The 57,671-nt window shown below is 61.4% G+C and carries 49 protein-coding genes (2 of these 49 running past the window's edge); 31 read left to right on the forward strand and 18 right to left on the reverse strand.

Going from position 1 to position 57,671, the window contains the following annotated elements:
• Positions 1-2,540 carry the 3' portion of a DEAD/DEAH box helicase gene (locus ACODTO_RS10940; RefSeq protein ID WP_139648801.1) on the forward strand. It extends 151 nt beyond the left edge of the window, so 2,540 of the gene's 2,691 nt are visible here — the last part of the coding sequence; its start codon lies off the left edge, out of view; its stop codon occupies positions 2,538-2,540.
• A gap of 184 nt (positions 2,541-2,724) precedes the next feature.
• Here ACODTO_RS10940 and ACODTO_RS10945 read toward each other — a convergent pair whose 3' ends face one another.
• The 3 genes from ACODTO_RS10945 to ACODTO_RS10955 all read right to left on the reverse strand — a co-directional run bounded on the left by ACODTO_RS10945 (position 2,725) and on the right by ACODTO_RS10955 (position 5,357).
• Positions 2,725-3,459, reverse strand: a complete 735-nt coding sequence (locus ACODTO_RS10945) for an S-methyl-5'-thioinosine phosphorylase (RefSeq protein ID WP_139648804.1) — start codon at positions 3,457-3,459, stop codon at positions 2,725-2,727.
• Between the two features lie 12 nt (positions 3,460-3,471).
• Positions 3,472-4,470 carry a beta-N-acetylhexosaminidase gene (gene nagZ, locus ACODTO_RS10950; RefSeq protein ID WP_173668667.1) on the reverse strand — a complete coding sequence of 333 codons (999 nt, stop codon included), beginning with the start codon at positions 4,468-4,470 and terminating at the stop codon, positions 3,472-3,474.
• A gap of 179 nt (positions 4,471-4,649) precedes the next feature.
• A complete protein-coding gene (locus ACODTO_RS10955; protein WP_041022016.1) occupies positions 4,650-5,357 on the reverse strand; it encodes a TetR/AcrR family transcriptional regulator in 708 nt (235 codons plus the stop codon).
• 239 nt (positions 5,358-5,596) lie between these two features.
• Between ACODTO_RS10955 and lexA the strand changes: the two genes are divergently transcribed.
• Together lexA and sulA are read left to right on the forward strand one after the other, a co-directional pair.
• The gene (gene lexA / locus ACODTO_RS10960; protein ID WP_489106424.1) at positions 5,597-6,205 is read left to right on the forward strand and encodes a transcriptional repressor LexA; all 609 of its coding nucleotides are present in this window, start codon (positions 5,597-5,599) and stop codon (positions 6,203-6,205) included.
• 10 nt (positions 6,206-6,215) lie between these two features.
• Complete coding sequence (gene sulA, locus ACODTO_RS10965; protein ID WP_139648807.1) at positions 6,216-6,689, forward strand: SOS-induced cell division inhibitor SulA; 474 nt, start codon at positions 6,216-6,218, stop codon at positions 6,687-6,689.
• A 73-nt stretch (positions 6,690-6,762) separates the two neighbouring features.
• On the opposite strand, the gene ACODTO_RS10970 is transcribed toward sulA, so the two are convergent.
• From ACODTO_RS10970 to ACODTO_RS11000, 7 genes are all read right to left on the reverse strand, one after another.
• Positions 6,763-7,002, reverse strand: coding sequence for a hypothetical protein (locus ACODTO_RS10970; protein ID WP_041022021.1), 240 nt, complete (start codon positions 7,000-7,002; stop codon positions 6,763-6,765).
• 106 nt (positions 7,003-7,108) lie between these two features.
• Positions 7,109-7,633, reverse strand: a complete 525-nt coding sequence (locus ACODTO_RS10975) for a DUF6586 family protein (RefSeq protein ID WP_139648809.1) — start codon at positions 7,631-7,633, stop codon at positions 7,109-7,111.
• A gap of 237 nt (positions 7,634-7,870) precedes the next feature.
• Positions 7,871-10,483, reverse strand: a complete 2,613-nt coding sequence (gene topA / locus ACODTO_RS10980; protein WP_139648811.1) for a type I DNA topoisomerase — start codon at positions 10,481-10,483, stop codon at positions 7,871-7,873.
• A 115-nt stretch (positions 10,484-10,598) separates the two neighbouring features.
• Positions 10,599-10,835, reverse strand: a complete 237-nt coding sequence (locus ACODTO_RS10985) for a DUF1653 domain-containing protein (RefSeq protein WP_003199644.1) — start codon at positions 10,833-10,835, stop codon at positions 10,599-10,601.
• A 106-nt stretch (positions 10,836-10,941) separates the two neighbouring features.
• On the reverse strand, positions 10,942-12,117 hold the full coding sequence (fadA, locus tag ACODTO_RS10990; protein ID WP_186636541.1) for an acetyl-CoA C-acyltransferase FadA: 1,176 nt from the start codon (positions 12,115-12,117) through the stop codon (positions 10,942-10,944).
• Between the two features lie 30 nt (positions 12,118-12,147).
• Complete coding sequence (gene fadB / locus ACODTO_RS10995; protein ID WP_139648814.1) at positions 12,148-14,295, reverse strand: fatty acid oxidation complex subunit alpha FadB; 2,148 nt, start codon at positions 14,293-14,295, stop codon at positions 12,148-12,150.
• A gap of 485 nt (positions 14,296-14,780) precedes the next feature.
• On the reverse strand, positions 14,781-15,218 hold the full coding sequence (locus tag ACODTO_RS11000) for a hypothetical protein (RefSeq protein ID WP_139648816.1): 438 nt from the start codon (positions 15,216-15,218) through the stop codon (positions 14,781-14,783).
• Between the two features lie 102 nt (positions 15,219-15,320).
• Between ACODTO_RS11000 and ACODTO_RS11005 the strand changes: the two genes are divergently transcribed.
• Complete coding sequence (locus tag ACODTO_RS11005; protein WP_024777909.1) at positions 15,321-15,761, forward strand: universal stress protein; 441 nt, start codon at positions 15,321-15,323, stop codon at positions 15,759-15,761.
• Positions 15,762-15,882: 121 nt separating this feature from the next.
• On the opposite strand, the gene ACODTO_RS11010 is transcribed toward ACODTO_RS11005, so the two are convergent.
• The gene (locus tag ACODTO_RS11010; RefSeq protein WP_139648818.1) at positions 15,883-17,802 is read right to left on the reverse strand and encodes an ATP-binding cassette domain-containing protein; all 1,920 of its coding nucleotides are present in this window, start codon (positions 17,800-17,802) and stop codon (positions 15,883-15,885) included.
• 214 nt (positions 17,803-18,016) lie between these two features.
• Here ACODTO_RS11010 and ACODTO_RS11015 point away from each other — a divergent pair, with 214 nt between their 5' ends.
• A complete protein-coding gene (locus tag ACODTO_RS11015; RefSeq protein WP_175363611.1) occupies positions 18,017-19,945 on the forward strand; it encodes a transglycosylase SLT domain-containing protein in 1,929 nt (642 codons plus the stop codon).
• Between the two features lie 96 nt (positions 19,946-20,041).
• Here the strand turns inward: ACODTO_RS11015 and ACODTO_RS11020 are convergent, their stop codons facing one another.
• Positions 20,042-21,814: an ABC transporter transmembrane domain-containing protein gene (locus ACODTO_RS11020; protein WP_139648822.1), complete on the reverse strand. Its 1,773-nt coding sequence runs from the start codon at positions 21,812-21,814 to the stop codon at positions 20,042-20,044.
• 258 nt (positions 21,815-22,072) lie between these two features.
• On the opposite strand from ACODTO_RS11020, the gene ACODTO_RS11025 reads away from it, so the two are divergent.
• Entirely contained in the window at positions 22,073-22,252 is a 180-nt protein-coding gene (locus ACODTO_RS11025; RefSeq protein WP_041023262.1) for a PA1571 family protein, read from the forward strand.
• Between the two features lie 237 nt (positions 22,253-22,489).
• Here the strand turns inward: ACODTO_RS11025 and pdxB are convergent, their stop codons facing one another.
• Complete coding sequence (gene pdxB / locus ACODTO_RS11030) at positions 22,490-23,632, reverse strand: 4-phosphoerythronate dehydrogenase PdxB (RefSeq protein ID WP_489106425.1); 1,143 nt, start codon at positions 23,630-23,632, stop codon at positions 22,490-22,492.
• A 374-nt stretch (positions 23,633-24,006) separates the two neighbouring features.
• Here pdxB and ACODTO_RS11035 point away from each other — a divergent pair, with 374 nt between their 5' ends.
• Positions 24,007-25,410, forward strand: a complete 1,404-nt coding sequence (locus ACODTO_RS11035) for an MATE family efflux transporter (protein WP_349629917.1) — start codon at positions 24,007-24,009, stop codon at positions 25,408-25,410.
• On the opposite strand, the gene tusA is transcribed toward ACODTO_RS11035, so the two are convergent.
• Together tusA and rlmM are read right to left on the reverse strand one after the other, a co-directional pair.
• Positions 25,407-25,658 carry a sulfurtransferase TusA gene (tusA, locus tag ACODTO_RS11040; RefSeq protein WP_041023259.1) on the reverse strand — a complete coding sequence of 84 codons (252 nt, stop codon included), beginning with the start codon at positions 25,656-25,658 and terminating at the stop codon, positions 25,407-25,409. The two genes, ACODTO_RS11035 and tusA, sit on opposite strands and share 4 nt — an antisense overlap.
• A 143-nt stretch (positions 25,659-25,801) precedes the next feature.
• Positions 25,802-26,905: a 23S rRNA (cytidine(2498)-2'-O)-methyltransferase RlmM gene (gene rlmM / locus ACODTO_RS11045; RefSeq protein ID WP_489106426.1), complete on the reverse strand. Its 1,104-nt coding sequence runs from the start codon at positions 26,903-26,905 to the stop codon at positions 25,802-25,804.
• 172 nt (positions 26,906-27,077) lie between these two features.
• Here rlmM and acnA point away from each other — a divergent pair, with 172 nt between their 5' ends.
• The 3 genes from acnA to ACODTO_RS11060 all read left to right on the forward strand — a co-directional run bounded on the left by acnA (position 27,078) and on the right by ACODTO_RS11060 (position 32,580).
• Positions 27,078-29,819 carry an aconitate hydratase AcnA gene (gene acnA, locus ACODTO_RS11050; RefSeq protein WP_175364237.1) on the forward strand — a complete coding sequence of 914 codons (2,742 nt, stop codon included), beginning with the start codon at positions 27,078-27,080 and terminating at the stop codon, positions 29,817-29,819.
• A gap of 330 nt (positions 29,820-30,149) precedes the next feature.
• Positions 30,150-30,938, forward strand: a complete 789-nt coding sequence (locus ACODTO_RS11055) for a CPBP family intramembrane glutamic endopeptidase (RefSeq protein WP_464710939.1) — start codon at positions 30,150-30,152, stop codon at positions 30,936-30,938.
• Between the two features lie 76 nt (positions 30,939-31,014).
• Positions 31,015-32,580, forward strand: a complete 1,566-nt coding sequence (locus ACODTO_RS11060; protein ID WP_139648834.1) for a methyl-accepting chemotaxis protein — start codon at positions 31,015-31,017, stop codon at positions 32,578-32,580.
• A 152-nt stretch (positions 32,581-32,732) separates the two neighbouring features.
• Here ACODTO_RS11060 and ACODTO_RS11065 read toward each other — a convergent pair whose 3' ends face one another.
• Positions 32,733-33,425, reverse strand: a complete 693-nt coding sequence (locus ACODTO_RS11065) for an alpha/beta family hydrolase (protein ID WP_489106427.1) — start codon at positions 33,423-33,425, stop codon at positions 32,733-32,735.
• 95 nt (positions 33,426-33,520) lie between these two features.
• Here ACODTO_RS11065 and ccoN (ACODTO_RS11070) point away from each other — a divergent pair, with 95 nt between their 5' ends.
• From ccoN (ACODTO_RS11070) to ACODTO_RS11170, 21 genes are all read left to right on the forward strand, one after another.
• Complete coding sequence (gene ccoN / locus ACODTO_RS11070) at positions 33,521-34,945, forward strand: cytochrome-c oxidase, cbb3-type subunit I (protein WP_175364233.1); 1,425 nt, start codon at positions 33,521-33,523, stop codon at positions 34,943-34,945.
• A 10-nt stretch (positions 34,946-34,955) separates the two neighbouring features.
• Entirely contained in the window at positions 34,956-35,564 is a 609-nt protein-coding gene (ccoO, locus tag ACODTO_RS11075; RefSeq protein ID WP_489106428.1) for a cytochrome-c oxidase, cbb3-type subunit II, read from the forward strand.
• A gap of 5 nt (positions 35,565-35,569) precedes the next feature.
• A complete protein-coding gene (locus tag ACODTO_RS11080; protein ID WP_139648840.1) occupies positions 35,570-35,773 on the forward strand; it encodes a cbb3-type cytochrome oxidase subunit 3 in 204 nt (67 codons plus the stop codon).
• Positions 35,770-36,723 carry a cytochrome-c oxidase, cbb3-type subunit III gene (gene ccoP / locus ACODTO_RS11085; RefSeq protein ID WP_139648842.1) on the forward strand — a complete coding sequence of 318 codons (954 nt, stop codon included), beginning with the start codon at positions 35,770-35,772 and terminating at the stop codon, positions 36,721-36,723. Before ACODTO_RS11080 ends, ccoP (ACODTO_RS11085) begins: the two co-directional genes overlap by 4 nt.
• A 480-nt stretch (positions 36,724-37,203) precedes the next feature.
• On the forward strand, positions 37,204-38,646 hold the full coding sequence (ccoN, locus tag ACODTO_RS11090; protein WP_047703838.1) for a cytochrome-c oxidase, cbb3-type subunit I: 1,443 nt from the start codon (positions 37,204-37,206) through the stop codon (positions 38,644-38,646).
• Complete coding sequence (gene ccoO, locus ACODTO_RS11095; RefSeq protein ID WP_003199605.1) at positions 38,646-39,254, forward strand: cytochrome-c oxidase, cbb3-type subunit II; 609 nt, start codon at positions 38,646-38,648, stop codon at positions 39,252-39,254. The genes ccoN (ACODTO_RS11090) and ccoO (ACODTO_RS11095) overlap by 1 nt, the downstream gene beginning before the upstream one ends.
• A 6-nt stretch (positions 39,255-39,260) precedes the next feature.
• Positions 39,261-39,446, forward strand: a complete 186-nt coding sequence (locus ACODTO_RS11100) for a CcoQ/FixQ family Cbb3-type cytochrome c oxidase assembly chaperone (protein ID WP_003183474.1) — start codon at positions 39,261-39,263, stop codon at positions 39,444-39,446.
• Positions 39,443-40,426, forward strand: coding sequence for a cytochrome-c oxidase, cbb3-type subunit III (gene ccoP, locus ACODTO_RS11105; protein ID WP_139648844.1), 984 nt, complete (start codon positions 39,443-39,445; stop codon positions 40,424-40,426). The genes ACODTO_RS11100 and ccoP (ACODTO_RS11105) overlap by 4 nt, the downstream gene beginning before the upstream one ends.
• 147 nt (positions 40,427-40,573) lie before the next feature.
• Positions 40,574-40,828: a type II toxin-antitoxin system Phd/YefM family antitoxin gene (locus ACODTO_RS11110; RefSeq protein ID WP_024777889.1), complete on the forward strand. Its 255-nt coding sequence runs from the start codon at positions 40,574-40,576 to the stop codon at positions 40,826-40,828.
• Positions 40,828-41,238: a type II toxin-antitoxin system VapC family toxin gene (locus tag ACODTO_RS11115; RefSeq protein ID WP_139648846.1), complete on the forward strand. Its 411-nt coding sequence runs from the start codon at positions 40,828-40,830 to the stop codon at positions 41,236-41,238. Before ACODTO_RS11110 ends, ACODTO_RS11115 begins: the two co-directional genes overlap by 1 nt.
• Before the next feature lie 180 nt (positions 41,239-41,418).
• Positions 41,419-45,813: an RHS repeat-associated core domain-containing protein gene (locus ACODTO_RS11120; protein ID WP_489106429.1), complete on the forward strand. Its 4,395-nt coding sequence runs from the start codon at positions 41,419-41,421 to the stop codon at positions 45,811-45,813.
• A gap of 1 nt (position 45,814) precedes the next feature.
• Positions 45,815-46,285: a hypothetical protein gene (locus ACODTO_RS11125; protein WP_139648848.1), complete on the forward strand. Its 471-nt coding sequence runs from the start codon at positions 45,815-45,817 to the stop codon at positions 46,283-46,285.
• Between the two features lie 177 nt (positions 46,286-46,462).
• On the forward strand, positions 46,463-47,473 hold the full coding sequence (locus ACODTO_RS11130; RefSeq protein ID WP_139648850.1) for a hypothetical protein: 1,011 nt from the start codon (positions 46,463-46,465) through the stop codon (positions 47,471-47,473).
• Between the two features lie 279 nt (positions 47,474-47,752).
• A complete protein-coding gene (gene ccoG, locus ACODTO_RS11135; RefSeq protein WP_139648852.1) occupies positions 47,753-49,168 on the forward strand; it encodes a cytochrome c oxidase accessory protein CcoG in 1,416 nt (471 codons plus the stop codon).
• Between the two features lie 11 nt (positions 49,169-49,179).
• On the forward strand, positions 49,180-49,719 hold the full coding sequence (locus tag ACODTO_RS11140; protein ID WP_139648854.1) for a FixH family protein: 540 nt from the start codon (positions 49,180-49,182) through the stop codon (positions 49,717-49,719).
• 155 nt (positions 49,720-49,874) lie between these two features.
• Positions 49,875-52,325, forward strand: a complete 2,451-nt coding sequence (locus tag ACODTO_RS11145; RefSeq protein WP_139648856.1) for a heavy metal translocating P-type ATPase — start codon at positions 49,875-49,877, stop codon at positions 52,323-52,325.
• Positions 52,326-52,350: 25 nt separating this feature from the next.
• Positions 52,351-52,569, forward strand: coding sequence for a cbb3-type cytochrome oxidase assembly protein CcoS (ccoS, locus tag ACODTO_RS11150; RefSeq protein ID WP_139648858.1), 219 nt, complete (start codon positions 52,351-52,353; stop codon positions 52,567-52,569).
• A complete protein-coding gene (locus ACODTO_RS11155; RefSeq protein WP_139648860.1) occupies positions 52,562-53,245 on the forward strand; it encodes a sulfite exporter TauE/SafE family protein in 684 nt (227 codons plus the stop codon). The genes ccoS and ACODTO_RS11155 overlap by 8 nt, the downstream gene beginning before the upstream one ends.
• A 247-nt stretch (positions 53,246-53,492) precedes the next feature.
• Entirely contained in the window at positions 53,493-54,875 is a 1,383-nt protein-coding gene (gene hemN / locus ACODTO_RS11160; RefSeq protein WP_139648862.1) for an oxygen-independent coproporphyrinogen III oxidase, read from the forward strand.
• Positions 54,876-54,968: 93 nt separating this feature from the next.
• Positions 54,969-55,703, forward strand: a complete 735-nt coding sequence (gene fnr, locus ACODTO_RS11165; RefSeq protein ID WP_139648864.1) for a fumarate/nitrate reduction transcriptional regulator Fnr — start codon at positions 54,969-54,971, stop codon at positions 55,701-55,703.
• A gap of 76 nt (positions 55,704-55,779) precedes the next feature.
• A complete protein-coding gene (locus ACODTO_RS11170; protein WP_175362923.1) occupies positions 55,780-56,328 on the forward strand; it encodes an adenine phosphoribosyltransferase in 549 nt (182 codons plus the stop codon).
• Between the two features lie 270 nt (positions 56,329-56,598).
• Here ACODTO_RS11170 and recR read toward each other — a convergent pair whose 3' ends face one another.
• Both recR and ACODTO_RS11180 read right to left on the reverse strand, forming a co-directional pair.
• Positions 56,599-57,201 carry a recombination mediator RecR gene (gene recR / locus ACODTO_RS11175; protein ID WP_041020490.1) on the reverse strand — a complete coding sequence of 201 codons (603 nt, stop codon included), beginning with the start codon at positions 57,199-57,201 and terminating at the stop codon, positions 56,599-56,601.
• A gap of 66 nt (positions 57,202-57,267) precedes the next feature.
• Positions 57,268-57,671: the final stretch of an NADP-dependent oxidoreductase gene (locus ACODTO_RS11180; RefSeq protein WP_175385719.1), read on the reverse strand. It continues 631 nt past the right edge of the window; the window shows 404 of its 1,035 coding nt (coding positions 632-1,035); its start codon lies beyond the right edge, outside the window; the stop codon is at positions 57,268-57,270.

Genomic DNA, 57,671 nt, shown 5'->3' on the forward strand with positions numbered 1-57,671 from the left:
CTGGTGGCAATGTTTATCGTCAGACCATTCGCCTTAAAGAATCAGCCAAAGGCACATTGATTCTGCTCGAAGCCGCGTGCTCCTGCCCGGTGCGCATCAACTGCAAGCATTGCGCGGCGGTGTTGCTGCAAGTCCAGGAAACCCTGGCCTATCCGGCTGCCGAGAAAGACGCCCAACTGCTGGAGAAACTCCAGGCAGTACTGGACAACCGCAGCCCCAAGGCCCCGCCGCAGGTGCTGGTGGACAACGTCCAACCGATGCCGCGCCTCTGGCTGGCGAGCATAGAGTTCAGCGCCTTCGAGCCGCGTAACGGCAAGATGCAGCGCTACATCCAACACCGCGCGGCCCTGTCGTTCAGCTATCTGGACGAGTACGTCAGCGGCCAACGCAATACTGACGTGCTGATTCGCCAGGAAACACAGACGCTGCGAATAAAACGCCACACCGATGTGGAGCAGTCCTACCGCGAGCAGCTACGGATCCTCGGCTTCAAGATCGCGACCCGGCAAAGCAAGGCCCTACCGGAAAGTGCCGGCGAACTGTACGAGATGGTCAACGACAGCGCCTGGCTGACGTTCACGCTCAATGATCTGCCGAAACTGCGCAGCCAGGGCTGGGAGCTGCAGATCGATGAAGATTTCGGCTTCGACCTGACCGCCGTGGACGACTGGTACGCCACCGTCGAGGAAACGCCGGAGCGGGACTGGTTCGATCTGGAACTGGGGATCATCGTCAATGGCGAGCGATTGAGCCTGCTGCCGATCCTGTTGAACCTAATGCGCTCGCACATCGAACTGTTCAACCCGGAACGCCTGGCCAGGCGCCGCGATGACGAACTCATCCTGGTCAACTTGCCGAACCGTCCGAACTCGGAGTTCGGCCCGCAACAAGTGGCCCTGCCCTACGGCCGGCTGAAACCGGTGCTGGCGACTCTGGGCGAGTTTTACCTGCACGAGCCCGGCACCACCAAGCTGCGCCTGAACAGCGCGGATGCCTTGCGCCTCAATCCCCTGCAAGACATGCCACTGCGCTGGGAAGGCGGCGAACACATTCGTGGCCTGGCCCAACGCCTGCGGGACATCAAGGACTACACCGCCACCGTGCCGGAGGGCCTGAACGCGACGCTGCGGCCTTATCAACTCGAAGGCTTGAGCTGGATGCAGTCGCTGCGGCAACTGGAAGTCGGCGGCATCCTCGCGGACGACATGGGCCTGGGCAAGACCCTACAGACCCTGGCGCACATTCTCAGCGAAAAAAACGCCGGCCGCCTCGACCGTCCCTGCATGGTGGTGATGCCCACCAGCCTGATTCCCAACTGGCTCGACGAGGCCGCCCATTTCACGCCGCAACTGAAGGTGCTGGCCCTGTATGGCGCCGGGCGCAAGAAGCACTTCGAACGGCTGGCCGATTACGACCTGGTGCTCACCACCTACGCCTTGCTGCCCAAGGATGTCGAACGCCTGAAGACGCAGCCACTGCATGTGCTGATCCTCGATGAAGCCCAATACATCAAGAACCCCACCAGTAAAGCCGCCCAGGCTGCCCGGGAGCTCGATGCCCGGCAGCGACTGTGCCTGTCCGGTACGCCCCTGGAAAATCACCTGGGCGAGCTGTGGTCACTGTTTCACTTCCTGCTGCCCGGGTGGCTCGGGGACGTGAAGAGTTTCAACCGCGATTACCGCGTGCCCATCGAAAAGCGCGGCAGCGACATCAGGCTGCAACACCTCAATGGCCGGGTAAAACCTTTCCTGTTGCGCAGAACCAAGGAACAGGTCGCGACGGAATTGCCACCCAAGACCGAAATCGTCCACTGGGTCGAACTCAGCGATGCCCAGCGGGACGTCTACGAAACCATGCGCCTGGCCATGGACAAGAAAGTGCGCGACGAAATCACCCGCAAGGGCGTTGCCCGCAGCCAGATCATCATTCTCGAAGCGCTGCTCAAGCTGCGCCAGGTGTGTTGCGACCTGCGACTGATCAGCGATGCCCCACCTGCCCGAGGCAGCACCTCGGGCAAGCTCGACAGCCTGATGGAAATGCTGGACGAGCTGTTTGAAGAGGGACGTCGGGTGCTGCTGTTTTCCCAGTTCACGTCGATGTTGGCGCTCATCGAAGATGAGCTGAAAAAACGCGGCGTGGACTACGCCATCCTGACCGGCCAGACCCGGGACCGGCGCACGCCCGTCAAGGAGTTCCAGAGCGGCAAGCGCCAGATTTTCCTGATCAGCCTCAAGGCGGGTGGCGTTGGCCTGAACCTGACCGAAGCCGACACGGTGATCCACTACGACCCGTGGTGGAACCCCGCAACGGAAAACCAGGCGACCGACCGGGCTTATCGCATCGGCCAGGAGAAGCCAGTGTTCGTCTACAAGCTGATTGCCCGGGGCACCGTGGAAGAAAAAATCCAGCTGCTGCAAAAGGAAAAATCCGACCTCGCCGCCGGCGTCCTCGACGGCCGTGTGGCCGGCGACTGGAAGCTGCAGAGCGACGATATCGAGGCGTTGTTCGCGCCCTTGCCGGATAAGCTGGAGAAGCGCTGAGGCCCGTATATGGCGGCCTGATCCCTGTGGGAGCCGAGCTTGCTCGCGATAGCGGTGTTTTTACCTGCGATGTTGGATGTTGCGACGCCATCGCGAGCAGGCTCGCTCCCACAGGTTTCGTGTCGTACCGTCATAGCGAGTACACCTGCATTCCAGGGTGGGAGCGCGCCTGCTCGCGATAGCGTTACATCAATACACGCGCCAGGGTCGATTTCACTTTTCCCATCCCGTCATGCAGCGCCTGCTCGATCTCCGCCATGGTGATCACCGCCGTGGACTTGCCCGCTGCCGGATTCACCACCAGGGCCAGGCAGGCGTAGTCCAGCTCCAGTTCGCGAGCCAGCGCTGCCTCCGGCATGCCGGTCATGCCGACGATGTCGCAACCGTCACGTTCCAGGCGGGCGATTTCGGCCACGGTTTCCAGCCGTGGCCCCTGGGTGCAGGCGTATACACCATGGCTGCTGTAGCCACAGCCTTCGGCGGCCAGGGCAGCGATCAACTTCTGACGCAGCGACTCGCTGTAGGGGTAACTGAAATCAATGTGGGTGACCGCTTCCAGATCATCAGCGAAATAGGTGTGCTGGCGACCGCTGGTGTAGTCGATCAACTGGTGAGGCACACAAAAATGCCCGGTGCCCATCGCTGCATGGATCCCGCCCACGGCATTGACCGCCAGGATCGCCTCGGCGCCAGCCTGCTTCAGCGCCCAGAGATTGGCGCGATAGTTGACCTGATGGGGCGGCAACCGATGGGGATGGCCATGGCGAGCCAGGAACAACACTTCACGTCCGGCGTAGTCGCCGATCTGGATATCGGCCGACGGTGCGCCATAAGGCGTATCCACCGCCAGGGACCGGCGAATGGTCAGGCCTTCGAGCTGGGTCAGGCCAGTGCCGCCGATAATTGCGTAAACGGTCATGACAAAACGTCCTTAATCAATCAATTGGGCGGCTTTCAGCGCGCCGATTGCCGTCAGCCAGCGTGGATCCTGGCGGTATTCGGTGGTGGCGAAGGCCTGGCCACGCATGCGTGCGATCCGCGCCGACGGCTTGACCTTCAGGCGCTGGGCAGCGCTCAAGGCCAGCTCCGCGGCGGCGCGGTCGTTGCACACCAGGCCCATGTCGCAACCGGCCGACAACGCGGCCTCGATACGACTGGCGGCATCGCCGACCACATGGGCGCCAGCCATCGACAGGTCATCGCTGAAAATGACGCCATCGAATTGCAGTTCGCCACGCAGGATGTCCTGCAGCCAGCGCCGGGAAAAACCTGCCGGGTTGGCATCGACCTGGGGATAGATCACGTGGGCCGGCATCACTGCGGCCAGTTGCTTGCTCAATCGGGCAAAGGGCACCAGGTCATTGGCGCGGATCTGTTCGAGGCTGCGCTCATCGTTGGGAATCGCCACGTGGGAGTCGGCCTCGGCCCAGCCATGACCAGGGAAATGCTTGCCCGTGGCGGCCATGCCGGCCGCTCGCATGCCGCGAATGAATGCACCCGCCAACAGCGCGACGCGCTCCGGATCGCCTTCAAAGGCACGGCTGCCAACCACCGCGCTGCGCTGATAGTCGAGGTCCAGCACCGGGGCAAAGCTCAGATCGAGACCCACCGCCAGCACTTCGGTCGCCATGATCCAGCCGCACTGCTCGGCCAGGTATTCGGCATTCGGATTGTCGGCAATCGCCCGCATCGCCGGCAACCGCACAAACCCCTGGCGCAGACGCTGAACGCGCCCGCCCTCCTGATCGACCGCCAGCAGCAGGTCAGGACGCACGGCGCGGATCGACGCGCTCAGTTCGCGAACCTGACGTGGATGCTCGATATTGCGAGCAAAGATGATCAGCCCACCCACTTCCGGCTGACGCAACAAGTGGCGATCTTCGGCCGTCAGCCAGGTACCGGCGACGTCCACCATCAACGAGCCTTGCAGGCCAGCAGTCATAGCATTTCCTTAGTAACGATGAACCCGCATGGCAATACAGGCACGACCGCGTTGCCAGGCGCCAGGCCCGGCAGGTCGCGGTCGTGCAATGACATTTGAAACGGATTCGAAACGAGAGTCGGCATGGGCGGCTAGCTTAGCGGATGTGGGCAGCCGCGCCCACCCGTTCACGCCTTGGCGAGGGCCGGCGTGGATTTGTTGCGCGGACGCAACTGGGCGGCTGCCATGGCGTCGTCGGTGACGCCACTTTCGGCGCGCATGCCGGCCGCCAGGAAAGGCACCATCAGGCGCATCACCTGCTCGATGGAAGTATTCACGCCAAAGTCGGTTTCGGCGATCGCCCTCAGGGCCTTGATGCCAGACATGCTGAACGCGGCGGCGCCGAGCATGAAGTGCACGCGCCAGAACAACTCGATCGGTGGGATCCGGGGCGCAGCCTCGTTGACCAGGAGCATATAGCGGCGGAATACCTTGCCGTACATGTCTTCCAGATAACGCCGCAGATGGCCCTGGCTCTGGCTGAATGCCAGGCCCAACAGGCGCATGAAGATGGACAGATCGTTACCGCTGCGCGGCTGCACGGCGAGCGCTTGCTCCACCAGCATTTCCAGCAGCTCTTCCAGGGTGGGCTTGACGTCGGGCTTGGCCTGGCGACGCTCCAGTTCACGGTCGAGGCTGAGGCAGAAAGGCCCGAGGAATCGCGAGAACACCGCCTGGATCAGCGCCTTCTTCGAACCGAAGTGGTAGTTCACTGCCGCCAGGTTGACCCCGGCCTTGCTGGTGATCAGGCGCAACGAGGTTTCAGCGAAACCTTTCTCCGCGAACAACTGTTCCGCAGCATCGAGAATGCGTTCAACGGTTTCCGACTGGGCCATGGTTACTCCGCCTGACAAACACTTGTTTGAAACATACGTTTCGACCTTGGGGTTGTCAAGCCTGGCGGGACGTTTTGCGAACGCCCGGTCAGCTATTTAACCACACCTTTACAGGCTGTTGCCCAAGTGGCTTCAACCGCCCGACCGACCGTCCAGCGGCCCGCGAAAAAAGGAGGATTGCCAAGCGGCGCTCACTGTATATAATCCCAGTCACTGTATAAAAAAACAGAGCGATCAATATGCTAAAGCTGACGCCACGCCAAGCAGAGATTCTGGCCTTCATCAAGCGCTGCCTCGAGGACAACGGCTATCCGCCGACCCGCGCGGAAATCGCTCAGGAACTGGGTTTCAAGTCGCCGAACGCGGCTGAGGAACACCTCAAGGCACTGGCCCGCAAGGGCGCGATTGAAATGACCCCGGGCGCATCCCGTGGCATTCGTATTCCCGGCTTCGAAGCCAAGGCCGACGAAACCACCTTGCCGATCATCGGTCGTGTGGCGGCGGGTGCTCCGATCCTCGCCCAGCAGCATGTCGAGGAGTCCTGCAACATCAACCCCACCTTCTTCCATCCACGGGCCGATTATCTTCTTCGCGTACATGGCATGAGCATGAAGGACATCGGCATCTTCGACGGCGATCTGCTGGCGGTACACACCACTCGCGAAGCCCGCAACGGCCAGATCGTGGTGGCGCGTATCGGCGACGAAGTCACCGTCAAGCGCTTCAAACGCGATGGCAGCAAGGTCTGGCTGATTGCCGAGAACCCTGAATTCGCACCCATCGAGGTGGACCTGCAAGAACAGGATCTGGTCATCGAAGGCTTGAGTGTCGGCGTCATCCGCCGCTAAAGGAGGCTTTATGCAGTTCCCTCACACACCACAGCACACGCAACTTCCGTTGTTCGAGGCCTTCATGGCCCAGCCGCTGGCTCCAGTCCTGAAAGATGTGATCGAGGCGCCGTGGAGCGTCGAGCCCGAGGCCTTCAGTGAACTGTCACTGCGTGGTGCAGCCGGGAACTGTCTGAATCTGCTGGCACCGATTCTGCGGGAATTAAGCCAGGACCAGGAAGCCCGCTGGTTGACGCTGATCGCACCTCCGGCCAGTGTCACACAGGCCTGGTTGCGGGACGCAGGTCTTAATCGCGAGCGAATCCTGCTGCTGCAACCGCGGGGCACCCAAAGCGCTCAACAGTTGACTTGCGAAGCCTTGCGCCTGGGTCGCAGCCATACGGTGGTCAGCTGGCTCAACCCGTTGAGCTCAACGGCTCGACAACAGTTGATCAGCGCCGCTCGCACCGGGGACGCACAGAGTCTGAACATTCGACTGGGCTAAGACAAACACAGGGGCTTCTCCAGGACAGAGAAGCCGGGCGGCAACACTACTTCCAAGAAACCGACAGACAGGATCAGTGTAGAACCCGCGGCCCCTCGTCTTCCTTGTTGTTGAATTCGCCTTCAACCAGGCGCCCTGCCATCTGGACACCCACGCTCAGCATCGCCTTGGCGACTTCGACGTGTTGGCCTTGCAGGAATGCCTTGGCATCTTCGGAGAAACTCAGAGTCACCAGGGAACCCTCGTCCTCAGCCCTGCGCAGCTCGATACGGCCATCAGGAAGTTCGACAATTTCTAGAAAGGACGTTGGCATAAAAGTCTGTTCTCCACGAAAGGCGAGGATTATATAGTCATCGGCCAGGCTTCGCTCGGGATCTTGACCAAGCGTTATCAATGAGGGTCTTGAGCTGAAAGAAAACTCAGCACTCGTTCAACCCTTCACGGAAGCGCAACGCCAGGCTCTTGAGGTTCTGACGCCAGCTCTCCAGCTCTTCCCGGCTGAGTTCTTGCTCCGGCTCTTCTTCATCCAGATTGACCGCTACGATCAACGGCTGGGTCACGTCACCCTTGGGCTTGCGAGGAGCCCGTGGCGGCTGGAACAGCGCCGCATGGGCTGCCAGCAGCTTGGCCAGCCAGGTTTCCGGGTTTTGAGCCAGTTCAATCATTTCAGCCATTTCCGGAATGGCAATATCCTGCAGCACTTCCCGTGTCAGCAGCAGTTCGGCCCGCGGGGCGCTCGCCAGGGGCAGTCGATAGAAACCGGCTATTTCATGGCACAAGCCCAGTAACGCACCGTACAGGTGAAACAGGGCCGACTCGCGTCCGGCCTGGAGCAGCGCCGGGGAGTTCATCGCACGTCCATCCTCGGTCCTGGCGAGCGCTTCGAGCGACAGGCCGGCGAAGTAGATTTTCTGGTTGGTGCGGGTATAGAGCTCGTGGGCCATGACGGCATTCTCCCAGCGACATGAAAGCTTTACGCAAGAGCGACAGTGTCGTGGATCAACCAAGACCACTGCAAGCCAAATAGAGCCAAAGGATCAAGCGGTGCCCTGTGGAAGCGAGCCTGCTCGCGATAACGGTGTCACGATCAGCATTGATGACTGACCAACCGCTATCGCGAGCAGGCTCGCTCCCACAGTTCTTTGTCTGACTGATTTGGGGAGGCTCCTTGCCTCCATCAATCAGCGCTTGTCTTCCACCGTCCACTTACCGCCGTCGTAGTAGGCCTTCCAGCCCGTAGGCTTGCCGTCGACTTCGGTCTGCACATACTGCTCCTTGGTCTTGCGGCTGTAGCGAATCACCGCCGGGCGGCCATCCGGATCCTTCTGCGGTGCTTCGCAGAGGAAATGGTACTTCGGATCGATCTCGTCCTTGTGCGGCACGATCTCCATCACCAGGGGTGCACGGGTCTCGCGGTTTTTCGGGAACTGACTGGCCGCCAGGAACAGACCGGACGCACCATCACGCAGGATGTAGGTGTCATTGACCTTCTCGCACTTGAGCTCCGGCATCTTCACCGGGTCCATCTTCGGCGGCGCGGCGTCACCGCTCCTGAGCAGCTTGCGAGTGTTCTTGCAGGTCGGGTTGGTGCAGCCGAAGAACTTGCCGAAACGGCCGGTCTTGAGCTGCATCTCGCTACCACACTTGTCGCATTCCAGGCTTGGTCCTTCGTAGCCCTTGATGCGATAGGTGCCCTCTTCGATCTCGTAGCCCGCGCAATCCGGGTTGTTACCGCAGATGTGCAGCTTGCGCTTTTCGTCCAGCAGATAGGCATCCATCGCCGTGCTGCAGATCGGGCAGCGATGCTTGCCGCGCAACACCAGGGATTCGGACTCGCCCTCGTCGTCCGCGGCGATTTCATCGCCTGGCACCAGGTTGACCGTCGCCTTGCAGCGCTCTTTGGGCGGCAGGCTGTAGCCCGAGCAACCCAGGAAGACGCCGGTGGACGCCGTACGGATCTGCATCGGGCGACCGCAGGTCTGGCACGGAATGTCGGTCATCACCGGCTGGTTGGCCCGCATGCCGCTGTCAGGGCTTTCAGCCACTTCGAGTTTTTTCTTGAAGTCGCCGTAGAACTCGTCGAGGACGTTCTTCCAGTCCCGCTCACCCTGGGCCACATCGTCGAGATGCTCTTCCATGCCAGCGGTGAAGCCGTAGTCCATCAGGTTCGAGAAGCTTTCGGACAACCGCTCGGTAACGATGTCGCCCATTTTTTCCGAATAGAACCGACGGTTGTGCAGCGCCACGTAGCCGCGATCCTGGATGGTCGAAATGATTGCCGCGTAGGTCGAAGGACGACCGATACCACGCTTTTCCATTTCCTTGACCAGACTGGCTTCCGAGTAACGGGCCGGCGGCTTGGTGAAATGCTGGGTCGGATCGAGCTTGATCAGCTTCATCACGTCACCCTGGGCCATGTCCGGCAAGACGTCGTCGTCCCCAGGCTTGGTGATCTGCGGCATGACGCGGGTATAACCGTCGAACTTCAGGATGCGGCCCTTGGCGCGCAGCTCGAAATCTCCAGCACCGACGCTGACGGTGGTGGACAGGTACTGCGCCGGCAGCATCTGGCAAGCCAGGAACTGGCGCCAGATCAGCTCGTAGAGACGCTCGGCATCGCGCTCCATGCCCGACAACTTGCTTGGCTCGGTGTTGGCATCGGAAGGACGAATCGCTTCGTGAGCCTCTTGTGCGCCTTCCTTGCTGCTGTAGACGTTCGGCGTGTCCGGCAGGTACTTCTTGCCGAACTCGCTTTCTATATAAGTACGCGCCATCGCCACGGCATCGGCCGAGAGGTTGGTCGAGTCGGTACGCATATAGGTGATGTAGCCGGCTTCATACAGACGCTGGGCCATCATCATGGTTTTCTTCACGCCGAAGCCCAGGCGGTTGCTCGCGGCCTGCTGCAGCGTGGACGTGATGAACGGTGCCGATGGCTTGCTGCTGGTCGGCTTGTCTTCACGCTTGACGATGCTGTAGGTGGAAGCCTTGAGCTTCTCCAGGGCGGCCATGGCCTGGGCTTCGTTAAGCGGCTTGAAGGCTTCGCCCTTTTCCCGGGCCACTTCAAAGCGCACGTTGGCGCCTTTGGCCGTGCCAAGGTCCGCGTGGACTTCCCAGTATTCTTCAGGGATGAACGCACGGATCTCCCGCTCGCGCTCCACCACCAGTTTCACCGCCACCGACTGCACCCGCCCGGCCGACAGGCCACGGGCGATCTTGGCCCACAGCAAGGGCGAAACCATGTAGCCCACCACGCGGTCGAGGAAACGGCGCGCCTGTTGAGCATTGACCCGGTCGATGTCCAGCTCACCCGGTTCGGAGAATGCTTCCTGGATGGCCTTCTTGGTGATTTCGTTGAACACCACGCGCTTGTAGCGGCTGTCATCACCACCGATGGCTTCGCGCAGGTGCCAGGCAATGGCTTCCCCTTCGCGGTCCAAGTCCGTCGCGAGATAGATGGTGTCGGCATCCTTGGCGAGCCGGCGCAGCTCCTCGATGACCTTTTCCTTGCCTGGGAGGATCTCGTACTTGGCTTTCCAGCCGTGTTCCGGATCGACCCCCATGCGTGAGACCAGCTGCTTGCGCGCCTTTTCCTTTGGCGACAGCGCCGGCGCCTCACCAGCGGCCGCCTTGCCGCGCTTGGCGGCTGGCTCCTTGCTGGCGCTAGCCGAACCGCTGGTGGGCAGGTCTCGGATATGGCCGATACTCGACTTCACCACGTATTGGTTGCCCAGATACTTGTTGATGGTCTTGGCCTTAGCCGGGGATTCCACAATGACCAGCGATTTGCCCATGGATCAGAAAATTCCTGAATTCTAAAAAGTGAAAGGCGGTTGGCGCCTGACGCGGCACCGCTATATATAGTGGCTGCAAGGTGAGGTCAAGCGCAGGGTTGTCCGCGGATTGGCCTCAAGGCTTGGAAAAAATGCTCTCTTCGGCCTGCACCAAAGCAAAGCGCGGCACTTGTTCGCCGTCAACCTCGACGGACTCTTCGAACATGCTCAAGGGACGCACCCAAAAGCCGTAATCGCCATACAGGGCTTGATAGAAGACCACTTCTTCCTCGGTCTCGGAATGCCGCGCGATGCTGAATACGCGGTACTGCGGACCTTTGTAATGCTGGTAGAGCCCAGGTTGTATCGGCATGCTTCGGCCCTCGCTGAAATCTTTTCAAAATAAAAACAAATTTTTTTATTAAACCCGGAAAAACAAAAACCGGGGCACTTGGCCCCGGCTTCCATCAACGCAACGCTTAGACGCGTTCGAAGACAGTGGCGATGCCCTGGCCGAGGCCAATGCACATGGTGGACACGCCAAAAGTGCCGCCGTTCTGTTTCATGACGTTCAGCAACGTGCCGGAGATACGTGCACCGGAGCAACCGAACGGGTGACCCAGGGCGATCGCGCCGCCGTGCAGGTTAACCTTCTCATTCATCTTGTCGAGCACTTTCAGATCTTTCAGCACCGGCAGGGCCTGTGCGGCGAACGCTTCGTTGAGCTCGAAGAAGTCGATATCGGCAATGCTCAGGCCGGCACGCTTCAAAGCTTTCTGCGTGGCCGGTACTGGACCATAGCCCATGATCGCCGGGTCCACACCCGCCACGGCCATCGAACGGATCACCGCCATCGGCTGGATGCCCAGGTCCTGGGCACGCTGAGCCGACATCACGATCATGCACGAAGCGCCGTCGGTGATCTGCGACGAGGTACCGGCTGTCACGGTGCCGCCCTTAGGGTTGAAGGCAGGCTTGAGGGCCGCCAGGCTTTCAAGGGTGGTTTCCGGACGAATGGTTTCGTCGTAGTCGAACAGTTTCAGGAAACCGTTCTCGTCGTAACCCTGCATCGGGATGATTTCATCCTTGAACTTGCCTTCCACGGTCGCCTTGTGGGCGAGCTGGTGGGAGCGCACGCCAAAGGCGTCCTGCTGTTCGCGGGTGATGCCGTGCATTTTGCCAAGCATTTCCGCGGTCAGGCCCATCATGCCCGAAGCTTTTGCCGCGTACAGCGACATGTGCGGGTTCGGATCGACACCGTGCATCATGCTCACGTGGCCCATGTGCTCGACACCGCCGACGACGAACACATCGCCGTTACCGGTCATGATCGCCTGGGCGGCGGTGTGCAGCGCGCTCATGGACGAACCGCACAGGCGGCTGACGGTCTGACCGGCCGCGGTGTGAGGGATCTGGGTCATCAGCGAGGCCATGCGGGCGATGTTCCAGCCCTGCTCCAGGGTCTGGTTAACACAGCCCCAGATCACGTCCTCGACTTCGTTCGGATCGACCTTGACGTTGCGTTCCAGCAGTTTGCTGATCAGGTGCGCCGACATGTCCTCGGCGCGAGTGTTACGGTGCATGCCGCCCTTGGAGCGGCCCATCGGCGTACGACCGAAGTCGACAATCACGACGTCTCTAGGATTCAAGCTCATAAATGTTCTCTCGCTCTAGTCGTTGGGCGCTTAACCGAAGAAGCTCTGGCCGTTCTTGGCCATTTCACGCAGCTTCGCGGTGGGGTGGTACAGCGCGCCCAGATCAGCGTACTGGTCAGCCAGGGCAACGAACTCGGCCACACCGATCGAATCGATGTAGCGCAGCGCACCGCCACGGAATGGAGGGAAACCGATACCGTAGACCAGACCCATGTCGGCTTCGGCGGCGGTTTCGACAATGCCGTCTTCCAGGCAACGCACGGTTTCGAGGCACAGCGGGATCATCATCCAGTTGATGATGTCCTCGTCGGTGACTTCGCGCTGCTCGTAAACGATCGGCTTGAGCACTTCCAGCACCGACGGATCGGCCACTTTCTTCTGCTTGCCGCGCTTGTCGGTCTCGTAGGCGTAGAAACCCTTGCCGTTCTTCTGACCCAGGCGCTTGGCTTCGTAGAGCACGTCGACAGCCGAACGACGGTCGTCCTTCATGCGGTCCGGGAAGCCTTCAGCCATGACGTCGCGACCGTGGTGGCCGGTGTCGATACCGACCACGTCCATCAGGTACGCCGGGCCCATTGGCCAGCCGAATTTTTCCATGATCTTGTCAATGCGCACAAAGTCCACGCCAGCGCTGACCAATTTGGCGAAACCGCCGAAATACGGGAACAGCACGCGGTTGACCAGGAAGCCCGGGCAGTCGTTGACGACGATCGGGTTCTTGCCCATTTTCTTCGCGTAGGCAACGGTGGTGGCAATGGCCAGCTCACTGGACTTCTCGCCACGGATCACTTCCACCAGCGGCATCATGTGCACCGGGTTGAAGAAGTGCATGCCGACGAAGTTTTCCGGACGCTTGAGGGCCTTGGCCAACAGCGAAATGGAAATGGTCGAGGTGTTCGACGCGAGGATCGTGTCCTCCTTGACCTTGTCTTCGACTTCAGCCAATACCGCTTGCTTGACCTTCGGGTTTTCGACAACCGCTTCGACCACCAGGTCGACATGGCCAAAATCGCCATAGGACAGGGTCGGACGAATGCCGTTGAGCACTTCGGCCATCTTCGCTGCGGTCATGCGGCCTTTATCGACGCGCCCCACCAGCAGCTTGGCGGCTTCGGCCAGGCCCTGTTCGATGCCGTGTTCGTTGATGTCCTTCATCAGGATCGGCGTGCCCTTGGACGCCGACTGATAGGCGATACCGCCGCCCATGATGCCAGCGCCCAACACGGCGGCCTGCTTCACGTCACGGGCGATTTCGTCGTAGGCCTTGGCCTTTTTCTTCAGTTCCTGGTCATTGAGGAACAGACCGATCAGACTTTGTGCCGCCGAAGTCTTGGCCAGTTTGACGAAACCGGTGGCTTCGACTTCCAGGGCCTTGTCGCGACCGAAGTTCGCGGCTTTCTGGATGGTCTTGATCGCTTCGACCGGCGCCGGGTAGTTCGGGCCTGCCTGGCCGGCCACGAAACCCTTGGCGGTTTCGAAGGCCATCATCTGTTCGATGGCGTTGAGCTTGAGTTTCTCAAGCTTCGGCTGACGCTTGGCCTTGTAGTCGAACTCGCCACTGATGGCGCGCTTGATCAATTCAAGGGCCGCTTGCTGGAGCTTGCCCGGTTCGACCACCGCATCCACGGCGCCGACTTTCAGCGCGTCTTCGGCACGGTTTTCCTTACCGGCGGCAATCCATTCGATGGCGTTGTCGGCCCCGATCAGGCGCGGCAGACGCACGGTACCGCCGAAGCCCGGGTAGATGCCCAGCTTGACTTCCGGCAGGCCGATCTTGGCGCCGGAAGACATGACGCGATAGTCCGCTGCCAGACACATTTCCAGGCCGCCACCCAGGGCGATGCCATTGATGGCCGCGACGGTGGGTACGTTGAGATCTTCGAAGTCGCTGAAGATACGGTTGGCTTCGAGGTTGCCAGCGATCAGTTCGGCATCGGGCAGCTTGAAGTTGTCGACGAATTCGGTGATGTCGGCACCGACGATGAAAACGTCCTTGCCACTGCTGACGATCACACCCTTGATCGAAGCGTCTGCCTTGATAGCGTCCACGGCCTGACGCAATTCGTTCAGGGTTAGACGGTTGAACTTGTTGACGGACTCACCCTTGAGATCGAACTTCAGTTCGACGATGCCACTTTCAAGAGCCTTAACCGTGATGGCTTTACCTTCGTAAATCATCAACTGATCTCCACGATATGGAAGCTGAACAGTACACGTTGAACGCTGACCACTGGTTCGGCATTGACGTTACCGTCGATGCTACGCCAATCCGCCAGGCACACCCGTCAACGCGATAGTCGGGGTTCTGTAGGAACGTTCGGAAAATACAAACGCTCAATTCATACGCCCGTTTGATTTGGGTACGTCACCTTCACGGAATTTCCGACAATTGTCAATCGCCCTAAACAAGGGCTCGGACGCGACTTGACGGTCATTTCCATTACCCTGCAGATCCGCAACACGACGCTGCATGTGCGGACATTCATAAGATCAATAATTAGAAAAGTCGCCCTAATTCCAGACGCAACGAATACAAAGGGCTATGCTGGCGGTACGTTATGAAAGCGCTTGGCGCGAGGACGTTACGAACGAACACCCGGATTGAATTGGTTTACGGCCTGCCTGGCCAACCCGCCCGACGAGACTGTCGGGCTTTTTTATGGTCAGGCCAGGGCCTTGAGCACCGCCGCAATATCCTGCAAAACAGTAGCCTCGCCCTTCTCGCCCCAATACAGGGTGATCATTTGCGGGTCGGCTTCGATCTTGTAGACGTTGGCTGGCAATGTCCTGAAATGCTCGAGCAACGACTCGTCCTGGCAAGTTTCCCGCCACTGATTGACCCAAACGCCAGGCGCGCTTTGCCAGTAACTCCAACAGGCGGGCTGCTTGCCGCGCCGGGGCCGATGGTACTGCGCGCAAGGGTTTGGCGGCTGGGAATCGAGCCAGTGCGGCCATTCCTGGGGCGCCAATTGCATGGCCAGGCCGAGGCGACGGGCCTCCATGCGCAGGGCCATGCGACCACTCTGTACACGGGACGGCCGCAACCATGCCAGGGGGCTCAATACCACCAACAGGATTGACACCACTATCCAGACCGTCATATCAGTACTCCCGAATTCTGATGAGCCATTGACCCATATCGCCGTCAATGCGCTTGAAACCAGCCATACTTAACCGTATCGCCATTCTCTGGAGTGCTTTTCATGTACTACGAACACATCCTGGTCGCCGTCGACCTCACTGAAGAATGCGATCCCGTCATCAAACGCGCTCGCGCCCTGTGCGATGGCCGAGAAACCAAGCTGTCACTGGTGCATATCGTCGAACCGATGGCCATGGCCTTTGGCGGCGATGTCCCCATGGACCTTTCCCAACTGCAACAACAGCAGTTCGATCAGGCCAAGGAACGCCTTGACCGCCTGATCGTGAAGTATCCGGACCTGAAACGGGAAAACAGCCACCTGACCTACGGCCAGCCGCGCCAGGAGATCCATCACCTGGCCAAGGAACAGGGTTGCGACCTGATCGTCGTCGGCAGCCACGGTCGCCATGGGCTGGCGCTGCTGCTGGGCTCCACCGCCAACGACGTATTGCATGGCGCACCTTGCGATGTGCTGGCGGTGCACCTGGTCAAGCGCGCATAACAGCTATGAAGCCCTGAGGGGGTGAGCCTGCTCGCGATGACGTCAGCACAGTCGACATCCCTGTTAGCTGACACACCGCGATCGCGAACAAGCTCGCTCCCACAAAGGGCTGCCTTTCAAATCAGGCGTCCAGCTCTGCCCAACGCTCCACCAACGCATCCAACTCAGCCTGCAACTGCTCCAGATGCGCAATCACCTTGGCGGTTTCCGCGGCCGGCCGCTGGTAGAAGCCGGCGTCGGCCATCTCGGCCTGTACCGCGGCGATCTGTGCTTCCTTGGCATCGATATCGCCCGGCAGCGCTTCCAGCTCGCGCTGCAGCTTGTAGCTGAGTTTTTTCTTGGCCGGAGCCGGGGCCGCCGCAGCGGCAACCGGCGCAGGCTCGGCCTTGACCACCGCCGAATTCAAGTCGGCCTTGCCGGACTTGCTCTCGGTCACGCCCAGCAGGCGCGGCGAGCCGCCCTGGCGCAGCCAGTCCTGATACCCGCCGACGTATTCGCGAACCCGACCTTCGCCTTCGAATACCAGGGTGCTGGTAACCACGTTGTCGAGGAATGCCCGGTCGTGGCTGACCATCAGCACGGTGCCGTTGAAGGTCAGCAACACCTCTTCCAGCAATTCGAGGGTTTCCACGTCCAGGTCGTTGGTCGGTTCGTCGAGGACCAGCAGGTTGGCCGGCTTGCTGAACAGTTTCGCCAGCAGCAGACGAGCGCGCTCGCCGCCGGACAACGCCTTGACCGGGGTCCGGGCACGCTGGGGGCTGAACAGGAAATCACCGAGGTAGCTCAGTACGTGGCGGCTCTGGCCATCGATCTCGATGAAGTCGCGGCCTTCGGCCACGTTGTCGATCACGGTCTTTTCCAGGTCCAGCTGGTGACGCAACTGGTCGAAGTAGGCGACGTCGATCTTCGTCCCCTCTTCCACCTTGCCGCTGCTCGGAACCAGGCCGCCGAGCATCAGCTTGAGCAAGGTGGTCTTGCCGGTGCCATTGGCACCCAGCAGGCCGATGCGGTCGCCGCGCTGCAGGACCATGGAGAAGTCCTTGACCAGGAATGGGCCGCCGGGATGGGCGAAGCTGACGTTTTCCAGCACCATTACCTGCTTGCCGGATTTCTCAGCCGTTTCCAGCTGGATATTGGCCTTGCCGGTACGCTCGCGGCGCTCGCTGCGCTCGACGCGCAGAGCCTTGAGGGCGCGTACACGACCTTCGTTACGGGTACGACGGGCCTTGATGCCCTGGCGGATCCAGACTTCTTCCTGGGCCAGGCGCTTGTCGAACAGTGCGTTGGCGGTTTCTTCCGCCGCCAGTACCGCTTCCTTGTGCACCAGGAAACTGGCGTAATCGCCGTTCCAGTCGATCAGGCCGCCACGGTCCAGCTCAAGGATGCGGGTCGCCAGGTTCTGCAGGAAAGAACGGTCGTGGGTGATGAACAGCACCGCCCCCTGGAAATCCTTCAAGGCTTCTTCAAGCCAGGCAATGGCGCCGATGTCCAGGTGGTTGGTCGGTTCGTCGAGCAGCAGCAGGTCCGGCTCGGAAACCAGGGCCTGGGCCAGCAGGACACGGCGACGCCAGCCGCCGGACAACTCGGCGAGGGTCTTGTCGGCCGGCAGTTGCAGGCGGCTCAGGGTGCTGTCGACCAGTTGCTGCAGACGCCAGCCATCGCGGGCTTCAAGGTCGTGCTGCACATGCATCAGCTTTTCCAGGTCGGCATCGGTGACGATGTTCTGGCTCAGGTGATGATATTCGGCCAACAGCGCGCCGACACCGTCCAGGCCTTCGGCAACCACATCGAATACCGTCCGCTCGTCGGCCAGCGGCAGTTCCTGGGGCAACTCACCGATCTTCAGACCGGGGGCACGCCAGACCGAGCCGTCATCGGGCTTCTGGTCGCCCTTGACCAGCTTCATCATGCTGGACTTGCCGGTACCGTTGCGGCCGATGATGCACACCCGCTCTCCACGGGCGATCTGCCAGGACACCTTGTCCAACAACGGCATCGCGCCGAAAGCAAGGGACACATCGCTGAATTTGAGCAGGGTCATGAGCTTCTCCAAAAACCGGGCGCGCATTCTACCTGAGATGAGACTTCAGGGGTCCGCCATTTTCGTCGTTGAAGCACTCTGCATAACAAATGTTGCGAACTTGCGCCGACGGCCCCGCAAAGCTTTCGCCGGCTGCTGGCAAAAGGCTAAGCTACAGACAGTTACCCTGGGTTACCCCTTGGGCTTTTCATGTTTTTTTCTGCCCGGATGTCTCATGCGCAGTCGCCTTATTACTGTTCTGTCTTGTTTTTTCGTGTGTGCCACTGCCGTTCAAACCGCTCAAGCGGTGGATATTTCCACCCAGCGCCAGTATTACGATGAAGCCAAGCGAGCCTTGGCCAAGGGTGATACCGGCCCCTATTTCCGCTATAGCGAGGCCCTGCGCGATTATCCGCTGGAGCCGTACCTGGCCTACGACGAACTGACCGCTCGCCTCAAGAGCGCGAGCAACGCCGAAATCGAGAAATTCCTCGCCGAACACGGCGACCTGCCCCAGGCCAACTGGATGAAACTGCGTTGGCTGCGCTGGCTGGCCGAACGCGGCGACTGGGCGACCTTCGTCAAATATTACGACCCCAAGCTCAACTTCACCGAACTGGACTGCCTCAATGCCCAGTACCAGCTCAGCCACGGTCTCAAGGCCGAGGGCTACGCCAACACTGAAAAGCTCTGGCTCACCGGTAAATCCCAACCACAGGCCTGCGACGCGCTGTTCGGCCTGTGGGCCTCCCAAGGCCAGTTGACCGAGCAGAAGCGCTGGGAGCGCGCAAAACTGGCGGCCCAGGCCCGAAATTATCCACTGGCCAACAGCCTGGTCAGCGGCCTGGTCACCCTCGCCCCTCGCGGCAAATTGCTGGTAGACGTGGCGCAGAAACCTGAACTGCTCAATCAACCCTCGCGCTTCGTCCCGGCCGATGAACCGATGTCCGATATCGTCAGCCTCGGCCTGCGCCGTCTCGCCCGCCAGGATCCGGATAAAGCCATGGCATTGCTGGACGGCTATGCCAGCACCATGCATTTTTCCCGCGACGAAAAAGTCGCCATCGCCCGGGAGATCGGCCTGACCCTGGCCAAGCGCTTCGACAGTCGCGCCCTTGAGATGATGACCCAATATGACCCCGAGCTGCGGGACGACACCGTTTCGGAATGGCGCCTGCGCCTGCTGCTGCGCCTGGGCCGCTGGGACGACGCCTATCAGTTGACCCGTCGCCTGCCCGAGTCGCTGGCCAGCACCAACCGCTGGCGCTACTGGCAGGCCCGCAGCCTGGAACTGGCTCAACCGCAGAACCCCGAAGCCTTAACGCTCTACAAACATCTGGCTCGCGAGCGGGATTTCTATGGTTTCCTGGCCGCTGACCGCTCCCAATCGCCCTACTCGCTCGCCAACAAGCCCCTGGTGCTGAGCCAGGCATTGATCAACAAAGTGCGCAATACACCGGGCGTTCGCCGGGCCCTGGAATTCCACGCCCGCGGGCAGATCGTAGATGGGCGTCGCGAGTGGTATCACGTCAGCCGGCATTTCAGCCGGGACGAAATGGTCGCCCAGGCGAAGCTGGCCTACGACCTGAAATGGTATTTCCCGGCCATCCGCACCATCAGCCAGGCCAAGTACTGGGACGACCTGGACATCCGTTTCCCGATGGCGCACCGCGATACCCTGGTGCGCGAAGCCAAGGCTCGTGGCCTGCATTCGAGCTGGGTGTTCGCGATCACCCGCCAGGAAAGCGCCTTCATGGATGACGCGCGCTCCGGCGTGGGTGCCGCCGGCCTGATGCAATTGATGCCCGGCACCGCCAAGGAAACCGCGCGCAAATTCAGCATCCCCCTGGCTTCGCCCCAACAGGTGCTGGATCCGAACAAGAACATCGAGCTCGGCGCAGCGTACCTGAGCCAGGTCCACAGCCAGTTCAACGGCAACCGCGTCCTGGCCTCGGCCGCTTACAACGCCGGCCCCGGCCGCGTACGCCAGTGGCTGCGCGGTGCCGACCACCTGAGCTTCGACGTCTGGGTCGAAAGCATCCCCTTCGACGAAACCCGCCAATACGTGCAGAACGTCTTGTCGTACTCGGTGATCTACGGCCAGAAACTCAACTCGCCGCAACCGCTGGTGGACTGGCACGAGCGGTATTTCGACGATCAGTGAGCCTCAAGCGGCAAGCCATGCCTGAAAAGAAAAATGCCCGTATCAAACGATACGGGCATTTTTTTAGTCAGCTTTATCCCCACAGGGGGGGTGCGATCAGTCGACCACCGCCGCATGCCCCACATTGAACTGCAACGCCGCCAACCGCGCGTACAGCTCATTGCTGGCCACCAGCTCCTGATGCGTGCCCACCGCCACCACCCTGCCCTGGTCCATCACCGCGATTCGGTCGGCGTTCTTCACCGTGGCCAGGCGATGGGCGATGACCAGGGTGGTGCGGTTTTTCATCAGGTTGGGCAGGGCTTGCTGGATCAGGTGTTCGCTTTGCGCATCGAGGGCGCTGGTGGCTTCGTCCAGCAACAGGATCGGCGCGTCCACCAACAGCGCCCGGGCGATGGCCAGGCGTTGGCGCTGGCCGCCGGATAGCCCCAGGCCACCGTCGCCCAGGTGGGTCTGGTAACCATCGGGCATTTTGTCGATGAAGTCGTGGGCATGGGCAATCCGGGCCGCCTCGCGCACCTGCTCGGCAGTCGCGTCGGGATTGCCATAGCGGATGTTTTCTTCCACGGTGCCGAAGAACAGCGCCGGATTCTGCGAAACCAGGGCGAAATGACGGCGCAGGTCCAGCGGATCGAGTTGGGTCAGCGGTACCCCATCGATGAAAATCCGGCCTTGTGCCGGATCGTAGAAACGTAACAACAAGTCATACACCGTCGATTTACCCGCGCCCGACGGCCCGACGAGGGCAAGGGTTTCGCCAGCATTGACCGTCAGGTCCAGGCCGTCGACCGCATAGCTTTCCGGTCGGGACGGATAGGAGAACCGCACGCCTTCAAGGCGCAGATCGCCCCGGACCCGCTCCGGTAACGTCACCAGGTCCGAGGTCGGTGGCTGGATAATGTTCTGCGAACGCAACAGCTCGGCGATACGCTCGGCCGCGCCGGCGGCCCGTTGCAATTCGCCGATCACCTCGCTCAGCGTACCGAAGGCGCTGCCGACGATCAGACTGTAGAACACGAACGCCGCCAGCTCACCGCCGGAAATCCGCCCGGCGATCACATCCATGCCACCCACCCAGAGCATCACACCCACCGCCCCCAGCACCAGCACGATCACCAGGGTGATCAGCCAGGCCCGCTGGGCGATGCGTTTGCGGGCGGTGTCGAACGCCTGCTCCACCGTGACAGCAAAACGTCGCTCATCCTGGACCTGATGGTTGTAGGCCTGCACGGTCTTGATCTGGCCCAGGGTTTCGGAAACGTAACTGCCGACATCGGCGATGCGGTCCTGGCTCTGGCGGGACAGGCTGCGCACCCGACGCCCGAACACCAGGATCGGTGCCAACACCAGCGGCAGGGCAATCACCACGATGCTGGTGAGCTTGGGGTTGGTGATGAACAACAGCACGATGCCGCCGATCACCATCAGGGCGTTGCGCAGGAACAGTGACAAGGACGAACCGATCACCGATTGCAGCAACGTGGTATCGGCGGTCAGGCGTGACTGGATCTCCGAGCTGCGGTTGTTCTCATAGAACCCCGGGTGCAGGTACACCAGATGATTGAAAACCTGTCGCCGGATGTCGGCCACCACGCGCTCGCCAATCCACGACACCAGGTAGAACCGGGAGAAGGTTCCGATCGCCAGGCCTATCACCAGCACCATGAACAAGCCGATGGACTGGTTCAGCAGCTGAGGAGAACGGGTCATGAACCCCTGGTCCACCAGCAGCCGGATGCCCTGACCCATGGACAAGGTAATGCCCGCCGTGACGATGAGCGCCAGCAACGCGCCGACGACCTGCTTGCGGTAAGGAGCGATAAAACCACTGGCCAGGCCGATGGCACGGCGATGTTGGGAGGAAAGCATCAGTAACGTCCGATAATGCAACAGGGAAAGGGCCGGTCAACGGCACCGAAGCGCGGCGGAACCTTATTGAATCAGAATGAGTCAGGTTAAATATGAACGCGACGACTACCCGCTAGATGGTATCGGTCTAAAGTCTGACTGGAAACGTACAAGTATTTCTGTTTGAGTAGAGCTGTCGTCATGACCGACAAGGAGTGTCATTTCTCAGTCACCTGACGACAGTACAGTAGACATTAAAACCTGATGAGGAGACAGGCCATGTCCTTGCAACACAGCAGCGACGACAAGATTCAAGTGATCCGCACGCAACCGGACCAGTCCCTGGGCTGCTCGTTCATCGACGCCCAAGGGCGCGAAGTACCGATCACCGAAGAGATGATCCAGAAAGCCTGCAGTGAACTGGAACAACGACTGGTCAAGCCTGCCGAACAAAAGTGATACAGCCCGTCTTCGATTGAACCCGACCTTGATGTCGGGTTTTTTGTGCCTATGGACTCTACCACCCTGTGGCGAGGGGATTTATCCCCGTTGGGCTGCAAAGCAGCCCCGATACTGTCACTGCATTGTGCCAAGTTGATTGCATTCGGATTTTGTGGGGCTGCTGCGCAGCCCAACGGGGATAAATCCCCTCGCCACAATGAACCAGACGAATCTTAAGTAGACAGTATTACGCGCCTAGACGAGGTTGGCCCCCAGCGCGGTCACGATCTGCTGCAACGCCGCTGATTGCCCTTCAATGCGCACCTTCAAGCTGTCGATCTCCCGGCGCGGCGGGTAATGTTTGCGCAGGGCGTCGAAGGCACTGCGCTGCTCGCTGACGGTTCCCACCAGACTACGGCGGAAGTCCGCATCGTCACGACGCGGGTCGTATACGCCGCGGCACAGCGCGGCCAACGCCCAGGCCGGGTCGGTGGCGGCGTCCAGGGTGATGCCGCCCAGCCAGGGCCGAGGCAGCAGATCACCGAGACAGACTGTAACCGGTGTCTCCAGGAACGCGCATAGCGCTTCATAGATCTGCGCCGTGCCGCGCTGGCGGCCATCGAGGCTGTAGCCGGCAATGTGCGGCGTAGCGATCACGCACAGGTCGGCCAGGTCCACATCCACCGTGGGCTCCTGTTCCCAGACATCCAGCACCGCTTGCAGGTCTTCGCGTTCCAACAGCACATTGCGCAACGCGGTGTTATCGATCACCGGCCCGCGAGCCGCATTGATCAACCAGGTGCCAGGCTTGAGGTTGTTCAGGCGCTGCTCGTCGAACAGATGCCAGGTCGGTTGCTCGCCGTCGCGCGTCAGAGGGGTGTGCAGACTGATCACATCGCACTGCTCGATGATCTGTTCCAGGCTCACATAGTCGCCGCCCTCGGCCGCCTGGCGGGGTGGATCGCACACCTTCACGTCCCAGCCCAGGCCCTTGAGCACATCGATCAAGCGACCGCCCACCTGCCCTGCACCGACCACACCGTAGGTGCGCTGGCGCAGATCCGCGCCTTCGATTTCAGCCAGGGTCATCAGGCTGCCCAGCACGTAGTCCACCACGCCCCGGGCATTGCAGCCCGGCGCACTGGCCCAGCGGATACCGGCCTCGGCAAAGTAATCCAGATCCAGGTGATCGGTGCCTATGGTGCAAGTGCCAACGAAACGCACGTTGCTGCCTTCCAACAAGTCACGATTGACCCGGCTGACGGAGCGCACCAGCAACACGTCGGCCTGCGCGACCATCTCCCGATCGATGCCGCGCCCCGGTACCCGGCGGATCTCACCGAAACCCTTGAAAAAGGCATCGAGCAGGGGAATGTTTTCGTCGGCGACGATCAGCATGGCAAAGCTCCTTTGGCGGGGTGAGCAGTGTAGGCGTTCCGGTGTGTCTGCGCATTACCGGAAGTGAATGACGGTGAGCGGGCAGTCGCAGCTCTCTGGGGAGCAAGGCCTATCCCAATGTCGGTCAGTTAAGCCGTGGGAGCAAAGCTTGCTCGCGATAGCGACAGGCCAGCCAACATTATTGCTGGCTGACTTACCGCTATCGCGAGCAAGCTTTGCTCCCACGGTTTTTGCCGACATTGGGATAAGCCTTGCTCCCGCAGGTTGCGCACCCAAGGGACCGCTTACAAATCCCCAACACAGCTTTTTTCCTGACCATGGCGTCAACGCGTAGAATCCGCCGCCTTGCGCTTAATCTTTCGGACGCTTCGCCTGTGAATCCCGTGATCGACACCCCCACCCTTCTCTCCCGCCCGGCCCGGGTTCGCCTGGAGGTCAGGACATTGCTGGCCCTGGCACTGCCAATCATGGTGGCGCAACTGGCAACCACCGCCATGGGCTTCGTCGATGCGGTGATGGCCGGTCGTGTCGGCCCACGGGACCTGGCGGCGGTAGCATTGGGCAACTCGATCTGGGTGCCGGTGTTTCTATTGATGACTGGCACGCTGCTGGCGACTACGCCGAAAGTCGCCCAACGCTTCGGCGCCGGAACCTTCGACGAAATCGGTCCACTGGTGCGCCAGGCCCTGTGGCTGGCGCTGGTGGTCGGGTTGATGGCAACGCTGGCGCTGTTCAGTGCCGAGCCGATCCTGCACATCATGAAGGTGGACCCGGAGCTGATCGGCCCTTGCATGGAATACCTGCGAGGGATCGGCACCGGCCTGCCGGCCGTGGCGCTGTACCATGTACTGCGCTGCTTCAGCGACGGCCTGGGCCGCACGCGGCCGGCGATGGTGTTGGGGTTGTGCGGGTTGGCACTGAACATTCCGCTCAACTACATCTTCATCTACGGGCACCTGGGCGTACCGGCCATGGGCGGCGTCGGGTGCGGCTGGGCCACCGCTATTGTCATGTGGGTGATGGCCCTGGGCATGGCCGTCTGGACACGCTGGGCGCCGGCCTATCGGTCGAGCCATTTATTCAGCCGTTTCGATTGGCCGCGCTGGGCAGTCATCCAACGCCTGCTGGGCATCGGCCTGCCGATTGGCATCGCGGTGTTTGCCGAGTCGAGCATTTTTGCGGTGATCGCGCTGCTGATCGGCAGCCTCGGCGCCACGGTGGTGGCCGGGCATCAGATCGCGCTGAACTTCAGTTCCCTGGTGTTCATGATTCCCTACTCCCTGGCCATGGCCGTAACGGTGCGGGTCGGCCAGACACTGGGACGGGGCCAGCCTCGCGAGGCGCGTTTCGCCGCCGGCGTGGGCATGGGCGCGGCCCTGGCGTATGCCTGCCTGTCGGCGAGCCTGATGTTCGCCCTGCGCGGGCCCATCGCCGCGATCTACACCGCCGACCCGGTGGTGATCGACGTCGCCTCGATGTTGATCGTATACGCAGCGCTGTTCCAGTTTTCCGATGCGATCCAGGTCACCGCGGCAGGCGCGTTGCGCGGCTACCAGGACACACGAGTGACGATGATCCTGACCCTGTTCGCCTATTGGGGTATCGGTTTACCGGTGGGTTACACCTTGGGGCTGACCAACTGGTTCGGCGCGGCCAACGGCCCGAGCGGGTTGTGGCAAGGCCTGATCGTGGGCCTGAGCTGCGCGGCGCTGATGCTGTCGATCCGTCTGGCCCGCAGCGCGCGCAAACAGATCCGCATCAGCCGTTCGATGGGCTAAGCGAGCTTCTTGCGGATCCAGTAGCGGTACGTACCGTCCACTTCGTCCTGGGCCACCAGTTCGTGGTCGAGAAACACACAGAACTTGGGGATGTCGCGGCGGGTCGAGGGGTCGGTGGCAATCACCTTCAACAGCCCGCCCGGCACCAGGTCGCGGATGTGCTGGTGCAGCATCATCACCGGCTCAGGGCAGTTGAGGCCCGTGGCATCCAGCGTGCCGTCGACCGGCGTATCGTTCATTTCACTCATGTTCTACTCCTGAAACTGGCCGGCATTGTCGCGCAATGTCGGGTTGGAACAAAGCCCGCATATTTCGGTTCTGTGGGAGCAAGGTTGTGGGAGCAAGGCTTGCCCGCGATGCGGGCGCCGCGATTCTGAAAGACCGCGTTGACTCATCGCGAGAAAGCTTTGCTCCCACCAGGCTTGGTTCCCACAGGCTTCTTGCTGTCCAGCCGGCGCAAATGGCACGTCACCTCTTCACGGTCGTGGTACAGCTGCTTGCACCCGATCTCCACCTTGATCCCCCGGGCCTTGAAGCCATCGGCAATGCGTTCGAGCAGGCGTTTCACTTCGGCATAACGCTGCTTCATCGGCAGCTTGAGGTTGACCACTGCCTCGCGACAATGGCCCTCGCCGATCCACTCCTCCAGCATCGCCGCATTGCGCGCCGGCTTCTCGACGATGTCACAGACCATCCAATCCACCGGCTGCCTGGGCTTGAAGGTAAAACCATCCGCCATCAGGTGTTGCACCAGACCGGTGTCCATCAGGCTTTCGGCCATCGGGCCGTTGTCGATGGCGGTCACCAGCATGCCCCGATTCACCAGTTGCCAGGTCCAACCACCCGGCGCGGCCCCCAGGTCGACGCCGGTCATGTCACTGTGCAGGCGCTCGTCCCACTCTTCCCGTGGAATGAAGTGATGCCAGGCCTCTTCGAGCTTGAGGGTCGAGCGGCTCGGTGCTTCCCGAGGGAACTTCAGGCGGGGTATCCCCATTGGCCACATCGCCGAGTTGTCCGCTTCCGCCAGCCCCAGGAACACTTCACGGCCACTTTTGAACGTCAGCAGCAGGCGCGGCTGGTGCGGATCATCCACCAATTTGCCGGCGCCGGTCAGCGCCTGGCGCAGCGGGCCTTCGAATTTCTTGCAGAAATTCGACAGTTCCTTGCCATCGTTGGTGTCGACCACCTCCAGCCACAAACTGCCGCAGACCGGAAACTGCGCCATGTGGGACAGGATGACGCTGATACGGTCGGTTTCCGGCAAGTCAATGAAGGTGCCACGGGCCCATTGGCGCGGAAAAATCAGGCCGGCGAAACGCTGGCCACGCATCAACCGCTCGGCACCGTCCTCTTCGGTGCAAACGAATTCAGCGCAGGCACTGGCCGGCTTGGCCTTGGCATAACCGGCCACATTGAGTCTGGCGGCGTGTTCGGCGATCTCGGAACAGACCTCGCCTTCGAAGCCCGGGCGGCAGTGCATGAAAAGCGTGTTCATTGAAACTCCGTAGCAAAGCCTGTCACGAAAATCGGCGCATGATAGCGGACTTCGGAACCCCGAACCTGCCCATAGAGTCCAGTGATTAGTCATACGCTCGAAACAGGGCTAGGTTAAAGGCTCTGTCCGTCCCGTCAGTCCGTAACCGTGCGGACTCAAAGGAGTGATTTCAATGCCATCCCTCGATAGCCTGAAAACCCTTAAAACATTGCAGGTCGACGCCAAGGTCTACCACTATTTCAGCCTGCCGGATGCCGCCCGCAGCCTCGGTGATCTGGACAAGCTGCCCATGTCCCTGAAAGTGCTGCTGGAAAACCTGCTGCGCTGGGAAGATGAAAAAACCGTCACCGGCACCGACCTCAAGGCGCTGGCCGGGTGGCTGAAAGAACGTCGTTCCGACCGCGAGATCCAATACCGCCCGGCACGAGTGCTGATGCAAGACTTCACCGGTGTCCCGGCCGTGGTCGACCTGGCCGCCATGCGCGCCGCCGTGGAAAAGGCCGGCGGCGATCCCCAGCGGATCAACCCGCTGTCGCCGGTGGACCTGGTGATCGACCACTCGGTGATGGTGGACAAGTTCGCCAGCCGCCAGGCGTTCGAGCAGAACGTCGACATCGAGATGCAGCGCAACGGCGAACGCTACGCCTTCCTGCGCTGGGGCCAGAGCGCCTTCGCCAATTTCAGCGTGGTGCCGCCGGGCACCGGGATCTGCCACCAGGTCAACCTCGAATACCTGGGGCGCACCGTGTGGACCAAGGAGGAAGATGGCCGCACTTATGCTTTCCCCGATACGCTGGTGGGCACCGACTCCCACACCACCATGATCAATGGCCTGGGTGTGCTGGGCTGGGGCGTCGGAGGGATCGAGGCGGAAGCGGCCATGCTGGGCCAGCCGGTGTCGATGCTGATTCCCGAGGTCATCGGCTTCAAGCTCACCGGCAAGCTGCGCGAGGGCATTACTGCCACCGATCTGGTCCTCACCGTCACACAGATGCTGCGCAAGAAAGGCGTAGTGGGCAAATTCGTCGAGTTCTATGGCGATGGCCTCGCCGACCTGCCCCTGGCCGACCGCGCCACCATTGCCAACATGGCCCCGGAATACGGCGCCACGTGCGGCTTCTTTCCGGTGGACGACGTCACCCTGGATTACCTGCGCCTGTCTGGACGCCCGGCGGAAACGGTGAAACTGGTAGAGGCCTATTGCAAAGCCCAGGGCTTGTGGCGCTTGCCTGGCAAGGAACCGGTGTTCACCGACACCCTGGAGCTGGACATGGGCAGCGTCGAAGCCAGCCTGGCCGGGCCGAAACGCCCACAGGACCGGGTTTCACTGCCCAATGTCGGCCAGGCGTTCAGCGACTTCCTGGGGCTGCAGGTCAAGCCCACCAGCAAGGAAGAAGGTCGCCTGGAAAGCGAAGGCGGCGGTGGCGTGGCGGTGGGCAATGCCGATCAGGTGGGTGAGGCCGAGTACGAGTTCGAAGGCCATACGCATCGCCTGAAAAACGGTGCGGTGGTGATCGCGGCCATTACCTCCTGCACCAACACCTCCAACCCCAGTGTGATGATGGCCGCCGGGCTGCTGGCGAAAAAAGCCGTGGAAAAAGGCCTGACCCGCAAGCCCTGGGTCAAGAGCTCCCTGGCCCCGGGCTCCAAGGTGGTGACCGATTACTACCAGGCCGCCGGCCTGACCGAGTACCTGGATCAACTGGGCTTTGCCCTGGTGGGCTACGGCTGCACTACCTGTATCGGTAACTCCGGCCCCTTGCCGGACCCGATCGAAAAAGCCATCCAGAAAGCCGACCTGACCGTGGCCTCGGTGCTGTCGGGCAACCGCAACTTCGAGGGCCGCGTGCATCCGCTGGTCAAGACCAACTGGCTGGCCTCGCCGCCCCTGGTGGTGGCCTATGCCCTGGCCGGCACGGTGCGTATCGACATCAGCAGCGAACCGCTGGGCAATGACCGCGACGGCCATCCGGTGTACCTGCGGGACATCTGGCCCAGCAGCAAGGAAGTCGCCGACGCCGTGGCCCAGGTAGACACTGGCATGTTCCACAAGGAATACGCTGCCGTGTTCGCCGGTGACGAGCAATGGCAAGCCATCGAGGTGCCGCAAGCGGCGACTTACGTCTGGCAGGCGGACTCGACCTATATCCAGCACCCGCCCTTCTTCGACGGCATCGACGGACCTCCACCGGCCATTCGTAACATCGAAGGCGCCCGGGTACTGGCCCTGCTCGGTGATTCGGTCACCACCGACCACATCTCCCCGGCCGGCAATATCAAGGCCGACAGTCCGGCCGGGCGATACCTGCGCGAACAGGGCGTGGAGCCCCGGGATTTCAACTCCTATGGCTCAAGGCGCGGTAATCATCAGGTGATGATGCGTGGCACGTTCGCCAATATCCGGATCCGCAACGAAATGCTCGGCGGCGAGGAAGGCGGCAACACGATCTACATTCCCAGCGGCGAAAGAATGCCGATCTACGACGCCGCCATGTTGTATCAGGCCAAGGGCACGCCGCTGGTGGTGATCGCGGGACAGGAATACGGCACCGGCTCCAGTCGGGACTGGGCGGCCAAGGGTACCAACCTGTTGGGGGTCAAGGCGGTGATCGCCGAAAGCTTCGAGCGCATCCACCGCTCCAACCTCGTGGGCATGGGCGTATTGCCGTTGCAATTCAAGCTCGATCAGAACCGCAAGAGCCTGAACCTGTCCGGCAAGGAAACCCTGGATATCCTCGGCCTGAACGACGTCGAACTGACGCCGCGGATGAACCTGCCACTGGTCATCACCCGCGAGGACGGTAGCCAGGAGCGGATCGAGGTGTTGTGTCGGATCGATACCTTGAATGAAGTGGAATATTTCAAGGCGGGCGGGATCCTGCACTATGTCCTGCGGCAATTGATTGCCGGTTAACGCGTAATCCCTGTGGGAGCGGGCTTGCTCGCGAAGGCAGTCGGTCTGTTGTTGCTGCATTGACTGGACCAGCGCTTTCGCGAGCAGGCCCGCTCCCACAGCCCTGTTCATGACTGAAGAGTATCAATCACAAGATCAATCACCGCTTTTTGTATCGCTCCGCTTATACTCTCCCCCGCCGGCACTCAAGGATCTGAGTCAGCTGGCTGATTTTCCACGCCTACGCATGAATCTGCATGGATACAAATATGTGCTCTTTGCGCGACATGGCAACGTCGTAGACGCGCCGGCCATTTTCGCCAAAGCTTCACAGCCTTAAAAGGATGTTATATGCCTGCTCTGCCCTGGCCCTACCTGGCCTTCCTGTCCGTTGGCTATTGCCTGGCCCTGGCCTACGGAAAGCTGGCCTGGACCGCCGCCATCTCAATCGCACTGTTGCTACTGGCCGGTTATGCAGTCCGCCAGCGGCAGATACCGGTCGGCCGGTTTCTCGGTCACGCTCTTTTCCTCGTCCTAGCCCTGGCACTGGCCCTGCACTGGATGCCGGGCTTTTTCAACGGACGGGCGATCCCGGCCCATCGCCTGACCGATGACGCAGCACCGTTTGCCATGTATTTGAATCAGGACAAGCCGCTGATCGGTTTCTGGCTGTTGCTGGCGTGTCCATGGATCGTCGGCCGGCGCCCGTTTGGCCTATCGATCCTGGCCACGGCCCTGGGTCTGACGCTGAGCGCGATATTGGCCCTGGGTGGGGCGATCGTGCTGGGGATGATCCACTGGGCACCGAAGTGGCCGGACCATGCATGGCTCTGGATCGCCAACAACCTTTTACTGGTGACAGTAGTGGAGGAAGCGCTGTTTCGTGGCTACATTCAAGGCAGCCTGAGCCGGCGCTTCAGTCATCTGGCCCATGGTGACAACCTGGCGTTGCTCCTGGCCTCGCTGCTGTTCGGCCTGGTACACGCCGGCGCGGGTTGGCAATGGGTGCTGCTGTCCGGCCTGGCGGGGATCGGCTACGGCCTTGCCTATCGCTTCGGCGGCCTGGGCGCGGCAATTGCCACCCACTTCGGCCTCAACCTGCTTCATTTCGCCTTGTTTACCTACCCGATGCTGGCGTGATACCGACGGGGAAAATAACTTCAATAAAAACCCGACGTTGCCGACAACCTTTCAAAGCCTTGCGGATTAGCACACGATGCGTAACAACCAACCCGTCACACAACGCGAAAGGACCTTCCCGGCCCAGCAACGATTGATCTCCACCACCAATGCCAAGGGCGTGATCACCTACTGCAACGACGCGTTCGTTGAAATCAGCGGGTTTTCCAAGGAAGAACTGATTGGTTCGCCTCACAACCTGGTGCGCCACCCCGACGTCCCGTCGGCCGTGTTCGCCCATATGTGGAATACCCTGAAACAAGGCTTGCCATGGATGGGCATCGTCAAGAATCGCTGCAAGAGCGGCGATCACTACTGGGTCAACGCCTACGTCACTCCGGTGTTCGAAGGCAACCAGGTGGTCGGCTACGAGTCGGTTCGGGTCAAGCCCAGCGCCGAGCAGATCGCCCGAGCCGAAGCCCTCTACCAGCGCATCAACCAAGGCAAGTCGGCAATCCCCCGTAGCGATAAGTGGGTGCCCCTGCTCCAGGACTGGCTGCCGTTCATCCTGGTCAGCCAGTTGAGCTTCATCGTGGGCGCCTTCCTAGATTCCTCCTGGGGTTTTGCCCTGGCCGCCCTGCTGTCGGTACCCCTGGGGTTGATGGGCCTGCAATGGCAGCAACGCGGGATCAAGCGCCTGCTGCGCCTGGCCGAGCAGACTACGTCCGACCCGCTGATCGCCCGGATGTACACCGACAGCCGTGGCGTCCAGGCACGCCTGGAGATGTCGATCCTCAGCCAGGAGGCTCGCCTGAAAACCTGCCTGACCCGTCTGCAGGACACCGCCGAGCACCTCAACGAGCAGGCGCGACAGTCCAACACCCTGGCGCACAACAGCTCCAGCGGCCTGGAACGCCAGCGCGTGGAAACCGAACAGGTGGCCACGGCGGTCAACCAGATGGCCGCCACCACCCAGGAAGTCGCCAGCCACGTGCAACGCACGGCCGACGCCACCCAGGAAGCCAACCGCCTGACCGGTCGCGGACGCGACATCGCCGGGGAAACCCGCGAGGCCATCGAACGCCTGTCCGTGGTGGTGGGCGAAACCGGCCAGACCGTGACCCAACTGGCCAAGGACAGCGACGAGATCGGCGGCGTGGTGGACGTGATCAAAGGCATCGCCGACCAGACCAACCTGCTGGCGCTCAACGCCGCCATCGAAGCGGCCCGTGCCGGCGAGATGGGCCGCGGCTTTGCCGTGGTGGCCGATGAAGTCCGGCAACTGGCGCAACGCACCAGCGAATCCACCGGGCAGATCCACGCCCTGATCGCCAAGCTCCAGCAAACCGCCACCAATGCCGTGCAGACCATGGACGCCGGCCATCGCCAGGCCGAAGAAGGCGTGGCGCGGGTGATGGAAGCGGACGCAGCGCTGGTGGGCATCAGCGAAGCGGTGGCCAACATCACCGACATGACCACCCAGATCGCTGCCGCCACAGAGGAACAGAGCTCGGTGGCCGAGGAGATCAGCCGCAACATCAGCAACATCTCGGAACTGGCCGACCAGACCTCGGGACAGGCTCACAGCTCGGCGTTACTGAGCGAAGAACTGACCCGTACGGCCAACACCCAGTACTCCTTGGTGGAGCGGTTCAACCGCTGACCGATGCCTGCTCGATAAAAAACCCGGACAGCGACAGCTTCCGGGTTTTTTATTGCCTGTCCTGGCCCCATCGCGAGCAGGCTCGCTCCCACATTTGGAATGCAATTCCCTGTGGGAGCGAGCCTGCTCGCGATGAGGCCCGCCCAATCACCTCACACCTGAAAAAGAAATCCCGACACGCCCAGCGCCGCTGCCTCGAGATGCTGCTCATGACTAAACCCTGAAGCTTTCAGCGGCTTCAAATCATGATCCCCCGCCGCCAACCACATCACCTCGATGGCAGGTGATAAGACATACCCTCGCACGGTCTCACGATTGCCCAATGCATCGCGCTCGCCCTGGACGATCAAGGTCCGGGTCTTCAACCCGGCCAAATGCTCGACCCGTGGTTTCTCCGGCTTGCCCGCCGCATAAAACGGATAGCCCAGGCACACCAACGCGTCCCCCCCCAGCTCGTCGGCGAGCAGGCTGGCCATCCGCCCGCCCATGGACTTGCCGCCGATGGCCAGCCGACCAGCGACATAAGGCCGCACCGTGGCGTACACCTCACGCCAGCATTCCAGCAGCCTGGGGGCCGGGTTGGGTGGTCGTTTGCCACCGTCCAGGCGCCGTTGGGCCATGTAGGGAAATTCGAAACGCAGCACGTTGACCCCATGCGCAGCAAGGCGCGCGGCCATTTCGTTCATGAAGCCGCTGTCCATCGGCGCACCGGCACCGTGGGCAAGAATCAAGGTGGGCGCCCCGGCACCGGCGCCCGATTGCGCGGCCGTCCACAGCCAGCCATGTTGCGCCACGCACCGCGCCCATTGATCCCCGTCAATACTGGCCTTGTGCTGTTTGTCCATGCTTGCCTCGCTTTCAGTCTGCCTATAACTCCAGGCGAAGATGCCGCGCTGCCTTGCGCAGGCGGGCTCTTCGGCTGAACCGTGGATGGGGAACCATGAACACTTCTATCAGTACCGCCTACAACTACAAGGTGGTCCGCCAATTCGCCATTATGACGGTGGTGTGGGGCATCGTCGGCATGGGGCTCGGGGTTTTTCTCGCCGCCCAATTGGTCTGGCCGCAGCTCAACTTCGATTTGCCCTGGACCAGCTTCGGTCGCCTGCGCCCGTTGCACACCAACGCGGTGATCTTCGCGTTCGGTGGCTGCGCCCTGTTCGCCAGCTCGTTCTATTCGGTACAACGCACCTGCCAGACCCAGCTGTTTGCGCCGAAAATCGCTGCGTTCTGCTTCTGGGGCTGGCAACTGGTGATCCTGCTGGCGGCCATCAGCCTGCCTCTGGGCTACACCAGTTCCAAGGAGTACGCCGAGCTGGAATGGCCGATCGACATCCTGATCACCATCGTCTGGGTCGCCTACGCCATTGTGTTCTTCGGCACTGTCGCCAAGCGCACCACCAAGCACATCTACGTGGGCAACTGGTTCTTCGGCGGCTTCATCCTGACCGTGGCGATCCTGCACATCGTCAACAACCTGGAACTGCCGGTGAGCTTCACCAAATCCTACTCGGTGTACGCCGGGGCCACGGACGCGATGGTGCAATGGTGGTACGGGCACAACGCCGTAGGCTTTTTCCTCACCGCAGGCTTTTTGGGGATGATGTACTACTTCGTGCCGAAACAGGCCGAGCGTCCGGTGTATTCCTATCGCTTGTCCATCGTGCATTTCTGGGCGCTGATCACCTTATATATCTGGGCCGGCCCCCACCACCTGCACTACACCGCGCTGCCGGACTGGGCGCAGTCCCTGGGCATGGTGATGTCGCTGATCCTGCTGGCACCCAGCTGGGGCGGCATGATCAACGGCATGATGACCCTCTCGGGCGCCTGGCATAAGTTGCGCAGCGACCCGATCCTGCGCTTCCTGGTGGTGTCCCTGGCGTTCTACGGCATGTCGACCTTCGAAGGCCCGATGATGGCGATCAAGACCGTCAACGCCCTCTCCCACTACACCGACTGGACCATCGGCCACGTCCACGCCGGCGCACTCGGCTGGGTGGCGATGATTTCCATCGGCGCGCTGTATCACATGATCCCGAAAGTCTTCGGCCGGCCACAGATGCATAGCATCGGCCTGATCAACGCGCACTTCTGGCTCGCGACCATCGGCACCGTGCTCTACATCGCTTCGATGTGGGTCAACGGTATCGCCCAGGGCCTGATGTGGCGCGCGGTGAACGAGGACGGCACCTTGACCTACTCCTTCGTCGAAACCCTGGCGGCCAGCCACCCCGGCTTCATCGTGCGGCTGGTGGGCGGAGCGATCTTCCTCAGCGGCATGCTGCTGATGGCCTACAACACCTGGCGCACCGTGCGGGCCTACCAGCCTGCCGAAGCCGCCGCTGCCGCGCAGATGGCTTGAGGAGTCCGCCATGAAACACGAAACAATCGAGAAAAACGTCGGCCTGCTGATGCTGCTGATGGTGCTGGCCGTGAGCGTCGGCGGCCTGACCCAGATCGTGCCGCTGTTCTTCCAGGACGTGACCAACAAACCGGTGGATGGCATGAAGCCCTACACCGCCCTGCAACTGGAAGGCCGCGACATCTACATCCGCGAAGGTTGCGTCGGCTGCCATTCCCAGATGATCCGCCCGTTCCGCGCCGAGACCGAGCGCTACGGCCACTACTCGGTAGCCGGCGAAAGCGTCTGGGACCATCCGTTCCTGTGGGGCTCCAAGCGCACCGGGCCGGACCTGGCCCGGGTCGGCGCGCGCTACTCCGACGACTGGCACCGCGCGCACTTGTACAACCCGCGCAACGTCGTGCCCGAGTCGAAGATGCCGGCCTATCCGTGGCTGGTAACCCAGGCGGTGGACAGCAGCCACACCGAAACCAAGCTGCGCGCCATGCGCACCCTCGGCGTGCCCTACACCGATGACGACATCGCCGGCAGTGTGGCCTCGCTCAAGGGCAAGACCGAAATGGACGCACTGGTGGCCTACCTGCAAGTGCTCGGCACTGCCATCAAGAGCAAGAGGTGAGCCCCATGTTTCTTGAAATGAGCACTGGAATGATCCGCGGCCTGGGCACGGTCGTGGTGTTCGTGGCCTTCATCGGCCTGCTCCTGTGGGCTTTCAGCAGCAAGCGCGGCCCGGAGTTCGCCGAGGCGCGCCTGCTGCCGTTCGCTGACGAACCACCCGCCGACATCGCCAATCCCCAAGACCCTGCAACAAGGAGTACCCGGCCATGACCACCTTCTGGAGTACGTGGATCTGCGTACTGACCCTCGGCAGCCTGATCGGCCTGACCTGGCTGTTGATCGGTACCCGCAAGGGCGAGACCAAGGGCAGCGTCGACCAGACCATGGGCCACAGCTTCGATGGCATCGAGGAGTACGACAACCCGCTGCCGCAGTGGTGGTTCCTGTTGTTCGCCGGCACCCTGGTGTTTTCCGTCGGTTACCTGATCCTTTACCCGGGCCTGGGCAATTGGAAAGGCATCCTGCCTGGCTATGAAAACGGCTGGACCGGCGCCCATGAATGGGAAAAGGAAATGGCCAAGGCCGACGCCAGGTTCGGGCCGATCTTCGCCAAGTTCGCCGCGATGCCCGTGGAAGAAGTCGCCAAGGACCCGCAGGCCTTGAAAATGGGCGGCCGCCTGTTCGCCTCCAACTGCTCGGTCTGCCACGGCTCGGACGCCAAGGGCGCCTTCGGCTTCCCCAACCTGACCGACAACAATTGGCGCTGGGGCGGCGCGGCCGACACCATCAAGACCACCATCCTGGGGGGGCGCATGGCGGCGATGCCGGCCTGGGGCGAAATACTGGGGGATGCCGGGGTCAAGAACGTAGCAGCGTATGTACGTCACGACCTGGCCGGCCTGTCGCTGCCAGCTGACAGCGGCGCCGACCTGGAAGCCGGCAAACAGACGTTCAGCACCACCTGCACCGCCTGTCACGGCGCCAACGGCCAAGGCACCGAAGCCATGGGCGCGCCGAACCTGACGCAACCGGCGGGCTTCATCTACGGCACCAGCCTGGCGCAGTTGCAGCAAACCATTCGCCATGGCCGCCAGGGCCAGATGCCGGCGCAAAACGAACTGCTCGGCAATGACAAGGTGCAACTGCTCGCGGCTTACGTCTACAGCCTGTCCCACCCTGCCGGTGCCGAGCGCCTGCAAGCCGAACGCAAAAGCGAATAAATCCTGCCCCCATGAACAGCCGCATCCATCGGATGCGGCGACTCCATGCCTGCGCGCGACGCATTGTCGCACCCTCCCAAGGTCTTTCTTTCGGTTCCTCGGAATCGGGTCTAAGCTTGCCTCTGCGTGTACTGGCGACTGCCGGTTTCAGGTCGACCCGACCCGATGTGTTCGACAATCGTTCGACAAAAACGCCGTAAAGACAGGCAGATACCGGCTGTGACGACAATGGCCCGGTGTCACCCGAACGCCGGCTTTGAACACACCCCGTTACAACCGACCTGACCCCCTCGCCTCATTCCTTCGGCGCGACACTTTGTCGAGGGCCCATTTTGTCCTTACGCGGCGCATGGAAAGGCCGCAGAATCAGCTTTTGAAAGCATTGACCCAGGTCATGGCGCGTTGCAATGACCCCCCGCTTTCTCCATACTTGCGGCCGATTTTTATCCTAATAAAACACCCAAACCGTGGAACCTTAGAATGAGCACAGCAATCAGTCCGACTGCTTATAACTATAAGGTAGTCCGCCAGTTCGCCATCATGACGGTGGTCTGGGGGATCCTTGGCATGGGGCTCGGTGTCTTCATCGCCTCGCAACTGGTCTGGCCGGAGTTGAACTTCGATCTGCCATGGACGACCTTTGGACGCCTGCGCCCGCTGCACACCAACCTGGTGATCTTCGCCTTCGGTGGTTGTGCATTGTTTGCCACTTCCTACTACGTCGTGCAGCGAACCTGCCAGACGCGACTGATCTCCGACAGCCTCGCGGCCTTCACCTTCTGGGGTTGGCAAGCGGTCATCGTCGGCGCGATCGTGACCTTGCCCATGGGTTTGACCACCACCAAGGAATACGCGGAACTGGAATGGCCCCTGGCTATTCTGCTGGCCATCGTCTGGGTGACCTACGGCCTGGTGTTCTTCGGCACCATCGTCAAGCGCAAGACCAAGCACATCTACGTCGGTAACTGGTTCTACGGTGCCTTCATCGTCGTGACGGCGATGCTGCACATCGTCAACCACATGTCGCTGCCGGTCAGCCTGTTCAAGTCGTACTCGGCCTACTCGGGCGCGACCGACGCGATGATCCAGTGGTGGTACGGCCACAACGCCGTGGGCTTCTTCCTGACCACCGGCTTCCTGGGGATGATGTACTACTTCGTGCCGAAACAGGCCGAGCGTCCGATCTACTCCTATCGCCTGTCCATCGTCCACTTCTGGGCGCTGATCACCCTGTACATCTGGGCCGGTCCGCACCACCTGCACTATACCGCGCTGCCGGACTGGGCGCAGTCCCTGGGCATGGCCATGTCGATCATCCTGCTGGCGCCAAGCTGGGGCGGCATGATCAACGGCATGATGACCCTCTCGGGCGCCTGGCATAAGCTGCGCACCGACCCGATCCTGCGCTTCCTGGTGGTATCCCTGGCGTTCTACGGCATGTCGACCTTCGAAGGCCCGATGATGGCCATCAAGACCGTCAACTCCCTGAGCCACTACACCGACTGGACCATCGGCCACGTCCACGCCGGCGCGCTCGGCTGGGTAGCGATGATTTCCATCGGCGCCATCTACCACATGATCCCGAAACTGTTCGGTCGTGCGCAGATGCACAGTACTCCCCTGATCAACGCGCACTTCTGGCTCGCGACCATCGGTACCGTGCTCTACATCGCTTCCATGTGGGTCAACGGCATCACCCAGGGCCTGATGTGGCGTGCGATCAACGACGACGGCACTCTGACCTACTCGTTCGTCGAAGCGCTGCAAGCCAGCCACCCTGGCTACATCGTCCGTGCCCTGGGCGGCGCGTTCTTCGCCAGCGGCATGCTGTTCATGGCCTACAACGTGTATCGCACCGTTCGTGCTTCTGACCCGGCTGAAGCTGAAGCCGCCGCCAAGATCGCCGTAGTTGGAGCTCACTGATGAAGCACGAAGCAGTAGAGAAGAATATCGGCCTGCTGGCCTTCTTCATGGTCATCGCCGTGAGTATCGGCGGCCTGACCCAGATCGTTCCGCTGTTCTTCCAGGACGTGACCAACAAGCCGGTCGAAGGCATGAAGCCGCGTACCGCCCTTGAACTGGAAGGCCGCGACATCTACATCGCCAACGGCTGTGTCGGCTGCCACTCGCAGATGATCCGTCCGTTCCGCGCCGAGACCGAACGCTACGGCCACTACTCGGTCGCTGGCGAAAGCGTCTGGGACCACCCATTCCTGTGGGGTTCCAAGCGTACCGGTCCGGACCTGGCCCGCGTTGGCGGTCGTTACTCCGATGACTGGCACCGTGCGCACTTGTACAACCCGCGCAACGTGGTACCCGAGTCGAAAATGCCGGCCTACCCGTTCCTCGTGGAAAACAAGCTCGACGGCAAGGACACCGCGAAAAAAATGGAAGTCCTGCGTACCCTGGGCGTGCCTTACACCGACGAAGACATCGCCGGCGCCAAGGATGCCGTGAAAGGCAAGACCGAAATGGACGCGCTGGTGGCCTATCTGCAAGGCCTGGGCACCATCATCAAAAGCAAACGGTGATTCTTAATGGATATCGGGATGATTCGCGGCCTGGGCACCGTCGTCGTGATGGTGGCTTTTATCGGTCTGGCCCTGTGGGTGTTCAGCCCCAAGCGCAAGTCGGAGTTTGACGACGCGACCTTGCTGCCGTTCGCGGATGATCCCGAAGCCATCAAGCACGTCGAGCAAGCTTCTAGGAGTAACAAAGAATGACAACGTTCTGGAGTCTGTACGTCACAGTCCTCAGCCTGGGAACGATCTTCTCCCTGACCTGGCTGCTGCTGTCGACCCGCAAGGGCCAGCGCAGCGAGGCCACCGAAGAGACGGTTGGCCATTCCTTCGACGGGATCGAGGAATACGACAACCCGCTGCCGAAATGGTGGTTCATGCTGTTCGTGGGCACCATCGTGTTCGCCCTCGGCTACCTGGTGCTCTACCCGGGTCTGGGCAACTGGAAAGGCCTGCTGCCAGGCTATAACTACCTGGATACCGAAAAGCAGACCGCGTTCGCCAACGGCCAGACCGGCTGGACCGGCGTGCATGAGTGGGAAAAGGAAATGGCGCGCTCGGATGCCAAGTTCGGTCCGATCTTCGCCAAGTTCGCCTCCATGCCGATCGAAGAAGTTGCCAAGGACCCGCAAGCCCTGAAGATGGGTGGCCGTCTGTTCGCCTCCAACTGCTCGGTCTGCCACGGTTCCGACGCCAAGGGTGCCTACGGCTTCCCTAACCTGACCGACGCCGACTGGCGCTGGGGCGGTGAGCCAGAAACCATCAAGACCACCATCATGGGCGGTCGTCATGCCGTGATGCCGGGCTGGGCTGCCGTGGTCGGCGAGCAAGGTGTCGCCGACGTGGCGTCGTACCTGGTGACCAGCCTGCACGGTCGCAAACTGCCGGAAGGCGCCAAGGCCGATCCGGCCAACGGCCAGAAAATCTTCGCTGCCAACTGCGTGGCCTGCCACGGTCCGGCAGGCCAGGGTACTCCCGCCATGGGCGCACCCAACCTGACGCACCCGGCCGCGTTCATCTACGGTTCGAGCTTCGCTCAACTGCAGCAGACCATCCGCTACGGTCGCCAGGGCCAGATGCCTGCCCAGGCCGACCTGCAAGGCAACGACAAGGTCCACCTGCTGGCCGCCTATGTCTACAGCCTGTCCCACGGCGAAAAGGCTCCGGCCGCTGACGCCCAGTAAGGCTTGCGCCTGATACACGAAAGGCCCCGTCAATGCACATTGACGGGGCCTTTTTCATGGCCGGTCCGATAGGGCGCAGCCGTTTCTCTTGCCGCCAATCAGTCAAGGTAGTAACGTGCCTACATCAACTTCAATGAGGGCATGCCCATGTCCATCACTACCATGTCCAGCCGCGAATTCAACCACGACACAAGTGGTGCCAAAAAAGCGACCCGCGAAGGGCCCGTCATCATCACCGACCGTGGCAAGCCGGCTCATGTGCTGCTAAGCATTGAGGAGTACCAGAAACTGACCGGCATCGGCGCCAGCATTGTCGAGCTGCTGGTCATGCCCGATGCGCCAGATATCGATTTCGACACCGAGCGCGCCGTCATCACTCCTCGAGCGGTAGACCTGTCCTGATGTATTTACTCGATACCAATGTCATTTCGGAATTGCGCAAACCCCAGGCCGACAGAAACGTGCAGGCCTGGGCCCGCAGCGTAGCCGCGCCCAGCCTGTATGTTTCGGCGATTACCGTATTGGAACTGGAAACCGGCGTGTTGCGCTTCGAACGCAAGGACCCGAGCCAGGGAAGCCGCCTGCGGGCCTGGCTGGACAACCACGTCCTGCCCGCCTTTGCCGGCAGGATCCTGGCGGTGGACCGCGCCGTGGCGCTGCGCTGCGCCCGGCTGCACGTACCTGATCGCAGCAACGAATGCGACGCGCTGATCGCTGCCACGGCGCTGATCCATGGCCTGACCGTGGTCACCCGCAACGTAGCGGACTTCGAGGCCAGCGGGGTTACGTTGCTCAACCCGTGGATGGCCTGACTACGCGGTGCGGCTGGCCGGGATGAAAAACCGGCCGATTGCCTGATGCGTCCGAAGCTGATCAAATGCCCGGTGCGCACGGAGACGCGGGCCATGACTGACAAGGAGAAGATGCAATGGAAGGCATCACAACGCTTGAACCGATAGAAGCCGGCGGCTCCCACTGCACGGGCAACGTGCATGTCTGACGCGCTCTGGGCCGCTCGCCTGGGCGATGCGCTGGATCACACCTCGATGATGGCCGACATCCTCGGCGGTGTGCTGGAAGTGGCGGCCAACATCGCGATCACGGCCGTCGCCACCGCTGCCGTGGTTGCGGCCACGGGCATCACGGTCGCGACCGGCGGCCTCGGTTGCTTCCTGCTCGGCGCCGTGGTCGGCGCGGTCGTCGGCCTCGCCATGAGCAAGACCGGCGCCGACAAGGGCCTGAGCAATATTTGCGAGGGCATCGGCAACGCCCTCTTTCCGCCCACGGTGCAGGCCAACATCCTCACCGGTTCCACCGACACCCTGACCAACAACATTCCCGCCGCCCGCGCCGCCGGGGCCATCGAATCCCATGTCGCACCGGCCGGCACCGAGCTGGAAGCGCCCGAGCCCAGCTACCTGGACATGGCCGAGAGTTTCTTCTCGCAGATGTGGCGGCCCACCGTCGCCACACCCGCCCCCGGTGCCGTGCCCAAGCCGCTGGACATGATCACCTGCCTGAAGCATCCGCCGATGCCGCCGCAGTTCCTGGCCGAAGGCTCGGACAAGGTCACCATCAACGGCCAGCCCGCCGTGCGCAGCGGCGACCGCAGTACCTGCGAAGCCAAGGTGGTGTCGTCCGGGCTGATTTCCCCCGACGTGACCATCGGCGGCGGCACCGTGGTGGTACGCGAGATTCGCAGCGGCAAGACGCCGGGCGTGGGCCTGGCAGTAACGGCCCTCTTGATGCTCAAGGGCAGCAAGGGCAAGTTCTTCAGCAAGCTGCCATGCATGCTGGCCGGCGCAGCGGCGTCGATGGCGGTCAGCAGTGCCATGGGCGCGGCGGCCAACGCGGCCATGGGCTCGTCGAACCCGGTGCATGCGGCGACCGGGGCCAAGGTCCTGGGCGGCGATGAAGAGCTGGATTTCGTACTGCCGGGGATTCAGCCGATCGATTGGCAGCGCTTCTATAACAGCCGTGACGAGCGCGGCGAAGGGCTGTTCGGCGTCGGCTGGAGCGTGCCCTACGAGGTGTGCGTCGAGATCCGGCCTCACCCCGAGGGCGGCGAGACCCTGGTCTACACCGACGAACAGAGCCGCCCCATCGACATGGGCTCAATCCCCTTGGGCGGTGCGGTGTTCAGCGCCGGCGAAGGCCTCGCCGTGCGGCGCCATGCCAACGGGCAATTGCTGATCGAAAGCGCGGACGGCCCGTATCGCCTGTTCGAACCGGCGCCAGGAAATGCGGCTTTGCTGCGCCTGAACCAGTTGGGCGACCGCAACGACAACCGCATCCACCTCGACTACGACGAAACCGGGCGCCTGGTACGACTGCGCGACGCTTTCGACCTGGTACAGGTCGAGCTGGCTTACGAACGTGAACGTGTCAGCCAGATCGAACGCCTGTACCCCGACCAGCAACGGGAAGTGCTGGTCAGCTACGGCTATGACGCGACGGGCAACCTGACCGAAGTACGCGACGCCACCGGCCAGGTGCAACGACGCTTCGCCTACGACGCGGGCCGGCGCATGGTGGAGCACCAGTTGCCCACGGGCCTGCAGTGCTTCTACGACTGGGCCTTGATCGAGGACCAGGAATGGCGCGTGGTCCGACACTGGACCGATGAGGGCGATGCCTACCAGTTCGACTATGACCTCATGGCCGGCATCACCCGCATCAGCGATAGCTTGCAGCGGGTCAGCACCCGCCACTGGAACAGCCAGCACCAGATCACCCAATTCACCGACACGCTCGGCCAGACCTGGTCGTTCGAGTGGAACGACGAGCGCCAGATGCTGGCCGCCACCGACCCACAGGGCGGGCACTACACCTACAGCTACGACGAAGCCGGCAACCTGATCAGCGAAACCGACCCGCTGGGTCGCAGCGAATCCACCCTCTGGCTCGAACACTGGGCCCTGCCGCAGGTGGACACCGACGCCGCCGGCCACAGCTGGACGTACCGCTACGATCAGCGCGGCAACTGCATCGCCGAAACCGATCCGCTGGGCCATGTCACCCGCTACCGCTACGACGCCCACGGCCAGGTCATCGAAATCATCGACGCCACCGGCAAGAGCAAGAAGCTGCGCTGGAACCCGTTCGGACAACTGGTGGAGCATGTCGACTGCTCGGGTTACCCGACGCGGTTCAGCTACGACCATCGGGGCTATCTGCAGACCATCACCGACGCCCTCGGCGAGCGCACCCAGTTCAGCTACGACGCCCAAGGTCGCTTGCTCGGCAGCCAATTGCCGGACGGCCGCAGCGAGCTTTACCAGCGTGACGTCGCCGGCCAGTTGACCGGCTACACCGACCCGGCCGGACACACAACTCTTTACCAGCACAACCGCCGCGGCCAGGTCCGGCAGCGAACCGACGCCCAGGGCCGGCAGGTGCAGTTTGCTTACGACAGCTATGGGCGACTGCAGGCGCTGGTCAATGAGAATGGTGAACGCTATCGGTTTGCCTGGGATGCTGGCGACCGCTTGGTCGAACAGCAGGACCTGGACGGCAGCGCCAAGCGTTACGCCTACGACCGGTTGGACAACGTCGCCGCCGTGACAGCCGTTCCGGCCCCTCACGGCACCGGCCTGGCGGTGGTCCCCGAAGCGCCACCGCCGCCCATCGTCCATCGACTGGAGCGCGACGCCGTGGGCCGGCTGATCGCCAAGGTCACCGACGATGGCCGCACCGACTACACCTACGACCCGCTGGACCAGCTCACCGCCGTCACCTTCACCGACCACCAGGGCAATGCCCAACGCCTGAGCTTCGCCTACGATGCCCTCGGCCAACTGTTGGCCGAAGACAGCGCCGCCGGCAGCCTGCAACACCACTACGACGAACTCGGTAACCTGATCCAGACCCAACTGCCCGATGGCCGCTGGCTCAACCGGCTGTACTACGGCAGCGGCCACCTGCACCAGATCAACCTCGACGGCCAAGTCATCAGCGACTTCGAACGCGACCGCCTGCACCGTGAAGTGCTGCGCACCCAAGGCCAGATCAGCACCCGCAGCGAATATGACCGCAGCGGCCGCCTTCGCTCGCGCCAACGCCGCCACACCAGCCAACCGTCGCTCCTGCCGGCAACGGTGCAAAAACACTTCGAGTACGACCCCGCCGGCAACCTGATCGGCAAACTCGACCAGCAACCGGCCGCACAGCACCGCCAATTGCTGCACTACGACACCACCGGCCGCATTATCGCCAGCCAGGACAGCCTTCACGGCCAACGCGAAACCTTTATCTACGACGCCGCCGCTAACCTGCTGGACGGCACGCAAGCCGGTGCCGGCCGGGTGGTGCATAACAAATTGCTGACGTATGAGGACAAGCGGTACCGCTACGACGCCTTTGGCCGGGTGATCGAAAAACGCAGCGCAAAACGCGGCCTGCAACGCTTTGCCTACGATGCCGAAAGTCGCCTGATCGAAGTGCGCAACGAAAACGGCAGCATTGTGCGCATGACCTACGACCCCCTGGGCCGACGTATCGTCAAGAACGAGCATGACAATAACGGTTATCCGCTCGGTGAAACCCGCTTCACCTGGGACGGCCTGCGCCTGTTGCAGGAGCATCGCCACCAGCAGAGCAGCCTGTACCTCTACGACGATAACAGCTACGAACCCCTGGCCCGCGTCGATGGCACCGGCCCACTGCAAAAGGTCCGCTACTACCACATCGACCTCAACGGCCTGCCGGAACAGCTCACCGAGGCCGACGGGCACAGCGTCTGGCAGGCGACCTATCGTGTCTGGGGCAACACGCTGGAAGAGGTGCGCGAGCCGTATTACATCGAAGAGCAGAACCTGCGGTTCCAGGGGCAGTACCTGGACCGGGAGACGGGGCTGCATTTCAATACGTTCAGGTTTTATGATCCGGATGTCGGAAGGTTTACGACGCCGGATCCGATTGGGTTAGCGGGGGGAATCAATTTCTATGTCTACGCGCCAAACCCCGCCAGTTATGTCGATCCATTAGGCTTAAGCTGTGCAACGGCGAAAGGCTTCGCCAGAAAAAACACGATCACTAAAAGATGGGTTGGGAAACTGTCCGGTAAAACCCCCGCCGATGTTGATGGATACCTGACAGCCCGAGGCTGGACAAAAAACTATCCCCAGGCAGGCAGACCTGATGCTATCCAACACGTTCAATATGTTCGCACCACAAAATCCGGAGCCACCTACAAACTTGACTACCATCCAGGTGGTAGCCCCACCCAGCCCAATATTCACGGCAATGACTATTGGAAAGTGTACAAATCCAACAAAGCCGGAGAAGATGTCGTATTCGGCCGAATTGGCCACGGCGACTTTAAAAATTACGACCTTATCAAAGACTCCCCTGTCTATGTAAACGGTACACTGATGAACGGATCATAAAATGATTGATTTTAGAGCAGAGATAAAATCAAAACATTCCGCAGCCAATATATTGCTTGGGGAAAACATTTCAATCTACACCAATGAGCTGTATGAAAAACACAAAGTCGAAGTAAAACTCTACAACCTGCCCAATAACGAAACGAGAACAGCCTACGTGGTAGATAACACCATCACTATCTCGACACTTCCCGACGGAAAAATTTTCTCCATTGGTTGCAATACCCACTACAAGGGACTGTATAGAGATGCACTTTCTACAGGCATGTCGTTTGGTCAAATAAAAAATCTCACCGAGCGCCAAAGAATCTTCAACGGCTCACTTATCCTCAATGAGGACTTCGGCTTTTCTTACGTATTACCTTCCCCCTATGATGAAATCGCTGACAGTATTGAAGACATACCACCAGACTTGACGCTAGATGAAATTTACATCTCTGACTTTTCTTCATGGCTTGGTGGTCAGCGATAATGTTAGCGGCATCATTACTGGCATTTACGGTAGCGGGCAGACTGCACAGCGGTTAGAGGCCACGGCTATGTCAGCAGACATTCATACTATCTTTTGAAGGCAAGCATCGGTATGCGACTTACGTGAACGGATGAAGACGGCGAATTCTCAGATTGGTAAAGGACGCCCGGCAGCTAAATGGACCTGTTCAACCTTCTTTCCTACAAACTTGAAAACTTCCTGAACGCCCGCCCTTACCCCAAGGCGCTGGGCGCCATTTTCTATGAAGAAGACGAGCCCTTATTACTCCGAGTCGTGGCCAGGAGAAGCAACGGCTCAGCCTTCAGCGTGAGCCGTTGGCACGACTTGTTTTCAGCAAGCGCTTTCGAAAAATCCATGGCGAAAATCGGATTCACGGAATCGGATTGCTATGCCCTGCTCCTGGTCCTGTCACGCCTTGGCTACCTGCTCGAGATCGACAACCGCCAACGAACCAACAAAGACTATTTTGTTTTCTTCTACTTGATCCAGTTGATCAGCTTGAAGAACAGCCCGATCGATTCCAATGCACAACTCAGAAACCACATGTTCAGGTTCCTGCTTTTCGAGTTGAGCATCGACGACGAGGTGTATCGTCGGTTCAGCATCGAGGGTTATCAGTTGATGATGGCGACCGATGCCTTGGGGCCTGTGCCTTTTCTGGAGATCATCGATCTGGTTTACAAGGCAATCAAGGCGGACGCCAGGAAAGAGCATGAGCTGCTGAGCCATTTGAAAAGCTATCAGACAGCCGTTATCCGATTACTGACCGAAGCTGACGGAGACACTTACCGCTTCAAGCTCAATGATCGCCACAGCGAACTCATGTACCCCGACCTTTTTCTGAATACCTATGCCCAGAACAGGCGGTGGGTACTCAACGCTGTGATCGATACGCTCAATCCACTCCAATCAACGGAAAACCTGTTCGTCTCGAACATGATTCTGATGAACTACTCCTTCCACATACTGAAAAACCGGCCTCGTGAAATCCTGAAACTGAAGAAATACGTCAATGATGAGGTGCTGTTCGGCAAATTGCTGGAGGCCATCATCCTGCGTCGTATGACCGTCACCAAAGCGCTGTTCGAAAAGATTCCTACGGGTCATGATCTGACCTCGATCAATAACGATTCAGCGTCGTTCTATAACATCCTGTATAGCCACTAGCTCCCCCGCCACCTAGTGCAGCCTCAGGCGTTGCCTGCATTCACCGCTGGCGGCAAAACCAAAGGGACCAGCAACGCCCATGGACTGTCTATAGTCAATTGATCTGGGTCATGACTTGTTACATCCGCTACACCATTCGCCCCTTGCGCCCAACGCGACCAAAGGTCGCACCCTTGGGCTAGAGCGACAGGCGTATCATTGGGCCATTGCAGCACCCTTTCTGACCGTGGTCGGCACGCACTGGCCTCGGCACTTTTCCACTGCCGTGGGATGCATTTGATGAGCAATCAGATTCCGGTACATGACGTTACCCCGCCTGCCAAGGATGCCAACAAGAGCGTCGACTTGTATGCCTCTCGGGAAAAAATCTACACCCGAGCCTTCACCGGTCTGTTCCGCAACCTGCGGATGGTCGGCGGAGCCTTTTTGTTCCTCCTGTACTTCGGTACCGTCTGGTTGAACTGGGGCGGTCATCAGGCCGTCTGGTGGAACCTGCCGGAACGCAAATTCTTTATTTTTGGCGCGACCTTCTGGCCCCAGGATTTCATCCTGTTGTCCGGACTGCTGATCATCGCCGCTTTCGGCCTGTTCTTCATTACGGTGTACGCCGGTCGGGTGTGGTGCGGCTATACCTGCCCGCAGAGCGTGTGGACCTGGATCTTCATGTGGTGCGAAAAAGTCACCGAAGGCGACCGCAACCAGCGCATCAAGCTGGACAAGGCGCCCATGGGGGCCAACAAATTCCTGCGCAAATTCGCCAAGCACAGCCTCTGGCTGCTGATCGGTTTCGTCACCGGCATGACCTTCGTCGGCTACTTCACGCCGATCCGCGAGCTGGTGTTCGAGTTCTTTACCGGTGAGGCCGACGGCTGGTCGTATTTCTGGGTCGGTTTCTTCACCCTCGCCACCTATGGTAACGCCGGCTGGCTGCGCGAGCAGGTGTGCATCTACATGTGCCCTTACGCCCGCTTCCAGAGCGTGATGTTCGACAAGGACACGCTGATCGTGTCCTATGACCCACGTCGCGGCGAAGGCCGTGGCCCTCGCAAGAAAGGCATCGACTACAAGGCCTTGGGCCTGGGGGACTGCATCGATTGCACCATGTGCGTCCAGGTCTGCCCCACCGGCATCGATATCCGCGACGGCCTGCAGATCGAGTGCATCGGCTGCGCCGCCTGCATCGATGCCTGCGACAACATCATGGACAAGATGGATTACCCTCGCGGCCTGATCAGCTACACCACCGAACACAACCTGTCCGGGCAGAAAACCCATAAACTGCGCCCGCGCCTGATCGGCTATGCCCTGGTGCTGCTGGCGATGATCAGCTTGTTGGTGACGGCGTTCTTCATGCGCTCGCTGGTGGGTTTCGACGTCAGCAAGGACCGCGTGCTGTTCCGCGAAAACGCCGAAGGCCGGATCGAGAACGTCTACAGCCTGAAGATCATGAACAAGGACCAGCGCGATCACACCTATGTGCTGGAAGCCACCGGCCTGCCTGACTTGAAGCTGCAAGGCCGACGGGAAATCAAGGTCGCGGCCGGCGATATCTTCAGCCAGCCAGTGGAGTTGTCCAGTGCACCGGACCAGCTGCCGTCGAGCACCAACGAGGTGACCTTCATCCTCAAGGATGCCGATGACGACAGCGTTCATGTCGAAGCCAAGAGCCGGTTCATCGGCCCACAAATTCGTTGAGAGAACTGAACATGCCTGCAGCAACCGCCACCAGCCCTTGGTACAAGCACCTCTGGCCGTGGATCATTATCGGGATCCTGACCTGCTCGGTGACCTTGAGCCTGACGATGGTGACCATTGCAGTGAAGAATCCGGACAACCTGGTCAACGACAACTATTACGAAGCCGGCAAGGGCATCAACCGCTCGCTGGAGCGCGAACTGCTGGCCCAGACCCTGCAGTTGCATGCCAACGTGCAGATGGATGATGTCACTGGCGAGGTGGACCTGCGCCTGAGCGGCAACAGCCGGCCGCAGACCCTGGAACTGAGCCTGATTTCTCCGACCCAGCCGGAGAAGGACCGCAAGATCGTCCTGACCCGCAACGACAGCGAGCCGGGGCGGTACATCGGCCAGTTGACGGACAAGATCGAAGGCCGGCGCTTTGTCGAATTGCTGGGCATGGAGAACGACAAGACCTGGCGACTGTTCGAAGAGGAACAGGTCAACCACGACCAGGCCATCCTGCTGGGCGATGAGCCGCTGCAAGGTGCTGAAGACCTGAAGAAGTAGGCCGTCTTTCTGTCGTTCTGATTGTTCCCACGCTCCGCGTGGGAACACAGCCCGGGACGCTCCGCGTCCTCCCGCAAGCGTGACGCGGAGCGTCACAGGATGCGTTCCCACGCAGAGCATGGGAACGATCATTGGACAACGTCTGTGAAAACGCAATGACTACGCCCCTGCCCTGCTACCACTGCGCCCTGCCCGTCCCTCCCGGCAGCCGCTTCATCGCCGTTGTCCTGGGTGAAACCCGTGAGTTCTGCTGCCCGGGTTGCCAGGCGGTGGCCGAGGCGATTGTCGCTGGCGGCCTGGAGAGTTATTACCAGCATCGCAGCGAAGCATCGGCCAACCCCGAAACCCTGCCTGTCCAATTGACCGATGAACTGGCGTTGTACGACCGCCCCGACGTGCAGCAATCGTTCGTGCGCCACGAAGGCGAGCTGGCCGAAACCACCCTGTTGATGGAAGGCATCAGTTGCGCCGCCTGTGGCTGGTTGATCGAAAAACAATTGCGTGGCCTGCCGGGCGTGGCCGAAGCGCGATTGAACCTGTCCAATCATCGCCTGCAGGTGCGTTGGGCCGACGCTGAACTGCCGTTGAGCACCCTGCTCGCCGAATTGCGCCAGATCGGCTACGTTGCCCACCCGTACCAGGCCGACCAGGCCAGCGAGCAACTGGCCGCGCAAAACCGCCTGGCCCTGCGCCAGCTCGGCGTGGCCGGGCTGCTGTGGTTCCAGGCCATGATGGCAACCATGGCGACATGGCCGGAATTCAATATCGATCTGAGCCCGGAGATGCACACCATCCTGCGCTGGGTCGCGCTGTTTCTCACCACCCCTATCGTGTTCTATAGCTGCGCGCCCTTCTTCAAAGGCGCGATGCGTGACCTGCGCACCCGCCACCTGACCATGGACGTTTCCGTGTCCCTGGCGATCGGCAGTGCTTACATCGCCGGGATCTGGACCTCTGTCACCGGCGTGGGCGAGCTGTATTTCGATGCCGTGGGCATGTTCGCGCTGTTCCTGCTGGCCGGCCGCTACCTGGAGCGACGGGCCAGAGAGCGCACCGCTGCGGCCACCGCGCAACTGGTCAATCTGTTGCCGGCCTCATGCCTGCGCCTGGCAAGCGACGGCCAGAGCGAACGCATCCTGCTCAGCGAGTTGCGTACCGGCGACCGGGTCCTGGTGCATCCAGGGTCGGTCCTGCCGGCCGACGGCAGGATCCTCGACGGCCAGTCCAGCATCGACGAGTCCCTGCTGACCGGTGAATACCTGCCGCAAACCCGCCAAGTGGGCGATGCGGTTACCGCGGGCACGTTGAACGTCGAAGGCGCCTTGACCGTCGAGGTGCAGGCATTGGGGCAAGACACCCGATTGTCCGCCATCGTGCGGCTGCTGGAGCGAGCCCAGGCCGAAAAGCCGCGACTGGCGGAAGTCGCCGACCGGGCAGCCCAATGGTTCCTGCTGCTCTCCCTGGTCGCCGTTGCCGCCATCGGCCTGTTGTGGTGGCAGCTGGATGCATCCCGCGCCTTCTGGATTGTCCTGTCGATGCTGGTCGCCACCTGTCCTTGCGCGCTGTCCCTTGCTACGCCAACCGCCCTCACTGCCGCCACCGGCACCCTGCACAAGCTCGGTCTGCTGCTGACCCGGGGTCATGTGCTGGAAGGCCTGAACCAGATCGATACGGTGATTTTCGACAAGACCGGCACCCTCACCGAAGGTCGCCTGGCCTTGCGCGCCATTCGCCCCCTGGCAGGCCTCGACGGCGACCAGTGCCTGGCGCTGGCCGCCGCCTTGGAAAACCGCTCCGAACACCCCATCGCACGGGCTTTTGGCCGCGCGCCGCTGGCCGCCGAGCAGGTACAGAGTACACCCGGGCTGGGGCTGGAGGGCCAAGTCGGCGAACAGCGCCTGCGCATCGGCCAACCCGGCTTTGTCTGCGAATTGAGCTGCGCGGCAATACCGCCGATGCCGGACGAGCCCGGCCAATGGCTGCTGTTGGGCGATACCGGCGGGCCCTTGGCCTGGTTCGTCCTCGACGACCGCCTGCGCGCCGACGCCCCGGCCTTGCTGGCGGCTTGCAAGGCGCGCGGCTGGCGAACACTCCTGCTGTCGGGCGACAGTTCGCCAATGGTTGCCAGTGTCGCCGCCGAACTGGGCATCGACGAGGCACGGGGCGGACTGCGCCCGGACGACAAACTGGCGGTGCTGCAGCAGTTGCACCAGCAAGGCCGCAAGGTGCTGATGCTCGGCGATGGGGTCAACGATGTGCCGGTGCTGGCGGCAGCGGACATCAGTGTGGCCATGGGCTCGGCCACCGACCTGGCCAAGACCAGCGCCGACGCGGTGTTGCTGTCCAACCGTCTCGATGCCCTGATCCACGCCTTCAACCTGGCCCGGCGCACCCGTCGGGTGATCATCGAGAATCTGGTGTGGGCGGCGCTGTACAATGGCCTCATGTTGCCGTTCGCCGCCCTCGGCTGGATTACCCCGGTGTGGGCCGCCGTCGGCATGTCCATCAGTTCGTTGACCGTGGTGTTGAATGCGCTGAGGCTGACTCGCCAGCCCAAGCTGCAGGTTTTCGACGCCGCGCCCGATACCCGCCCGCTGCCGGCCTGAGCCGCGCGGGCCTGGAGTTCCGAGAATGCCAGCTCTCTACGTGATGATCCCGGCCGCGCTGCTGATCGTGGCCATCGCCGTGTACATTTTCTTCTGGGCCGTGGACAGCGGCCAGTACGACGACCTCGACGGTCCGGCCCACAGCATCCTGTTCGATGATCAGGACCCCAATCACAAGGCCGCCGTGGACGAAGCCGACGGCCAAGCCCAGCGGCCGGACGACAAGGCCCCGCCCCATGCTTGATCTGGCGCCATTACTGGTTTCAGCGGTAATCCTCGGCCTGCTGGGCGGCGGCCATTGCCTGGGCATGTGCGGCGGCCTGATGGGCGCCCTCACCCTGGCGATTCCCAAGGAACAACGCAGCCGGCGCTTCCGGCTGTTGCTGGCGTACAACCTGGGGCGAATCCTGAGCTATGCCACTGCCGGGCTGTTGATCGGCCTGGCTGGCTGGGCGGTCGCCAACAGCCCGGCAGCGATGTTCATGCGGGTATTGGCCGGATTGCTGCTGATCGCCATGGGCCTGTACCTGGCGGGCTGGTGGAGCGGCCTGACCCGCATTGAAGGCGTCGGCAGGGGCTTGTGGCGACATATCCAGCCGATCGCGAATCGCTTGCTGCCCGTATCGAGCCTGCCCCGAGCCTTGTTACTTGGCGCACTGTGGGGCTGGCTGCCCTGCGGCCTGGTCTACAGCACCCTGCTGTGGTCCGCCAGCCAGGGCAACGCATTGGACAGCGCGCTGCTGATGCTGGCTTTCGGCCTCGGCACCTGGCCGGTACTGCTTGCCACCGGCCTGGCCGCCGAACGCGTCACCGCCCTGCTGCGCAAGCGCAGCGTGCGCACGGCCGGCGGCCTGCTGGTGATCATTTTCGGCATCTGGACCCTACCGGGGCCGCACCAGCATTGGCTCATGGGGCATTGATCGGGATTCCCTGTCACTGCCACCTGTGGGAGCCGAGCTTGCTCGCGATCGAGGACGGCACCATCAATACTCAATTGACTGACCCACTGCTATCGCGAGCAAGCTCGGCTCCCACAAGTTGTACTCCACACTTAGCCCCCATCCGACAGGGTCTTGTACAGCACTCCCCCGTTGATGCAAATCAACACGCCCCAGCGTCCACCCTCCTAGACTCGCGCTCATGCCAGCCTATCCGGGGAACGCCCGCATGCTCGACGCCATTCGTTGGGACTCTGATCTGATCCGCCGCTACGACGTAGCGGGGCCTCGCTACACCTCGTACCCGACTGCGGCGCAGTTCGCCGGCCAGGTGGGGACCTTCGACCTGCTCCACGCCCTGCGCGACAGTCGCAAGGCCATGCGGCCACTGTCGCTGTACGTACACGTGCCGTTCTGCGCAAATATTTGCTACTACTGCGCCTGCAATAAGGTCATCACCAAGGACCGTGGTCGCGCCCACGCCTACCTGCAACGCCTGGAACAGGAAATCCAGCTGATCGGCTGCCATCTGGATCCCGCCCAGCGCGTGGAACAGTTGCACCTGGGCGGCGGCACTCCGACCTTCCTCAGCCACGACGAGCTGCGCCAGTTGATGGCCAAGCTGCGCAAGCATTTCAACCTGCTGGATGACGACTCCGGTGACTACGGCATCGAAATCGATCCCCGGGAAGCCGACTGGTCGACCATGGGTCTGTTGCGGGAACTGGGTTTCAACCGGGTCAGCATCGGCGTGCAAGACTTCGATCCGGCCGTGCAACGCGCCGTCAACCGCCTGCAAAGCCTGGAGGAAACCCGTGCGGTGATCGAAGCCGCCCGGACCTTGCAATTCCGCTCGATCAACATCGACCTGATCTACGGCCTGCCCAAGCAGACCCCGGACAACTTCGCCCGCACCGTTGCAGAAGTCATCGACCTGCAACCAGATCGCCTTTCGGTGTTCAACTACGCTCACCTGCCGGAACGCTTCATGCCCCAGCGGCGCATCAACAGCCAGGACCTGCCGAATCCGGAACAGAAACTGGCGATGTTGCAAGGCACCATCGAACAACTGACCGCCGCCGGTTACCGCTACATTGGCATGGATCACTTCGCCCTGCCCGACGACGACCTGGCCATCGCCCAGGAAGAGGCCACCCTGCAACGCAACTTCCAAGGCTATACCACCCATGGCCACTGCGACCTGATCGGCCTCGGCGTGTCAGCCATCAGCCAGATCGGCGACCTGTACTGCCAGAACAGCAGCGACCTGAACCAGTACCAGGGCATCCTCGCCGACGGACAACTGGCAACCAGTCGCGGGCTGGTGTGCAATGCCGACGACCGGCTGCGGCGGGCGGTGATCCAGCAATTGATCTGTCATTTCGACCTGGCCTTCGCCGAGATTGAGCAAACCTTCAATATCGATTTCCAGGGTTATTTCGCAGCGTTGTGGCCGCAGTTGCAGGCCATGGCCGAGGACGGGTTGATCGAGCTGGATAATACCCACATCAAGGTATTGCCTGCCGGGCGCCTGCTGGTGCGTTCGGTGTGCATGGTGTTCGACAGCTACCTGGAGCAGCAAAACCGGCAGCGCTTCTCCCGCGTCATCTGAGCGCGACAATTTGACGAGGAACCACGCTGGCCCAGGACCCGGAGCTGAGTTACCCTTACGGCCTATGTGTGTTTTCCCACAAGGATTAAAGAAATGTCCGAGCCAGTCAAACTGCGCGCCCACAGCCAGGCCCATTGCAAGGATTGCAGCCTGGCTCCTCTCTGCCTGCCATTGTCGCTGAATCTGGAGGACATGGACGCGCTGGATGAAATCGTCAAACGGGGCCGACCGTTGAAAAAAGGTGAATTCCTGTTTCGCCAGGGTGACACCTTCGATTCCGTCTATGCCGTGCGCTCGGGCGCGTTGAAAACCTTCAATCTGAGCGACAGCGGCGAGGAGCAGCTCACCGGTTTCCATCTGCCCAGCGAGCTGGTGGGACTGTCCGGCATGGACACCGAGAGCCATCCGGTCTCGGCCCAGGCGCTGGAAACCACCTCGGTGTGCGAGATTCCCTTCGAACGCCTCGACGAACTCGCGCTGCAACTGCCGCAGCTACGCCGCCAGTTGATGCGAGTGATGAGCCGGGAGATCCGCGACGATCAGCAGATGATGCTGCTGCTCTCGAAAAAGACCGCCGACGAGCGCATCGCGACCTTCCTGGTCAACCTCTCCGCCCGCTTCCGTGCCCGTGGCTTCTCGGCCAACCAGTTCCGCCTGAGCATGTCGCGCAATGAAATCGGCAATTACCTGGGCCTGGCCGTGGAGACCGTCTCCCGGGTGTTCACCCGTTTCCAGCAGAATGAGTTGATCGCCGCCGAAGGCAAGGAAATCCACATCCTCGACCCGATCCAGCTCTGCGCCCTGGCCGGCGGCTCGATCGAAGGCTGATGAACACGCGCGGCTGAGGGATTCCCTTGGCCGCGCTATACTGCCGCGTTTGCAGCCCTGCCAGGACATTTCGACGATGGTCTTCGACTCCTTCGACATCAAATCCCTGATCCGCCCCGTAATCGACTTCCCCAAACCCGGCGTGATCTTCCGCGACATTACCCCGCTGTTCCAGTCCCCCACGGCCCTGCGGCTGGTGATGGACAGCTTTGCCCACCGCTACGTCGAGGCCGAGTTCACCCACATCGGCGCGATGGATGCCCGGGGCTTCCTGATCGGTTCGATCCTCGCCTACCAGTTGAACAAACCATTGGTGCTGTTCCGCAAGCAAGGCAAGCTGCCGGCCGATGTGCTGGCCGAGGGTTACCAGACCGAATACGGCGAAGCGTTCCTGGAAGTGCATGCCGACAGCCTGTGCGAAGGCGATTCGGTGGTGATGTTCGATGACCTGATCGCCACCGGCGGCACGCTGATCGCTGCCGCCAACCTGATCCGCCGCATGGGCGCCAAGGTCCACGAGGCGGCGGCGATCATCGACCTGCCGGAATTGCTGGGCTCCCAGCGATTGATCGACATGGGGATTCCAACGTTCTGCCTGACGCAGTTCTCCCTGAGCGAACGATAACCGCCCGACCATCATCGGTTCGGTGGGAGCGGGCTTGCTCGCGAAAGCGGTGTATCAGTCACATTATCGCCAACTGACTTACCGCCATCGCGAGCAGGCTCGCTCCCACAGGGTTTGTGTTCGGCCGCAGAATACTAAAGCTACCCCCGACCAATGTGGGAGCGAGCCTGCTCGCGATTGCAGAGTGCCAGTCGCCTCTTGACTGACTGATACTCCGCTATCGCGAGCAGGCTCGCTCCCACAGGTCTCCCACAGGTATTTGTATCGTGGTTACAGCGTAATCGGCTTGCGCCCGGCAAACGAGTGCGCCAGCGTCCCGCCATCGACCAACTCCAGCTCGCCCCCCAACGGCACGCCGTGGGCGATGCGGGAGGCGACCAGGCCTTTGTTGCTCAGCAACTGGGCGATGTAGTGGGCGGTGGCTTCGCCTTCCACCGTCGGGTTGGTGGCGAGGATGACTTCGGTGAAAGTCCCCGCCTCTTCGATCCGCGCCATCAACTCTGGAATGCCGATGGCCTCCGGCCCCAGGCCATCGAGGGGCGAGAGATGTCCCTTGAGCACGAAGTACCGCCCACGGAAACCGGTCTGCTCCACCGCATACACGTCCATGGGCCCTTCCACGACGCACAGCAGCGTGTCGTCCCGACGCGAGTCGGCGCATTGGGGGCACAGGTCGTCTTCAGTCAGGGTCCGACATAAACGGCAATGCCCGACCCCTTCCATGGCCTGGCTCAAGGCCTGGGCCAGGCGCGAACCGCCGCTGCGATCACGCTCAAGCAATTGCAACGCCATGCGCTGGGCAGTTTTCTGACCCACACCCGGCAAGGTTCGCAGGGCATCGATCAGTTGGCGAATCAAAGGGCTGAAGCTCATCGAGGAAATGTCCGACATAACAACGAGACGCGGTTTATACCCGCGCCTCTGACCAGCGTCAAATACTCAATCCTGCGCCACCCGCACCACCAGCTTGCCGAAGTTGCGTCCCTCCAGCAGCCCGATAAACGCCTGTGGCGCATTCTCCAGGCCATCGACCACGTCTTCGCGGAACTTGACCCGGCCATCCCGCACCCATGGCGCCATGGCGCTGATGAATTCCGGCTGACGATCACCGTAGTCGTCAAACACGATAAATCCCTGCATGCGCACCCGTTTGGTCAGCAAGGTGCGTTGCAACTGCGGCAACCGATCCGGTCCGCTCGGGGCGTGCTGATCGTTGTAGGACGCTATCAGGCCACAGAGCGGGACGCGGGCCTTGGCGTTGAGCAGCGGCAGCACCGCGTCGAAGACTTTGCCGCCGACGTTCTCGTAATAGATGTCGATGCCTTTGTCGCACGCCCGGGCCA

The sequence above is a fragment of the Pseudomonas sp. FG13 genome, assembly GCF_057809755.1.

Excerpts from the sequence above, each read along its gene's own strand:
- acnA (WP_175364237.1), top strand. The coding sequence starts at position 27,078 with ATGCCATCCCTCGATAGCCTGAAAACCCTTAAAACATTGCAGGTCGAC.
- ACODTO_RS11055 (WP_464710939.1), top strand. The coding sequence starts at position 30,150 with ATGCCTGCTCTGCCCTGGCCCTACCTGGCCTTCCTGTCCGTTGGCTAT.
- fadA (WP_186636541.1), bottom strand. The coding sequence starts at position 12,117 with ATGAGCTTGAATCCTAGAGACGTCGTGATTGTCGACTTCGGTCGTACG.
- hemN (WP_139648862.1), top strand. The coding sequence starts at position 53,493 with ATGCTCGACGCCATTCGTTGGGACTCTGATCTGATCCGCCGCTACGAC.
- ACODTO_RS11060 (WP_139648834.1), top strand. The coding sequence starts at position 31,015 with ATGCGTAACAACCAACCCGTCACACAACGCGAAAGGACCTTCCCGGCC.
- ACODTO_RS10945 (WP_139648804.1), bottom strand. The coding sequence starts at position 3,459 with ATGACCGTTTACGCAATTATCGGCGGCACTGGCCTGACCCAGCTCGAA.
- ACODTO_RS11005 (WP_024777909.1), top strand. The coding sequence starts at position 15,321 with ATGTACTACGAACACATCCTGGTCGCCGTCGACCTCACTGAAGAATGC.
- ACODTO_RS11020 (WP_139648822.1), bottom strand. The coding sequence starts at position 21,814 with ATGCTTTCCTCCCAACATCGCCGTGCCATCGGCCTGGCCAGTGGTTTT.
- ccoS (WP_139648858.1), top strand. The coding sequence starts at position 52,351 with ATGCCAGCTCTCTACGTGATGATCCCGGCCGCGCTGCTGATCGTGGCC.
- ccoN (WP_175364233.1), top strand. The coding sequence starts at position 33,521 with ATGAACACTTCTATCAGTACCGCCTACAACTACAAGGTGGTCCGCCAA.
- ACODTO_RS10970 (WP_041022021.1), bottom strand. The coding sequence starts at position 7,002 with ATGCCAACGTCCTTTCTAGAAATTGTCGAACTTCCTGATGGCCGTATC.
- ACODTO_RS10985 (WP_003199644.1), bottom strand. The coding sequence starts at position 10,835 with ATGCCGATACAACCTGGGCTCTACCAGCATTACAAAGGTCCGCAGTAC.
- ACODTO_RS11145 (WP_139648856.1), top strand. The coding sequence starts at position 49,875 with ATGACTACGCCCCTGCCCTGCTACCACTGCGCCCTGCCCGTCCCTCCC.
- fadB (WP_139648814.1), bottom strand. The coding sequence starts at position 14,295 with ATGATTTACGAAGGTAAAGCCATCACGGTTAAGGCTCTTGAAAGTGGC.
- ccoO (WP_003199605.1), top strand. The coding sequence starts at position 38,646 with ATGAAGCACGAAGCAGTAGAGAAGAATATCGGCCTGCTGGCCTTCTTC.
- ccoP (WP_139648844.1), top strand. The coding sequence starts at position 39,443 with ATGACAACGTTCTGGAGTCTGTACGTCACAGTCCTCAGCCTGGGAACG.
- ACODTO_RS11100 (WP_003183474.1), top strand. The coding sequence starts at position 39,261 with ATGGATATCGGGATGATTCGCGGCCTGGGCACCGTCGTCGTGATGGTG.
- ACODTO_RS11155 (WP_139648860.1), top strand. The coding sequence starts at position 52,562 with ATGCTTGATCTGGCGCCATTACTGGTTTCAGCGGTAATCCTCGGCCTG.
- ACODTO_RS11140 (WP_139648854.1), top strand. The coding sequence starts at position 49,180 with ATGCCTGCAGCAACCGCCACCAGCCCTTGGTACAAGCACCTCTGGCCG.
- ACODTO_RS11125 (WP_139648848.1), top strand. The coding sequence starts at position 45,815 with ATGATTGATTTTAGAGCAGAGATAAAATCAAAACATTCCGCAGCCAAT.
- ACODTO_RS11010 (WP_139648818.1), bottom strand. The coding sequence starts at position 17,802 with ATGACCCTGCTCAAATTCAGCGATGTGTCCCTTGCTTTCGGCGCGATG.
- ACODTO_RS10955 (WP_041022016.1), bottom strand. The coding sequence starts at position 5,357 with ATGGCCCAGTCGGAAACCGTTGAACGCATTCTCGATGCTGCGGAACAG.
- lexA (WP_489106424.1), top strand. The coding sequence starts at position 5,597 with ATGCTAAAGCTGACGCCACGCCAAGCAGAGATTCTGGCCTTCATCAAG.
- rlmM (WP_489106426.1), bottom strand. The coding sequence starts at position 26,905 with ATGAACACGCTTTTCATGCACTGCCGCCCGGGCTTCGAAGGCGAGGTC.
- ACODTO_RS10975 (WP_139648809.1), bottom strand. The coding sequence starts at position 7,633 with ATGGCCCACGAGCTCTATACCCGCACCAACCAGAAAATCTACTTCGCC.
- sulA (WP_139648807.1), top strand. The coding sequence starts at position 6,216 with ATGCAGTTCCCTCACACACCACAGCACACGCAACTTCCGTTGTTCGAG.
- ccoP (WP_139648842.1), top strand. The coding sequence starts at position 35,770 with ATGACCACCTTCTGGAGTACGTGGATCTGCGTACTGACCCTCGGCAGC.
- topA (WP_139648811.1), bottom strand. The coding sequence starts at position 10,483 with ATGGGCAAATCGCTGGTCATTGTGGAATCCCCGGCTAAGGCCAAGACC.
- ccoO (WP_489106428.1), top strand. The coding sequence starts at position 34,956 with ATGAAACACGAAACAATCGAGAAAAACGTCGGCCTGCTGATGCTGCTG.
- recR (WP_041020490.1), bottom strand. The coding sequence starts at position 57,201 with ATGAGCTTCAGCCCTTTGATTCGCCAACTGATCGATGCCCTGCGAACC.
- ACODTO_RS11130 (WP_139648850.1), top strand. The coding sequence starts at position 46,463 with ATGGACCTGTTCAACCTTCTTTCCTACAAACTTGAAAACTTCCTGAAC.
- ACODTO_RS11110 (WP_024777889.1), top strand. The coding sequence starts at position 40,574 with ATGTCCATCACTACCATGTCCAGCCGCGAATTCAACCACGACACAAGT.
- ACODTO_RS11170 (WP_175362923.1), top strand. The coding sequence starts at position 55,780 with ATGGTCTTCGACTCCTTCGACATCAAATCCCTGATCCGCCCCGTAATC.
- ACODTO_RS11120 (WP_489106429.1), top strand. The coding sequence starts at position 41,419 with ATGTCTGACGCGCTCTGGGCCGCTCGCCTGGGCGATGCGCTGGATCAC.
- ACODTO_RS11000 (WP_139648816.1), bottom strand. The coding sequence starts at position 15,218 with ATGACGGTCTGGATAGTGGTGTCAATCCTGTTGGTGGTATTGAGCCCC.
- fnr (WP_139648864.1), top strand. The coding sequence starts at position 54,969 with ATGTCCGAGCCAGTCAAACTGCGCGCCCACAGCCAGGCCCATTGCAAG.
- ACODTO_RS11025 (WP_041023262.1), top strand. The coding sequence starts at position 22,073 with ATGTCCTTGCAACACAGCAGCGACGACAAGATTCAAGTGATCCGCACG.
- tusA (WP_041023259.1), bottom strand. The coding sequence starts at position 25,658 with ATGAGTGAAATGAACGATACGCCGGTCGACGGCACGCTGGATGCCACG.
- ACODTO_RS11065 (WP_489106427.1), bottom strand. The coding sequence starts at position 33,425 with ATGGACAAACAGCACAAGGCCAGTATTGACGGGGATCAATGGGCGCGG.
- ACODTO_RS11115 (WP_139648846.1), top strand. The coding sequence starts at position 40,828 with ATGTATTTACTCGATACCAATGTCATTTCGGAATTGCGCAAACCCCAG.
- ACODTO_RS11080 (WP_139648840.1), top strand. The coding sequence starts at position 35,570 with ATGTTTCTTGAAATGAGCACTGGAATGATCCGCGGCCTGGGCACGGTC.
- ccoG (WP_139648852.1), top strand. The coding sequence starts at position 47,753 with ATGAGCAATCAGATTCCGGTACATGACGTTACCCCGCCTGCCAAGGAT.
- pdxB (WP_489106425.1), bottom strand. The coding sequence starts at position 23,632 with ATGCTGATCGTCGCCGACGAAAACATTCCCCTGCTCGATGCCTTTTTC.
- ccoN (WP_047703838.1), top strand. The coding sequence starts at position 37,204 with ATGAGCACAGCAATCAGTCCGACTGCTTATAACTATAAGGTAGTCCGC.
- ACODTO_RS11015 (WP_175363611.1), top strand. The coding sequence starts at position 18,017 with ATGCGCAGTCGCCTTATTACTGTTCTGTCTTGTTTTTTCGTGTGTGCC.